Annotated in this window: 52 protein-coding genes (2 of these 52 only partly in view); 24 read left to right on the top strand and 28 right to left on the bottom strand. The window is 47.0% G+C overall.

What is annotated here, in order from left to right:
• The 9 genes from mnmH to U0358_RS06355 form a co-directional block, all read left to right on the top strand.
• Positions 1 to 456, top strand: partial view of a tRNA 2-selenouridine(34) synthase MnmH gene (gene mnmH / locus U0358_RS06395; RefSeq protein WP_322407413.1) — the 3' end only. It extends 549 nt beyond the left edge of the window; 456 of the gene's 1,005 nt are visible here — the last part of the coding sequence; its start codon lies off the left edge, out of view; its stop codon occupies positions 454 to 456.
• A 94-nt stretch (positions 457 to 550) separates the two neighbouring features.
• Positions 551 to 3,169 carry a M14 metallopeptidase family protein gene (locus U0358_RS06390; protein ID WP_317496796.1) on the top strand — a complete coding sequence of 873 codons (2,619 nt, stop codon included), beginning with the start codon at positions 551 to 553 and terminating at the stop codon, positions 3,167 to 3,169.
• A 137-nt stretch (positions 3,170 to 3,306) separates the two neighbouring features.
• On the top strand, positions 3,307 to 3,480 hold the full coding sequence (locus U0358_RS06385) for a DUF1328 domain-containing protein (protein ID WP_016341288.1): 174 nt from the start codon (positions 3,307 to 3,309) through the stop codon (positions 3,478 to 3,480).
• Between the two features lie 122 nt (positions 3,481 to 3,602).
• Positions 3,603 to 5,285 (top strand): carbon starvation CstA family protein, encoded by a 1,683-nt coding sequence (locus U0358_RS06380; protein WP_317496795.1) that lies wholly within the window; start codon positions 3,603 to 3,605, stop codon positions 5,283 to 5,285.
• A gap of 15 nt (positions 5,286 to 5,300) precedes the next feature.
• The gene (locus U0358_RS06375) at positions 5,301 to 5,573 is read left to right on the top strand and encodes a cory-CC-star protein (protein WP_011233950.1); all 273 of its coding nucleotides are present in this window, start codon (positions 5,301 to 5,303) and stop codon (positions 5,571 to 5,573) included.
• Between the two features lie 35 nt (positions 5,574 to 5,608).
• Positions 5,609 to 6,619 (top strand): ArsA family ATPase, encoded by a 1,011-nt coding sequence (locus tag U0358_RS06370; protein WP_322407412.1) that lies wholly within the window; start codon positions 5,609 to 5,611, stop codon positions 6,617 to 6,619.
• Between the two features lie 71 nt (positions 6,620 to 6,690).
• A complete protein-coding gene (locus U0358_RS06365; protein WP_322407411.1) occupies positions 6,691 to 7,707 on the top strand; it encodes a zinc-binding alcohol dehydrogenase family protein in 1,017 nt (338 codons plus the stop codon).
• A gap of 69 nt (positions 7,708 to 7,776) precedes the next feature.
• Positions 7,777 to 8,931 (top strand): efflux RND transporter periplasmic adaptor subunit, encoded by a 1,155-nt coding sequence (locus U0358_RS06360; RefSeq protein WP_317496792.1) that lies wholly within the window; start codon positions 7,777 to 7,779, stop codon positions 8,929 to 8,931.
• A 12-nt stretch (positions 8,932 to 8,943) separates the two neighbouring features.
• On the top strand, positions 8,944 to 12,045 hold the full coding sequence (locus U0358_RS06355) for an efflux RND transporter permease subunit (RefSeq protein WP_317496791.1): 3,102 nt from the start codon (positions 8,944 to 8,946) through the stop codon (positions 12,043 to 12,045).
• Positions 12,046 to 12,108: 63 nt separating this feature from the next.
• Here U0358_RS06355 and U0358_RS06350 read toward each other — a convergent pair whose 3' ends face one another.
• From U0358_RS06350 to U0358_RS06330, 5 genes are all read right to left on the bottom strand, one after another.
• The gene (locus tag U0358_RS06350) at positions 12,109 to 13,152 is read right to left on the bottom strand and encodes a GtrA family protein (protein WP_317496790.1); all 1,044 of its coding nucleotides are present in this window, start codon (positions 13,150 to 13,152) and stop codon (positions 12,109 to 12,111) included.
• Positions 13,153 to 13,173: 21 nt separating this feature from the next.
• Complete coding sequence (locus U0358_RS06345; RefSeq protein ID WP_317496789.1) at positions 13,174 to 13,542, bottom strand: hypothetical protein; 369 nt, start codon at positions 13,540 to 13,542, stop codon at positions 13,174 to 13,176.
• 75 nt (positions 13,543 to 13,617) lie between these two features.
• On the bottom strand, positions 13,618 to 15,291 hold the full coding sequence (locus U0358_RS06340) for a M28 family metallopeptidase (RefSeq protein ID WP_322407410.1): 1,674 nt from the start codon (positions 15,289 to 15,291) through the stop codon (positions 13,618 to 13,620).
• Between the two features lie 41 nt (positions 15,292 to 15,332).
• Complete coding sequence (locus U0358_RS06335) at positions 15,333 to 15,827, bottom strand: DUF192 domain-containing protein (protein ID WP_317496788.1); 495 nt, start codon at positions 15,825 to 15,827, stop codon at positions 15,333 to 15,335.
• Positions 15,828 to 15,895: 68 nt separating this feature from the next.
• Entirely contained in the window at positions 15,896 to 17,302 is a 1,407-nt protein-coding gene (locus tag U0358_RS06330) for a protein adenylyltransferase SelO (RefSeq protein ID WP_322407408.1), read from the bottom strand.
• Positions 17,303 to 17,408: 106 nt separating this feature from the next.
• On the opposite strand from U0358_RS06330, the gene U0358_RS06325 reads away from it, so the two are divergent.
• Positions 17,409 to 18,305 (top strand): gluconeogenesis factor YvcK family protein, encoded by an 897-nt coding sequence (locus U0358_RS06325; RefSeq protein ID WP_317496786.1) that lies wholly within the window; start codon positions 17,409 to 17,411, stop codon positions 18,303 to 18,305.
• On the opposite strand, the gene dcd is transcribed toward U0358_RS06325, so the two are convergent.
• Both dcd and apbC read right to left on the bottom strand, forming a co-directional pair.
• A complete protein-coding gene (dcd, locus tag U0358_RS06320; RefSeq protein WP_011233961.1) occupies positions 18,302 to 18,889 on the bottom strand; it encodes a dCTP deaminase in 588 nt (195 codons plus the stop codon). The genes U0358_RS06325 and dcd overlap by 4 nt on opposite strands.
• A 45-nt stretch (positions 18,890 to 18,934) precedes the next feature.
• Entirely contained in the window at positions 18,935 to 19,918 is a 984-nt protein-coding gene (gene apbC, locus U0358_RS06315; RefSeq protein WP_416183001.1) for an iron-sulfur cluster carrier protein ApbC, read from the bottom strand.
• Positions 19,919 to 20,026: 108 nt separating this feature from the next.
• Here apbC and metG point away from each other — a divergent pair, with 108 nt between their 5' ends.
• Positions 20,027 to 22,063 (top strand): methionine--tRNA ligase, encoded by a 2,037-nt coding sequence (gene metG / locus U0358_RS06310; RefSeq protein WP_322407406.1) that lies wholly within the window; start codon positions 20,027 to 20,029, stop codon positions 22,061 to 22,063.
• 12 nt (positions 22,064 to 22,075) lie between these two features.
• Here metG and U0358_RS06305 read toward each other — a convergent pair whose 3' ends face one another.
• Positions 22,076 to 22,378, bottom strand: a complete 303-nt coding sequence (locus U0358_RS06305) for a PilZ domain-containing protein (protein WP_317496783.1) — start codon at positions 22,376 to 22,378, stop codon at positions 22,076 to 22,078.
• 98 nt (positions 22,379 to 22,476) lie between these two features.
• On the opposite strand from U0358_RS06305, the gene hspQ reads away from it, so the two are divergent.
• Together hspQ and U0358_RS06295 are read left to right on the top strand one after the other, a co-directional pair.
• Positions 22,477 to 22,788 (top strand): heat shock protein HspQ, encoded by a 312-nt coding sequence (gene hspQ, locus U0358_RS06300; protein ID WP_317496782.1) that lies wholly within the window; start codon positions 22,477 to 22,479, stop codon positions 22,786 to 22,788.
• Positions 22,789 to 22,849: 61 nt separating this feature from the next.
• The gene (locus U0358_RS06295) at positions 22,850 to 23,218 is read left to right on the top strand and encodes a histidine triad nucleotide-binding protein (protein ID WP_317496781.1); all 369 of its coding nucleotides are present in this window, start codon (positions 22,850 to 22,852) and stop codon (positions 23,216 to 23,218) included.
• Between the two features lie 5 nt (positions 23,219 to 23,223).
• Here the strand turns inward: U0358_RS06295 and U0358_RS06290 are convergent, their stop codons facing one another.
• Both U0358_RS06290 and ggt (U0358_RS06285) read right to left on the bottom strand, forming a co-directional pair.
• Entirely contained in the window at positions 23,224 to 23,664 is a 441-nt protein-coding gene (locus U0358_RS06290; RefSeq protein WP_322407405.1) for a hypothetical protein, read from the bottom strand.
• Between the two features lie 6 nt (positions 23,665 to 23,670).
• Positions 23,671 to 25,410 carry a gamma-glutamyltransferase gene (gene ggt / locus U0358_RS06285; protein ID WP_322407404.1) on the bottom strand — a complete coding sequence of 580 codons (1,740 nt, stop codon included), beginning with the start codon at positions 25,408 to 25,410 and terminating at the stop codon, positions 23,671 to 23,673.
• Positions 25,411 to 25,463: 53 nt separating this feature from the next.
• Between ggt (U0358_RS06285) and rrtA the strand changes: the two genes are divergently transcribed.
• Entirely contained in the window at positions 25,464 to 26,057 is a 594-nt protein-coding gene (rrtA, locus tag U0358_RS06280; RefSeq protein WP_317496778.1) for a rhombosortase, read from the top strand.
• An 8-nt stretch (positions 26,058 to 26,065) separates the two neighbouring features.
• Here rrtA and U0358_RS06275 read toward each other — a convergent pair whose 3' ends face one another.
• From U0358_RS06275 to pspA, 14 genes are all read right to left on the bottom strand, one after another.
• Positions 26,066 to 28,549 (bottom strand): S9 family peptidase, encoded by a 2,484-nt coding sequence (locus U0358_RS06275; protein WP_322407403.1) that lies wholly within the window; start codon positions 28,547 to 28,549, stop codon positions 26,066 to 26,068.
• Between the two features lie 30 nt (positions 28,550 to 28,579).
• Positions 28,580 to 29,218, bottom strand: a complete 639-nt coding sequence (gene maiA, locus U0358_RS06270) for a maleylacetoacetate isomerase (protein WP_317497191.1) — start codon at positions 29,216 to 29,218, stop codon at positions 28,580 to 28,582.
• On the bottom strand, positions 29,218 to 30,243 hold the full coding sequence (locus tag U0358_RS06265) for a fumarylacetoacetate hydrolase family protein (protein ID WP_317496776.1): 1,026 nt from the start codon (positions 30,241 to 30,243) through the stop codon (positions 29,218 to 29,220). The genes maiA and U0358_RS06265 overlap by 1 nt, the downstream gene beginning before the upstream one ends.
• Positions 30,244 to 30,249: 6 nt before the next feature.
• Positions 30,250 to 31,380 (bottom strand): homogentisate 1,2-dioxygenase, encoded by a 1,131-nt coding sequence (locus U0358_RS06260; protein ID WP_199493750.1) that lies wholly within the window; start codon positions 31,378 to 31,380, stop codon positions 30,250 to 30,252.
• Entirely contained in the window at positions 31,373 to 32,446 is a 1,074-nt protein-coding gene (gene hppD / locus U0358_RS06255; RefSeq protein ID WP_317496774.1) for a 4-hydroxyphenylpyruvate dioxygenase, read from the bottom strand. The genes U0358_RS06260 and hppD overlap by 8 nt, the downstream gene beginning before the upstream one ends.
• Before the next feature lie 190 nt (positions 32,447 to 32,636).
• Positions 32,637 to 34,217 carry a transcriptional regulator TyrR gene (gene tyrR, locus U0358_RS06250; RefSeq protein ID WP_317496773.1) on the bottom strand — a complete coding sequence of 527 codons (1,581 nt, stop codon included), beginning with the start codon at positions 34,215 to 34,217 and terminating at the stop codon, positions 32,637 to 32,639.
• Between the two features lie 115 nt (positions 34,218 to 34,332).
• Positions 34,333 to 34,674 (bottom strand): 4a-hydroxytetrahydrobiopterin dehydratase, encoded by a 342-nt coding sequence (locus U0358_RS06245; protein ID WP_322407402.1) that lies wholly within the window; start codon positions 34,672 to 34,674, stop codon positions 34,333 to 34,335.
• A gap of 19 nt (positions 34,675 to 34,693) precedes the next feature.
• Positions 34,694 to 35,488: a phenylalanine 4-monooxygenase gene (phhA, locus tag U0358_RS06240; RefSeq protein WP_317496771.1), complete on the bottom strand. Its 795-nt coding sequence runs from the start codon at positions 35,486 to 35,488 to the stop codon at positions 34,694 to 34,696.
• 59 nt (positions 35,489 to 35,547) lie between these two features.
• Positions 35,548 to 36,774: a trans-sulfuration enzyme family protein gene (locus tag U0358_RS06235; RefSeq protein WP_322407401.1), complete on the bottom strand. Its 1,227-nt coding sequence runs from the start codon at positions 36,772 to 36,774 to the stop codon at positions 35,548 to 35,550.
• A gap of 108 nt (positions 36,775 to 36,882) precedes the next feature.
• Complete coding sequence (locus U0358_RS06230; protein WP_322407400.1) at positions 36,883 to 37,872, bottom strand: YcjF family protein; 990 nt, start codon at positions 37,870 to 37,872, stop codon at positions 36,883 to 36,885.
• A complete protein-coding gene (locus U0358_RS06225; RefSeq protein ID WP_322407399.1) occupies positions 37,869 to 39,242 on the bottom strand; it encodes a YcjX family GTP-binding protein in 1,374 nt (457 codons plus the stop codon). Before U0358_RS06225 ends, U0358_RS06230 begins: the two co-directional genes overlap by 4 nt.
• Entirely contained in the window at positions 39,239 to 39,622 is a 384-nt protein-coding gene (gene pspC / locus U0358_RS06220; protein WP_317496767.1) for an envelope stress response membrane protein PspC, read from the bottom strand. Before pspC ends, U0358_RS06225 begins: the two co-directional genes overlap by 4 nt.
• Complete coding sequence (gene pspB / locus U0358_RS06215) at positions 39,619 to 39,861, bottom strand: envelope stress response membrane protein PspB (RefSeq protein ID WP_011233982.1); 243 nt, start codon at positions 39,859 to 39,861, stop codon at positions 39,619 to 39,621. Before pspB ends, pspC begins: the two co-directional genes overlap by 4 nt.
• A gap of 15 nt (positions 39,862 to 39,876) precedes the next feature.
• Entirely contained in the window at positions 39,877 to 40,551 is a 675-nt protein-coding gene (pspA, locus tag U0358_RS06210) for a phage shock protein PspA (RefSeq protein ID WP_011233983.1), read from the bottom strand.
• Between the two features lie 190 nt (positions 40,552 to 40,741).
• Here pspA and pspF point away from each other — a divergent pair, with 190 nt between their 5' ends.
• From pspF to ggt (U0358_RS06170), 8 genes are all read left to right on the top strand, one after another.
• Positions 40,742 to 41,818 (top strand): phage shock protein operon transcriptional activator, encoded by a 1,077-nt coding sequence (pspF, locus tag U0358_RS06205; RefSeq protein WP_317496766.1) that lies wholly within the window; start codon positions 40,742 to 40,744, stop codon positions 41,816 to 41,818.
• A complete protein-coding gene (locus U0358_RS06200; RefSeq protein ID WP_322407398.1) occupies positions 41,811 to 43,436 on the top strand; it encodes an ABC transporter substrate-binding protein in 1,626 nt (541 codons plus the stop codon). Before pspF ends, U0358_RS06200 begins: the two co-directional genes overlap by 8 nt.
• Positions 43,433 to 44,461 (top strand): ABC transporter permease subunit, encoded by a 1,029-nt coding sequence (locus tag U0358_RS06195; protein ID WP_317496764.1) that lies wholly within the window; start codon positions 43,433 to 43,435, stop codon positions 44,459 to 44,461. The genes U0358_RS06200 and U0358_RS06195 overlap by 4 nt, the downstream gene beginning before the upstream one ends.
• The gene (locus U0358_RS06190) at positions 44,448 to 45,341 is read left to right on the top strand and encodes an ABC transporter permease subunit (protein WP_034820655.1); all 894 of its coding nucleotides are present in this window, start codon (positions 44,448 to 44,450) and stop codon (positions 45,339 to 45,341) included. Before U0358_RS06195 ends, U0358_RS06190 begins: the two co-directional genes overlap by 14 nt.
• Positions 45,341 to 46,333, top strand: a complete 993-nt coding sequence (locus U0358_RS06185; RefSeq protein ID WP_317496763.1) for a peptide ABC transporter ATP-binding protein — start codon at positions 45,341 to 45,343, stop codon at positions 46,331 to 46,333. The genes U0358_RS06190 and U0358_RS06185 overlap by 1 nt, the downstream gene beginning before the upstream one ends.
• Complete coding sequence (locus U0358_RS06180; protein WP_317496762.1) at positions 46,330 to 47,142, top strand: peptide ABC transporter ATP-binding protein; 813 nt, start codon at positions 46,330 to 46,332, stop codon at positions 47,140 to 47,142. Before U0358_RS06185 ends, U0358_RS06180 begins: the two co-directional genes overlap by 4 nt.
• A 23-nt stretch (positions 47,143 to 47,165) precedes the next feature.
• Positions 47,166 to 48,695, top strand: a complete 1,530-nt coding sequence (gene putP, locus U0358_RS06175) for a sodium/proline symporter PutP (protein WP_317496761.1) — start codon at positions 47,166 to 47,168, stop codon at positions 48,693 to 48,695.
• Positions 48,696 to 48,799: 104 nt separating this feature from the next.
• The gene (gene ggt / locus U0358_RS06170; RefSeq protein ID WP_317496760.1) at positions 48,800 to 50,509 is read left to right on the top strand and encodes a gamma-glutamyltransferase; all 1,710 of its coding nucleotides are present in this window, start codon (positions 48,800 to 48,802) and stop codon (positions 50,507 to 50,509) included.
• Positions 50,510 to 50,579: 70 nt separating this feature from the next.
• Here the strand turns inward: ggt (U0358_RS06170) and rssA are convergent, their stop codons facing one another.
• Positions 50,580 to 51,554: a patatin-like phospholipase RssA gene (rssA, locus tag U0358_RS06165; protein WP_317496759.1), complete on the bottom strand. Its 975-nt coding sequence runs from the start codon at positions 51,552 to 51,554 to the stop codon at positions 50,580 to 50,582.
• Positions 51,555 to 51,634: 80 nt separating this feature from the next.
• Between rssA and U0358_RS06160 the strand changes: the two genes are divergently transcribed.
• The gene (locus U0358_RS06160; RefSeq protein WP_322407397.1) at positions 51,635 to 52,957 is read left to right on the top strand and encodes an anti-phage deoxyguanosine triphosphatase; all 1,323 of its coding nucleotides are present in this window, start codon (positions 51,635 to 51,637) and stop codon (positions 52,955 to 52,957) included.
• Between the two features lie 60 nt (positions 52,958 to 53,017).
• Here U0358_RS06160 and recA read toward each other — a convergent pair whose 3' ends face one another.
• Positions 53,018 to 54,136 (bottom strand): recombinase RecA, encoded by a 1,119-nt coding sequence (gene recA, locus U0358_RS06155; protein WP_317496757.1) that lies wholly within the window; start codon positions 54,134 to 54,136, stop codon positions 53,018 to 53,020.
• A gap of 99 nt (positions 54,137 to 54,235) precedes the next feature.
• Positions 54,236 to 54,742, bottom strand: a complete 507-nt coding sequence (locus tag U0358_RS06150; RefSeq protein WP_317496756.1) for a CinA family protein — start codon at positions 54,740 to 54,742, stop codon at positions 54,236 to 54,238.
• A 30-nt stretch (positions 54,743 to 54,772) separates the two neighbouring features.
• Between U0358_RS06150 and mutS the strand changes: the two genes are divergently transcribed.
• Positions 54,773 to 57,388, top strand: a complete 2,616-nt coding sequence (gene mutS, locus U0358_RS06145; RefSeq protein WP_322407396.1) for a DNA mismatch repair protein MutS — start codon at positions 54,773 to 54,775, stop codon at positions 57,386 to 57,388.
• Between the two features lie 41 nt (positions 57,389 to 57,429).
• Here mutS and rpoS read toward each other — a convergent pair whose 3' ends face one another.
• On the bottom strand, positions 57,430 to 57,671 hold the end of the coding sequence (gene rpoS, locus U0358_RS06140; RefSeq protein WP_317496754.1) for an RNA polymerase sigma factor RpoS. The gene runs 727 nt beyond the window's last position; the window shows 242 of its 969 coding nt (coding positions 728–969); the start codon falls outside the window, past its right edge; the stop codon is at positions 57,430 to 57,432.

The raw sequence follows: 57,671 nt of genomic DNA, 5'->3' as shown, positions 1-57,671 counted from the left end.
TATCCGGAGCCTCAACCCACCCAAATTGACTTTGAAAATCAATTAGCCGTTGAACTGATAAAGCTTAAGGCTCATGGCGCGACCACCCTCTTTATTGAGGACGAAGGCAGTCATATTGGCTCGGTTTCCGTTCCTGAGTGCCTACGCCACGCCACTCAAAATGCTGAGCGGTACCCTATTGAGGCAAGTATAGAGCAACGTGTGGAAGTCATTTACCAGGAATATGTTGTAGCCGCCGAGGCTCTTTACCCGTCACGTGAGCAGTTTGAAAATTATCTACTCGACAGTCTAACCCGAACTCGCAAACGACTGGGCGACCTTCGCTTTCGCCAACTGTTCGGTATATTGCAACGGGCGTTAAGCCATGACAGCGCAGAACTGCATAAACAGTGGATAGAAGGCTTACTGGTTGACTACTACGACCCCATGTACGACTACCAAATGAAAAAGCGATAAGCATCGCTAAAAATCTGCGACCCGCCGAAAACAAGAGTCAATGCGTTAAGCTTTTGTTATGGTATTGGCATAATTACACCAAGGGGATCTATCTATGTTGAAGCGAATGTTAAGCCGTGTCACCGCGGCCGCATTGGTCATCGTTGCCCTGCCTTCTATGGCGGTAACAAAAGACCTTTCTTACTACCTGCCACAGGATGTCAGTTACAATCCGGAAATTACCAAGCCTAAAGATGTGCTGGGTTATCAGGTTGGTGAATGGCATGCCCGCCCCGAGCAAATTGTAAAATATATGGAAGTTCTGGCCGAAGAGTCAGATCGTATTACGCTGGAAGTCACCGGTCGCACACATGAGCAGCGTCCTTTGTTACTTCTGACCGTCACTTCAGAAGACAACCACCGCAATATTGATGACGTTCGTGAGCGTCATTTGGCCGCCGCTGATCCAAACCGTGATGCTGATCCGGACAATACCCCAGTGGTCATGTACATGGGTTATAGTATTCACGGGGACGAATCGAGCGGCAGTAATGCAGCAATATTGTTTGCTTATTACCTTGCAGCCGCTGAAGGCGAAGCCGTAGATGAGCTTTTGAATGATTCCGTTATTCTGCTTGATCCGGCGTTTAACCCGGACGGTCTTGCCCGCTTTGCACAATGGGCAAACCAGCACCGCAGCCAGAACCTGGTTGCCGACCCTCAACACCGGGAACATGTACAACCCTTTATTCGTGGCCGGGTTAACCACTACTGGTTCGATATGAACCGTGACTGGTTGTTGCTACAGCACCCTGAATCGCGCGCGCGCGTTGCAAACTTTCAAAAGTGGAAGCCAAACGTACTGACCGATTATCACGAAATGGGAACCAACAGCACGTATTTCTTCCAGCCGGGTATTCCGTCTCGTAAAAACCCATTAACGCCGGATGAAAACGTGCGCTTAACAGAAATTTTGGCGGCAGAACACGCTGACTCGCTGGATGATATTGGCAGCCTGTATTACACCGAAGAATCATTTGATGATTTTTACTATGGCAAAGGCTCTACCTACCCTGACATTCAGGGAGCTGTCGGCATTCTATTTGAACAAGCATCCAGCCGCGGACACCTGCAGGACTCGGTTAATGGTGAGGTCAGCTTCCCGTTCACTATTCGTAACCAGTTTGTCGCCTCTCTCAGTACCATTTACGGCACTCACAAAAATAAAAGTCGTTTTATTGAGTTTCAGGAGCGTGCGTACGATGAAAGTATGGAAGCTGCGCAAAAGACGAAATTCGAAGGTTATTTAATTGGAGACTCAAGCGATCCGTCGCGTGTGGAAGGCTTACTGAAAATCTTTAAGCAGCACGGTATTAAAGCTTACCGCGTAGAAAAAGATATTGAGCAAAATGGCACTCAGTTTAAAGCCGGAAGCAGTTATTATATCCCTCTGGCTCAGGCTCAATACGGTTTGATTCAGGGAATATTCAGTACGCGCAAGAACTTCCCGAACAATACCTTCTACGATGTTTCGGGCTGGACTTTACCGTTAGCTTTTAACGTACCATTTGAGACTCACCGTGGTCGTATTCAAATAGCGGATAACGCCTGGGATGCGCCAAAACGTAAAACATCAGCTCTCACTGATGCTTACGCCTACGCATTTAACTGGAACGACTACCACGCTCCGGGCTTATTACAGGAGTTGCTGGAGCAGAACATTCACGTTCGTCAGACCACCAAGCCCTTTACTGTAAAAGGTGAACAAGGCCGCCAGGAATTTTCAGCAGGCTCTATTGTTGTACCTAAGGCCTATCAGCAATTGGAATGGCGCGATGTACAACGTCGGCTGGCCACCGCAGCAAAAGAGAAAGGTATTCAGGTAACCTCTATCGAGACCGGATTAACACCAGAAGGTGTCGACCTGGGTAGTCGCAACATTCAGCCGGTAGACGAGCCCAGCGTAATGATGCTGACCGGAGCGGGTGTTAACCTATACGAAGCTGGTGAAGCCTGGTACTACCTTGACCGCCACGTTGGTATTCCATTGTCGATGGTTGATACTGAACGTTTATCCAGCGCTGACTTAACTCGTTATAGCCATATTATTATGGTGGACGGACATTACAGCAATTTAGATAAACAACTGCGTAAGAAAATTCAAAACTGGGTAAGCCAGGGTGGCACAATAATCGGTCAGCGCGGTGGTGCTGAGTGGTTAGCAGAGAATGGTCTTCTACAAACTCGCTTTGTTGATGACGCCGTATTCCAGAACGCTTTTGCTAAAAAACAGTTAAGTTACGAAGAACGTAACGATTTTTACGCCGAGCAGCGTATTGCCGGAGCGATATTCTCAATGGATGTCGATACTTCTCATCCGTTATTCTTTGGCTTCCCGCGTGACCAAATGCCGGTGTTCAAGAATACGGCAGCCGCTATGGAAGAACCGGAGTCGCCTTTTGTTTCAGTTGCCCGCTATTCGGAGCAGCCTCTAATGAGTGGCTACACGGATGAGCGCAATCGCGAAATACTAAAAGGTAAAACCAATATTGCCGCTCATCGCTTAGGCAGCGGTCAAGTAATTGGTTTTGCTGACAACGTTAATTTCCGCGCCTATTTTTGGGGAACCGCTAAATTACTCAGTAATGCCATTTATTTAGCTCCCCGTATTCAGGTTTATGCAAAAAAACTGGACGATAAAGCGGCAGCTGATGCCACCGCTGAAGCTCATTAATTAATCAGCTTCTATAAAGTAAAAACCGCTGGGACTTTCCGTCTTAGCGGTTTTTTTACACTTACCTATATTGGTTATTTTTCTAATCATGGTCTACCTTACTAATTGAATCTTCTAAATTAATCAGTGAGGTGAATATGTTGCGTTGGGTTCTTATCTTTCTAGCTGTGGCTGTAGTTGCTGCTATTTTAGGCTTTGGTGGAATTGCGGGAACAGCAGCCGGAATCGCTAAAATTATCTTCTATATCTTTATTATTCTCTTTGCAATTTCTTTAGTTGTTCGCCTGCTTCAGGGTAATAAAAGGCTTTAAATGTTTTAGCCTTTATTAGATATTAGACATTGGTCGCATGCCAACCGTTATTGAGTTTACGCTACAATAACAGTTGGCATTTTTCGTTTCCTGTCTAACACTACAACAATGAGGCTCTTGCCATGAACGCAATCGTAATGATGGTTCTGGGTTTAGGCGCAATGTTTCTCGGTTACGTTTTTTACTCTAAATTCATTGCTGAGAAAATTTTTAAGCTCGATCCTGATTTCAGAACACCCGCTCACGAATTAGAGGACGGCGTCGACTTCGTCCCTACCAATAAATACGTTCTGTGGGGCCACCACTTTACTTCTGTAGCCGGTGCAGCACCTATTATTGGTCCTGCCATTGCGGTTATCTGGGGTTGGGTACCTGCTTTCTTATGGGTTATTTTCGGTACCATATTTTTTGCTGGTGTACACGATGCCGGCGCTATCTGGGCAAGTAACCGTAATAAAGCCAAATCTATTGGTAACCTGACCGGCGATGTTGTTGGAAAGCGCTCTCAAACGCTGTTTATGATCGTTATTTTCCTGGTGTTATTAATGGTCAATGCAGTATTCGCTACCGCTATTTCGGGGCTGCTGATTAAATTCTCCAGCTCAGTAGTTCCGGTTTGGGGGGCCATATTTGTCGCGCTTATTATCGGACAAATTATTTTCCGTAAATGGATGGGCTTGGGTGCTATATCCATTATCGGTGTACTGGCGCTGTACGCACTTATCTGGGCAGGTCCGTCCTTCCCTATAGAATTGCCGGAAACGGTCATGGGTATTAGCGACAACGCGCAATGGGTTCTTATCCTGTTTGGCTACGCAGCCATTGCTTCGTTACTGCCTGTTTGGATGTTGCTTCAGCCACGAGACTACATCAACGGTCTGCAGCTTTTCATTGGTCTTATTTTGCTTTACGGCGCCACGTTACTACTGGCTCCGGAAATTTCAGCTCCGGCCTTCAATAGCAACACTCCGGAAGGCACCCCATCAATGTTGCCGCTGCTGTTCGTCACCATAGCCTGCGGGGCAATTTCGGGCTTCCACGGCCTGGTTGCATCGGGCACAACCTCGAAGCAACTTAATAAAGAAACCGATGCCCGCTTTGTCGGATACTTTGGCGCAGTTGGCGAAGGTTCATTGTCATTGGCGACCATCATCGCTGCAACAGCCGGCTTTGCAACATTAGCTGACTGGGAAGCGGTCTACTCTTCTTTCGGACAAGGTGGCGTATCAGCCTTTGTTGAAGGTGGCGCTAACATTATTAGTCGGGGCCTCGGCCTGGACATTGGTGTATCGGAAACACTACTGACGGTTATGGCAGTGCTTTTCGCCGGTACCACCATGGATACAGGTCTTCGCCTCCAGCGTTATATTTTCCAGGAATGGGGAAACATCTATAACATCAACTGGATGCAAAAAGCCCTTCCAGCTACCCTGCTTGCGGTTGGTAGCTGTTTATTGTTGGCCTTTGGCGCTGGTGGTGCCGACGGTTCCGGCGGCTTAGTTATCTGGCCTCTGTTTGGTACCACAAATCAGTTATTAGCCGGTTTAACCTTACTGGTTATTACTGTCATGCTGGTTCGCCTTGGCAGACCTATGTATTACACGTTAATACCATTAGTTTTCCTGCTGATAATGACAGTCTTCGCGCTTATTGTTCAGCTCAAGGACTTTTACAACAGCGGTGACTGGTTCTTAATGGGTCTGGATTTAGTCGTACTGGTTGCAGCTATCTGGATTGGTCTTGAAGCTAGTGCAGGCTTATCTAAAATCCGTAAGGAACAAAAAGCTCAGAAGAAACACTATTAAACAGGAGTAAGTAGCATGAATATACAGTCAGTCCGCCGTTGGTTCAGCCGGGCAAGTGATTTGGCCAATGAGTTCTATAATGCGCCCTATCGCTCAGCTATTGCCCGGGCAAAGCGCGACGAAGACGATTTATTCATGCTACTGGTTTTTTCTGAAATGATGGGCGTGCCGAACCCGGCCGCCTATTATACTTTAGAGTTACAGCCATTAATGCTGGAACGTTTCCACGAATGGCATCAACGTATGGGAATGGAACACTCACCTCTTGATCATTTCCGTTGTTGCTAATTTTATAACCCGACCAAAAACAGGGTTCTTTTCTCATGTTGTTAAGCGATAAAAAAGTTTTATTAATTGGTGGTAAAGGCGGAGTTGGTAAAACAACCGTGTCTTCTGCTCTGGCGGTTCTTGCTGCCCGTCAAGGCAAAAAAGTCCTGTTGGTTTCAACCGATCCGGCACATAGCCTAGCCGATGTTTTCGACAAAAAAATCGGTGATAAAAAAACTGTCATGCGCGAAAATTTAACCGCATTAGAAATTGACCCTGACCATGAAGTTGAAGCTCATATCGATAGGGTCAGTTCTCAAATGAAACGCTTTACTAACCCCGACCTTTTTCCTGAAATTGAACGTCAAATGCGCTTAACCCAGCAGTCGCCGGGGGCTCAGGAAGCTGCTTTGCTGGAACGCATTTGCAACGTTATTGATGAAGCGGAAAAGGACTATGACTTACTCATTTTTGATACAGCCCCAACCGGGCATACCCTGCGTTTATTGACGTTACCCGAGGCAATGGCTGCCTGGACTCAGGGTATGTTGCGTTCGCAAAAGCGTTCCGAAGACTTCGACTCAGTTCTTGAGCACTTATCGCCCAAAGCCGGTAAAGACATTAATAACCCAATGGCTGACCCCAAAGACAATGCCAGCGACGGTATGACCGACCGTACCAGAGCAATTACAGAACAGTTATTAACTCGACAACGGCTTTTTCAACGCACCCGGCGCTTATTGCAGGACAGCAGTTACACATCCATATTGTTTGTGCTGACACCCGAGCGGCTGCCTATCCAGGAAACCGATCGTGCATTACAGTCATTAACAGCAGAAAAGTTACCCGTTGGTGGTGTTGTCATTAATCGGATTTTGCCTGAACAGGCTGACGGCAGCTTTTTGGCCAAACGCAGGCTTCAGGAAAAAACTTACATAGAAGACATTCACAAACGTTTTAAAGCATGGCGAAATTACTCCCTTTATCTATTAGAAGAAGATGTACAGGGTCTCGACGCATTAGAGGCCTTTGCAAATAGTCTGGAGCAAGCAGGATTTTCATCCTAATTGCCATCTTTGTCATCGCTTTCTCTAATAAGACGTATACAGTGTGATTGTTATGAATTAAGGAGAAGACTATGCGCGCTGTAGGATACAAAGAATCACTTCCGGCCGAAGACCCAAATTCACTGCTGGATATTACCGTCGATGATCCGACTCCCGGAGAAAAGGATCTACTGGTTAAAGTTAAAGCCGTAGCCGTTAACCCGGTTGATACCAAAATCAGAATGCGCATGGCGCCTGAGTCTGGCCACAAAATTATTGGCTGGGATGCTGTCGGCGAAGTTGTCTCTACCGGAGATAAAGTAACCGGCTTTCAAACAGGAGATCGTGTTTGGTACGCGGGTGATTTGACCCGACCAGGTTGTAACGCGCAATTGCAAACCGTTGATTATCGCATTGTAGGCAATGCCCCGGCGAATCTCGATGACACTCAGGCCGCCGCCCTCCCCTTGACCAGTATTACTGCCTGGGAAATTCTGTTCGATCGCTTACAGCTTGATAAACCGTCACCGCATAACAAGAGAACTCTGTTAGTCATTGGCGGAGCCGGTGGTGTTGGCTCTATCTTAATTCAGCTTGCCGCTCAGCTAACCGATGTTACCATTATCGCTACCGCCTCCCGCGCAGAATCTCAACAATGGGTAAAAGCTCTTGGGGCTGACCACGTTATTAATCATTACGACGACTTAGCCGAGCAAATAGAGTCTGTTGGCGCCTCCCCGGTAACCGATGTGGCCTGTTTGACTCACAGCGAACAATACTTCGAGCAATGTACGAAATTGATGGCGCCTCAGGGTCGCTTTTGCCTCATAGATGACCCATCCGAAAGTCTCGATATTACCCTGATGAAGCAAAAAAGCATCACCTTGCACTGGGAGTTTATGTTTACCCGTTCTATGTTTACTACGGCAGACATGATAAAGCAGCAGGAATTACTGAACCATATTGCGAGAATGGTCGAAAAAAGCCAAATCCGTTCGACTCTTGGTAAAAATTTTGGCGAAATGAACGCGGATAATCTCCGGAAGGCGCATCAGGCTATAGAAAGTCAGAAAACTATCGGAAAAATAGCGCTAACTGTTGCCGAATAGTTTTACAAACATACATGAATGTATGTATAATTCCGGATTGATATAAATTAATAGGTCAGAGGTAATTTAATGAACACGCGTTTTAGGTTTGCCCCCATTTTTGCCGCGAGTCTTCTATTAACGGGAGCACTCAGCGCATGCAGCGACCAACAACAGCAGCAACAAGGCCAGCAACAAGCAGCTCAGGTTGACGTAATTACCGTAACGCCTGAGTCAATCAGTCTTAGTACCGATTTGCCTGGACGTACAGCAGCCTATCGGGTTGCTCAAGTTCGCCCGCAAGTTAGCGGGGTATTGCTGGAACGAACTTTTGAAGAAGGCGCCTTTGTAGAAAAAGGACAGCAACTTTATCAAATTGATCCGGCCGTTTATGAAGCGGAATTAGCCAGTGCTGAAGCTGAAGTTGAAAGCGCAAAAGCTGTTTTACGCAGCTCAGAGCTTCGTTATAAACGTTTTCAGGAACTGCTTGAAGAGAACGCAGTAAGCCAGGACGAGTTTGATAGTGCAGAAGCTACCTTCTATCAAAACAAAGCGGCTGTTTCAGTGGCTGAAGCCAAATTAAAAAATGCCAGCATTAACCTTGAGTACACGAAAGTCAACGCACCCATTAACGGTGTCATTGGCCGTTCTAACTTCACTGAAGGTGCATTATTAACAGCATCTCAGCCTGAACCTTTGGTTACGATTAATCAACTGGATCCAATTTATGTTGATATCAACCAATCCAGTAAGCAGTTTATGAAGTTACAAGCTGATATAAAATCCGGCCGTATTCAGGCGAACGAGAAAGGTAATGCACCCGTTCGTCTTAAATTAAATGGTCTGGATTACGATCAAAAAGGTGAACTGCTTTTCTCTGAAGTCAGTGTCGATGAAGATACAGGAGCAATTCTATTGCGTGCTGAATTCCCTAACCCGGATAACACACTGTACCCAGGCATGTTTGTGCGTGCTGAAGTGAGTGAAGGCACTATCAACTCAGCCATTAAAGTACCGCAAAAAGCTGTAACTCGAGACCCCAGAGGACGACCTTATGTCATGCTGGTAAATGATGACAAAAAAATTGAACAACGGATGATAACGACAGAACGCGCTGTAGGCAGCAGTTGGTTAGTATCTGAAGGCCTTAAAGAAGGCGATACCGTTGTCACTTCAGGTCTGCAAAAAATTCGTCCGGGCGCATCGGTGACTATCGATTCATCTAACTCTGAACAGCAGCAGTAAGGGAAGTCAGTAATGGCCAAGTTTTTTATAAATCGCCCAATATTTGCCTGGGTTCTCGCGTTGCTGACCATGATGGCCGGTGCAATCGCGATGCTGCAGCTCCCTATTGCTCAGTATCCGACCATTGCGCCACCAGCGGTCGAAATTCAGGTAAGTTACCCGGGTGCTAACGCCGAAACCGTTTCAAATACCGTAACCAAAGTTATTGAACAGAATATGACAGGCGTCGATAACCTGCTCTATTTCTCTTCTCAGAGTAACTTTGGCAGCGCTACCGTCAGTCTGACTTTTGCTTCCGGAACCGACCCTGATATTGCTCAGGTGCAAGTTCAGAATAAACTTTCTCAGGCGACCCCCCAATTGCCTCAGGCAGTTCAGGCTCAGGGAATTACCGTTAGCAAAGCGAGTAGCTCATTCTTAATGGTAGCTGCGCTCGTCGCCTCAGACGACCGCTACTCTCAAACCGATTTAAGTGACTATATAGCGTCCAATATTCAGGATCCTATAGCCCGTACAACCGGGGTTGGTAACGTTCAACTCTTCGGTTCACCCTACTCGATGAGAATTTGGGTCGACCCTTCCGCGTTGGTTAATTACGGCCTGACAATGGCCGACCTGAAAAGCGCCATTCGGACACAAAATGCTCAGGTGGCAGCCGGTGAACTGGGCGGCACACCAGCCGTCGAAGGTCAGCGTCTTAATGCGACAATTATCGCACAAACTCGTATGTCGGATGTTTCTGAGTTTGAAAACATCACCTTAAAAGTATTGTCTGATGGTTCGCAAGTCCGACTTAAAGACGTCGCTGAAGTCGAAAAAGGTGCAGAAAACTACTCTATTCAGGCCAATTATAACGGTAAGCCGGCAACAGGTCTGGCAATTAATCTACAAACCGGGGCTAACGCTCTGGAAACAGCCGATGCAGTAAAAGCGCGAATGGCTGAGCTGGAAGAGTTTTTCCCTGATGGAATGGAATTGGTTACAGCATACGACACCACTCCTTTTATCAAAATTTCGATTTCTGAAGTGGCGCAAGTTTTAATAGAAGCCATTATTTTGGTCTTCCTGCTTATGTTCGTTTTTCTTCAGAACCTAAGAGCCACTTTAATACCCACTTTAGCAATACCGGTGGTTATTCTGGGCACCATGGGCGTACTCGCGCTAGCTGGCTTTTCAATTAACACTCTGACCATGTTCGGGATGGTGCTCTCCATCGGCCTGTTAGTTGATGACGCCATCGTCGTTGTAGAGAACGTTGAGCGCTTAATGTCTGAAGAGGGCTTGTCACCCAAGCAGGCAACGATTAAGTCGATGGGGCAAATTACCGGAGCACTTGTTGCTATCGGTGTGGTTATGGCTGCGGTATTTGCACCTATGGCCTTCTTCCCGGGTGCCACCGGTGCCGTTTACCGACAGTTTTCACTGACCATCATTACCTCGATGGGTCTGTCTGTCCTTGTTGCTATTGTGTTCTCACCAGCATTGTGTGCCACCCTGTTAAAACCTGTTAAGCACGACAAAAACAGTGGCTGGGGACCGCTTGGCTGGTTCAACCGCACCTTAGAGAAATGGACCGACAAGTACACCAATGCCATCCACTCAATTTTACGCCGTACTGTGCGGTTTGGCGTTCTTTACCTGGGTATTATTGGCATTTTGGTATTTTTATTTATGAAGCTACCATCGGCTTTCTTGCCCGAAGAAGACCGCGGTGTATTTTTGACTCAAATGCAATTACCGGTTGGCTCTACGCTCGAACAGTCTGTCAACACCATGGATAAAATAGAAAACTACTATCTCGACCAAGAAGATGCGGTCCAGTCAGTATTTTCTGTTGTTGGTTTCAGTTTCTCAGGGCGCAGTCAGGCTAATGGTATCGCTTTTGTGCGGCTGAAAGACTGGAGTGAACGTGACGAAAGCCAGCATGTTGACGCCGTTATTGGCAGAGCTTTTGGTTTCTTTGCTAGTATTAAAGAGGCGATGATATTTGCCTTTAACCTGCCACCTATTCCGGAACTCGGTGTTTCCAGTGGTTTCAACCTGTTCCTGCAGGATCGCGGTAATCTGGGTCATACCGGTTTGCTCGAAGCCCGTAACCAGCTGTTGGGTATGGCAGGACAGAACGAAAAGCTAGTGCAGGTCCGTCCAAACGGACTTGAAGATGCACCACAGCTGCGTATTGATATCGATTTTGAAAAAGCTCAGGCTTTGGGACTGACTATTGCCAGTATCAATGAAACCTTAAGCACAGCCTGGGGGTCATCCTACGTTAACGACTTTATCGATCGGGGCCGGGTTAAAAAGGTCTATCTGCAGGGCGAAGCAGAATCGCGTATGTTGCCTGAAGATATCAACGAATGGTATGTCAAAAACAATCAGGGCGACATGGTGCCATTTAGCTCATTCTCGAGTTGGGAGTGGACCTATGGTGCCCAGCGAGTCGAAAGCTATAACGGTGTTTCTGCAATGGAAATCCAGGGGCAGGCAGCCCCAGGAGTCAGTACCGGCGAAGCCATGATTGAAATGGAAAAGATGATTGCGAAGCTTCCTCCGGGAATTGGTTTCGAATGGACTGGTATTTCTTTACAAGAGCGTCAATCTGGTGATTTTGCGCCTATTCTTTATAGCGTATCGCTGATTGTTGTGTTCCTGTTCCTGGCAGCCCTGTACGAAAGCTGGTCAATACCATTTTCAGTCATGCTGGTTGTCCCCTTGGGTATTCTGGGTGCAGTCGTTGCTGTCATGCTTCGCGGTATCTCTAACGATGTTTACTTCCAGGTAGGTCTGTTGACAACCGTTGGGGTGTCGGCAAGGAATGCCATACTAATCGTTGAATTTGCGAAAGACTTGCAGGCTCAGGGTAAAGAACTACTGGAAGCCACGCTGGAAGCCGTGCGCTTACGTCTGCGCCCTATTCTTATGACGTCCTTAGCCTTTGTCTTTGGTGTTATGCCTCTGGCGCTAAGCGATGGTGCTGGCGCTGCAAGCCGTAATGCCATTGGTACCAGTGTTATAGGCGGAATGATTGGCGGTACTGTACTGGCGATCTTCTTCGTACCGTTATTCTTCTATGTTGTACGGCGAATATTCCCGCCGAAACAAACGGAAGAATAACAGATAGCAGACACAAAAAACCCGGAGCTTAACTCCGGGTTTTTTTTTTAAAACGACGGCTTATTAGGCCGCTTTTTTAAAAACTAACCTCTTTTGTCCACCGTAGCTCAACAAGAAAACTAAACCTTCCGCTAATGGCTTACCAATAAAAGGCGTAACACCAAGGTAGCGGAACGCCTCCGTAAGGCCGTAATTAGCAGCCACTAAGACAACGGCGAGACAACTGTATTTAGTTGCATCCCAGGCAACATGAGCCCCTTGTTTGAATACCCATTGGCGATTCAGAGAAAAATTGAATACCCCAGATATAACTCGAGCCAGAACAATAGATTCCAACACCTGACCGGAGAAAAAGTAAGCTGTCGCAAAAATCGAATAATCCAAGCCGGCAGACAGAATGCCGATACTGGCAAACTTTAAAAACTTTTGGTAGATTTTTATCGAGTCGATTACTGGTCGGTAATGACTTGTTTCATTACCCTCTTCATAAACCGTGGTTATTTCCTGAGAATTTATCCGATAGCCGCAGCGCTTAGCTGAAAGCAGCATTTCCAGCTCAAACTCATAACCGGAACTGGTAAAATGGACTAAGTGTTCAAGAAAGCCCAAAGGTATTCCGCGTAATCCTGTTTGGGTATCTTTAATGTCCTGCCCCGTTACCAGCCGAAAAATAACCCGGGTAAATTTATTACCGAGCCTGGAGCGGAAAGGAATGTCTTTTTCATCAAAAGTGCGGCTACCCAGCCATAGCTTATCCGGGTAACCTTTTAGGCAAGTACAGATAGCAAGAATGTCTTTCGCCAAATGCTGACCGTCTGCATCAGCTGTAACGGCACCAGAACAACGTTCATCACGTTGCTTGATGATCCAGTCAAATGCCGTGCGCAACGCCGCGCCTTTTCCCTTATTTTGCTCATGGCTTAAAACATGAACGCGATGGCGATCAGCCAGTTGCTCAAAAACGTCGGAGAAGCGACTACCGTCATCAACAACGATAATACCCAGATAGTGACTCCATTCTGGATCTTCAGTAGTAATTCTATCAATAAGCTCCAGCAAGTGCTGGTCGGGATCCAGCGCCGGAATAACAATATAAGGTTTCTTCATTCCAGCTCTGGACCTTTGTTTCTATGGTTTTTTATCCTGATCTTCTTTGACTTCGTACTCTCCATCAATAACCGATCCACGGTCTTCCTTATTATTTTCATAATGTTCTTGCTGTTTTTGATGCTGCCGCTGTTGCTCCTGATAATGCTGTTTCGCTTGTTTACGCATGCGCCAGACCTGTTTAATAGTATGCCGTTGACGCCACATAACCGGAATCATCAGCACAAATAAAACGGCGGCGATGACCATGCCAAAAGCCAGTCCAAGGCCTATCAGAACCAATAACAAAAAAAGGCCCAGCAAACGGCTGAGCCAATTACCGGAGGATGAACCTCCGGTACGCGAACCCTGGTTGAAACGGACATAAACTTTATCACGTTTATGAGTCATAACTGCTCCTAAAAAATGACTGCAAAGCTAAGACAACATAAGGTACTGACCGTTCCTACCAGGTTATCTTAACGTCTATTTACGCATATCTTCTGTTGCTTTACGTGCCGCTTCAAATTCATTACCGGGTGCCCATTGAGGCCATTCACGTGAGTTGGCTAACTCGTTACCGATTGAATAAAAAACGGACATATCCTGCTGTACACCACGTAAATCCCAGTTTTCATCAAATTCATCAGCTGGCTTGTGATAAGCATCGCGGTTAAATATAGCACGTTGCTCTTCAGTCCACTCCCGGCCTTTTTCAACATGGTCATTACCGCCTTTAGCGTAAAGCATTGGAACACCTCTTTTCGCCAGATTAAAATGATCTGAGCGGTAGAATGAACCCACTTCAGGAGTTGGCTCAGGTGCTACATAACGATCTTGGGCCTTTACGTAGCGTTTCAAGTAGTCTTCCATAGAAGAATTGCCATAACCTACGACAACCATGTCTTTCATTGGACCATAAACATTCATAACGTCCATATTGATACCGCCAACGGCTTTGCCCAGCGGCAGCATTGGATGCGACGCGTACCAGTCAGAACCAAGCAGACCACTCTCTTCTGCACCGACCGCAGCAAACACAATAGAGCGCTCTGGTTGTGGCCCTTTGGCAAACTGCTCAGCCATAGCCATTAATGCAGCCGTGCCCGAGGCATTATCCTGCGCACCATTATAGATAGGATCATCTTCACGCACCGGGTCGGTGCCCAAATGATCATGGTGAGCCATGTAGATAACGTGCTCTTCCGGATATTTAGAACCTTCAATGTAACCAATAACGTTATTGGTATCTAAATATTCAAATTTGTTTTTAACCGTCAATGAGGCTTCAATATTCAGAGGTTTAGGCTTGAAGTCACCGCTTAATGCCAGCTCCCGCATTTGCTCTAAATTTTTACCAACACTAGCAAATAACGCGTTAGCGCTTTCTTCTGTCACCCAACCTTCGATGGCTGAGCGATCCATATTCTTATTTTCGCGTTTTAAGTCAAAACGTACTGGAGAACCGCCAGCAATAACGCCCCAACCGTAACCGGCTGGACCTGTTTCGTGTATTACAAACGCGGCTTCAGCGCCCTGTCTCGCGGCTTCCTCAAATTTATAAGTCCAGCGTCCATAATACGTCATCGCATTACCATTAAAGAGCTCTGAATCTCCGGTGGCATAGCCCGGGTCATTCACCAGCATAACAACGGTTTTACCTTCAACATCCAATCCTTCGTAGTCGTTCCAGTCATATTCAGGAGCAACAATACCGTATCCGACAAAAACGACGTCGCTGTTTTCGACCTTAACTTCGTCAACCACACGCGGTGTCCACGCCATCATTTCAGTACGATACTTCATTGACTCGGGTGCTGACTCACCATCAAAGTTCAGAGAACTCACTTTATAAGGCATCAGTTTGACTAGCGGGACAGGCTGACGGTAGCTGTCATTTTCCTGGTCATAAGGTTTTAAGCCCCACTCGCGGAAATGATTTTCAATAAAACTAACCGCTTTTTCTCCACCGGCTGACGCGGGCGCCCGCCCTTCAAACTCGTCAGAAGATAACGTCTTTAGATAATCCCGGTAATTGGGGTTGAAAGCTGAGTCCTGTATGTCGGCAACGGCTTTATCTGTTTCTTTATTTGATTCATTTGCCGGTCCGCAGGCAGCTAAAGCACTTAAGCTCAGTGCTCCCAATATCGCGTACTTCATGGTTTCTCCTTTTCTATTACTCTTCATTATTATTCCTTATCCTATTTTTGCTTGCAGCTCTCGCTCTCAGCTTTTCTTAATTGATCGCCCATGCGAATATCATGCTCAGCAAAGAATCCACCATTGACCTCAAGCACACTCCAGTAGTTTTTCCCCGGAGAATAGCTTCGGCATTGCGTTGGATCATCGCTGCGGCAAGGTCGCATCGTGAACGTTTTCACAATACGGCCTTGTCGATCAAGGTAAGCAATATCTAATGGAATTAATGTCTGGTACATCCAGAAGCCACTGTAGCCGGGGCGCTCATTGCCATAACGGAACCACATCCCGTTGTACTCGCCCAGTGACTCTCGCTGCATTAACCCTCGCGCTTGTTGCTGCTGATTATCCGCCAACTCGACGGTTAAAGGTTGTTCAAGCTCACCCAGGCAAACTTCGGTTTTATCAAATTCTTGTGGTTCAGGAACATTCCATTGTTGCGCCATACCGCAAAAAGGTAAGGCGCTGATTAACATAAAAAGCACTCGATAGTTCATTCGCTTGACCCTGTCGTCATCGATGACTCTGATTTTGTCCTATCCAGTGGGAGATCGCAATTCAAACCTCAGCTTGAACAGGACAGTTCAGAGATCTGCTCCTCAGCCGTTGGCGGTTTAGCCCATGGGCTTTCACTTAAGCTCTCAGCAAAAGGGTTCGTTAAAGCCTGCATATAGTCGTGTAATAACGAGTCGTCACCCGTTTCTGCTGCATCTATTACCCGCTGCGCGTGGTGTGTTCTGACAATAACCCAAGGGTTAACTCGCTTCATAACATCAATATTACTCGTTCCGTTTACGGCGTTATTGTATTCCTGCCACCAGCTCTCACCACTTTGTGCCAGTAGTCCTCTCGGTTCTTTCGCTTCAAGCGAATCAATCAAGTCACGGAACGCTAAGTGATAATCGGCCTGGTTCAACTCCAGCAGACTTAACCAGCCACCGACCAACTGCATTCTCTCGTTGACAGGTACTGACGACATACCCAGACGTTCTGTCATTCGATTTAAGTAAGCTTTTCGAAGTTCGGGTTCGTAAGTGTCCAGCGCCGCCCGCAATTTATCCGCCTCAATTAAAGGACTAACGGCCTGAGCCAGGCGCTGTAAATTCCAGAGCCCGACTCCCGGTTGTTGCAAAAGACCGTAGCGTCCGCCTGCATCCGTATGGTTAAAAATCTTTTCGGGCTGGTAATCATCCAGAAAGGCGTAGGGGCCAAAGTCGAACGTTTCACCCGCTAAACTCATATTGTCAGTATTCATTACACCATGAATAAAACCATAAGCCTGCCAGGCTGCAATCATCTCAGCAGTACTTTTTACCACCTGCGAAAACTGTTCCGCGATATCCGCACTTGCTAAATGTGGCCAGGCCACTTCTATGGTGTCCTGCCAGAGGTGTTGCATGGTGTCTTCCAACCCCCGGTGAAAACAATGCTCAAAGTGACCAAAGCGGACATGCGTAGTCGCTGTGCGGGCAAGCATCGCACCGGGTTCAACCCGCTCCCGTTGTATCTTCCCTTGTGTCGAAATTAATGCCAAAGCGCGCGTTGTCGGAATATTTAGCGCGTGCAGCGCTTCACTTGCCAGTAACTCCCGTATAGAAGAGCGCAGCACCGCCCTGCCATCTGCCCCTCGGCTGTATGGGGTTGGTCCGGCACCTTTTATATGAATATCGGTTATTCTATCCGCTACTACAGCCTGACCCAGGAGCAAGCCCCGGCCATCGCCTAAATAAGGGTTAAAATGCCCAAACTGATGCCCTGCGTATTTTTGTGCAACAGGCTCACTTCCCGGCCAGGACTCAAGCCCTCCCAACCACTGAGACAATTCAGCCGGCGGCGTTTCTCCATTGGTTAATTCAGCCCATAACGGGCTATTTAACCAGCGTAAACTTACCTCGCCGTCGGGTTTTACTGGTTGGCGAGTTGTAATTTCCGGGAACTTACGGGCAAAGCGGTTATCAAAAACTATTGGCATACATCCTCCTGCTAAATAGATTGTTACACAGTCAGCGAGGCTTGCATAACTCATAATAAATCAGCTAAGGTCGCAACGTTTGGCCACTGGCAGCAAAGGAAGCCCCATGCAACTTCATTCTTTACGACGTATCACCGCAATAGGCGGTGGCCACGGTCTCGGCCGGGTACTGTCGACGCTGTCGTTTATGAAACATAAGTTAGTCGGTATTGTAGCAACCACAGATAACGGCGGTGCAACCGGTTTGTTACGTGAGTCACAACACTGCATTGCCTGGGGTGATATCCGCAACTGCCTGTCACAACTTGTTGAACAACCACTCGCGGCCGAAGTCTTGAATTACCGTTTCGATTGCACATCGTCACTGCATGGCCATAACTTCGGTAACTTGCTGCTTTATACACTGGATCAGCTCAGTGCCCGCCCGTTAGATGGTATACAACTCTTAAGTCGCTTACTGAACGTCGATAATCGTATACTTCCTATGTCGGAATGCCCAACCGATCTCATTGCAACAACCAACGACGGTATTCAGTGTCATGGTGAAATACGCATTGATAAACTTCCGGTTATGCCACGCAAGCTGTCTTTGTCCGGCAGCGTTACTGCAACCCCCGAAGCAATACGCCATATTCGAAGCAGCCAGTTAATCTTGCTGGGACCGGGAAGTTTTATGACTTCGGTTATGCCACCGTTACTCGTTAGTGGTATTCGTGATGCCTTGCGGACAACTCAGTCCAAAGTGGTGTTTATCGATAACCTGGTAGATGAAAACGGCCCTGCTGGCGAGCTCAGTTTGGCTGAAAAAGTTGGCTTTATCGAAAAGCAATTGGGTAAACAGGTTGTCGACTTAGTGTTGAGCAACAAAAAAGAAAATGATCTGAAACTACCCGTTATTGGCGGTTTGCAGAGCGATGAAAACGTCTACTACCGCCATAACACGAACAATTTATTAGCTAAACTAGAAGAAGCCGCTAAACAACTCCTGGTAGAGAGCGCTTAGCCGCCATCAGCTGAAATACGCGAAGCCACAGCGCTGTGTTGATCACGATATTTAGCATCTTCACGCTTGTTATAAGGCCTTGCACAAGGGCCACTGAGTTTCTCAAAACTAATAGCGCCTATTTTCATACCCGCTCGTAATGCCAAAGGTAACTTGCCGCTATTAAAAAACTCCAGAACAATTTGTCCTGACCAGCCCGGGTCAATACGGTGAGCCGTTACATGTACCATCAACCCTAAACGCGCTAATGACGAGCGACCGTCTAGCCAGCCCACCATATCGGCCGGCAAGGTAATAGACTCGTGGGTTACCGCTAAAGCAAACTCGCCCGGGTGAATAAAAAACGCCTGGTCGTCTTTAAGTACAATTTCATCACTCATGACTTCCTGAATGGCCGCTTCAATAGCTTCGCGCGAGCCGCTAATATCAATAAAAGGTGCCGCATGATCCTGCAGCACACGAAAATCGTTTCCTAAATGAATATCCAGTGTAACGCCTGAGATATTATTGGCTTGGGGTGCAGGTTCGACACCTATAATTCCATCTTTCAAATGCTGTTCTATTTCAGTGTCGTTTAGGCGCATCGTTCATCGTTCTCCGTGTTGTCGTTTAAGACCTTAAGGCCAGTACTATAACGAATTTTCTTGTTGATAATAGAGGTTAGCTGCAACTTGTTGCGCTGATTCTAAAATGAGCTGACTTAACGGGTGTTCCGGCTGTGCTAACAAGAGTGGTGTATCACCATCCAGACTCTCGCGCAGCTCGCTGTTCAAAGGCCATTGACCCAATAACGGTAAGTTGTGCTCAGTAGCCATAACCGCGCCGCCGTTCTTGCCAAAAACCGCATCTTCATGTCCACACGACGGGCATTGATAAAAACTCATGTTTTCCAGTATGCCTGTAAGCGGAATATTCAGCTTCTCAAACATAGCCACACCTTTCTCTGCGTCTTTAAGCGCCACAGTTTGAGGTGTGGTGACGACCACAGCACCCGTTACCGGTAACTTTTGTGCCATGGTCAGCTGAATATCACCGGTGCCCGGCGGCATATCCACAATAAGATAATCCAGCGCCGGCCAGGCCGTGTCTTTGTATAGCTGCTGCAGAGCACCACTGGCCATAGGGCCTCGCCAAATGGTCGCGTCATTGTCTTCAACCAGGTATCCCAGCGAATGCACATGCAGTCCGTGGCGCTCTAAAGGCATCATTTTATTGTTCGTAGTCAGCTCCATCTCTGAGCCGCCACCGCCAAGCATGGTCGGAATGGATGGCCCGTAAATATCGGCATCCAGCAACCCAACCTTAGCGCCTAACTGCGACAAAGCTAATGCCAGGTTCACACTCACGGAGGATTTCCCGACTCCACCTTTGCCGGATGAGACAACAATGACATTACCCGTGGTAAGAGGTAGTTCCGGCTGTGAGTTCTTCAATTTTTTTATCTGACAGTTAAGCTGCCAGTCAAACTCGCCCAGTTCAGGATCCTCCTGTATGGCTTTGAGCAAGAACTCATCAGCAACAAAAGGCAAGTTCAATACCCGTTGCTTACCGGAGCCAGTTACCCAGTCATCGGGAATACCATTGGGCAATAAGGGGTGAGTAAAATCTGTCATCATCAACCTCGGGGATCTGTGTATCAGCCAAGAGCTATGCTAACATGAGCGGCATAAAACTTTGGGGTTTACATTAGATTAATCAACAAAACGGAAGCAGATTTTCGCATGAGCCAATCCGCACGTAAAATACTGGTTACCAACGCACTGCCTTACGCTAACGGACCTATCCATATCGGTCACATGTTAGGTTATATTCAGGCCGATATATGGGTACGCTTTCAGAAGCTGCGCGGCAATGAATGCCATTTCGTCTGTGCTGACGATGCGCACGGCACACCTATTATGCTCAAGGCCCAGCAGCTTGGCATAACGCCTGAACAAATGATTGGCGACATGCAACGCTCGCATGAATCCGATTTTAGTGATTTTTTAGTCGGTTTTGACCACTACTACAGCACACACAGTGACGAGAACCGTGAGTTGGCTGAGACTATCTACACGCGTCTCGATAAAGCCGGTCATATTAAGACCGAAGTCATTGAACAGCTGTATGACCCTCAAAAAGAGATGTTCCTGCCCGACCGCTTTGTAAAAGGCGAGTGTCCGGATTGTGGCGCAGAAGACCAGTACGGCGACAACTGTGATGTTTGTGGCGCAACATACGCACCAACCGACCTGAAAAATCCAAAGTCAGTAGTTTCTGGTGCAGAACCCGAACTGCGGGAATCGGAACACTACTTCTTTGATCTACCGGCATTTGGTGACATGCTAAAAAGCTGGACACGTTCCGGTTCATTGCAAAATGAAATGGCGAACAAGCTCAACGAATGGTTTGAACAAGGCCTGCAGCGTTGGGATATTTCCCGCGACGCGCCCTACTTTGGCTTTAAAATTCCCGGCACCGAAAATAAATACTTTTACGTCTGGCTGGATGCACCCATAGGTTACATGAGTAGCTTTAAAAACTACTGCACAACCACAGGCAAAGCCGACTGGGATACTTATTGGCAAGCCGACAGCGAAGCCGAGCTTTATCATTTTATTGGTAAAGACATCATCTATTTCCACAGCTTATTCTGGCCGGCCATGTTAAAAGGCGCCGATTTCCGTCAACCAACCAATGTCTGGGCACATGGTTTTATTACGGTTAACGGGACTAAAATGTCTAAGTCTAAAGGGACATTCATTAAGGCTCGCACTTACCTTGAGCATCTTGACCCGGAATATCTGCGTTATTATTTCGCAGCCAAGCTGACAAGCCGTATTGATGATCTGGACTTAAACCTGACCGACTTCGCCCAACGGGTCAATTCTGATCTTGTTGGCAAGGTAATAAACATTGCCAGCCGCTGTGCCGGTTTTATTCAGAAAAAATTCGACGGTAAGCTTTCAGCTAACGTAGCTGACTCAGCATTGCTCGAAGACTTTCAGTTAGCCGGTGACAACATAGCTGAACTTTATGAGAAGCGAGAGTTTTCGCGCGCCATGCGCGATATTATGGCGCTGGCTGATCGCGCTAATCAGTACATTGCCGATAAAGAACCCTGGCAGTTAATTAAGCAGGAAGGCAGCGAGCAGGAAGTTCATGAAATTTGCTCGTTGGGTATCAACCTGTTCCGGACGTTAATGATTTACTTGGCTCCGGTCGTGCCTAAGCTAACCGAAGAAGTGCAGCACTTCTTGAACGATACATTCACCTGGGAAAGCCATAAAACGGCTTTAACAGAGCACCCGATAAATAAATTTAAAGCGCTTATGCAGCGTGTTGAAATGGACGACGTAAACGCCATGATTGACGCATCAAAAGAAGAACAAGCTTCACAAGCCCCTGCTGTGGAAGCTAATAACGACGAGTTGAAAAAAGAACCCATTGCCGATGAAATCAGCTTTGACGATTTTGCTAAAGTCGATTTACGCGTTGCCCGCATTGCAAATGCCGAGCACGTTGAAGGCGCGGATAAGTTACTGAAACTCACATTGGATCTAGGTGGTGAAACGCGTCAGGTATTTGCGGGTATCAAGTCAGCTTATGATCCTGAAGCATTAAAAGGTCAATTAACTGTTATGGTTGCTAACTTAGCACCTCGCAAAATGCGTTTCGGTTTATCTGAAGGTATGGTACTTGCAGCGGGTCCGGGTAAAGATGAAATCTACATTCTTAGCCCACACGACGGCGCTAAGCCAGGCATGAGAATAATGTAATCAGCAGGGCTGCTAGTCCATTGATATAATGCGACAACCTAAAATAAAATCACCGCTGTTGTCTTCCAGTCTCTGACTGCGAACGACTTCAGCGGTGATTTTTAATGGAGCTACCGAACCAGACGAACCAATTTCGGCAAATAAGCTGTCACCAATTTCTGCACTTGCAGGCAACTGCAAAGACAAACCCGCCGCGCTTAAATCCAGACAGACTCCCTGTAACTGCTGCTCTCCCCTTTCATTTTTAAGAGTAACCTTTACATCCGCATTAACTGCCATTCGCATAAAGTGTCGATTTTCCGGGGATTCCAGCATTTTGCCCTCTTATTTGCATATTAAGTGTAAATCTTACTTAAGTTTTAGCATGCTTTTGCCGATAAAAAAACATTATCGGATAACATGGAACCGTCATCATGGTAGAAGCGAAGTTTTCAATTGGTCAACTTATTACACACAGCCTTTACGGTTACCGTGGCGTGATTATTGATGCTGACCCGTGCTTCACGCTATCTGACAGCTGGTACAACAAAATGGCTACCTCTAAACCGGCAAAAGATCAGCCTTGGTACCATATTTTAGTTAACAACTCGTCAATTCAAACTTATGTTAGCGAAAGCAGCTTAGAAGCTGACTTTTCAGAACAAGCAATTCAACACCCGATGGTTGATCTGTTGTTTTCGGGAAAATCCGCCAGCCAATATAAGCTGTCCGAAAGCCTCAACTGAATTTGCCGATGCCCAATGCTATAGTTACCATAGACTAAAATAGCTTAAGAAGGGTAAGACAATGGCAGAAGAAACGATTTTCACAAAAATTATCAACCGTGATATCCCTGCGGACATTATCTACGAAGATGACAAGGCGCTTGCGTTTAAAGACATAAATCCACAAGCCCCGTTCCACTGTTTGGTCATTCCCAAACAACCTATTGCGACAGCAAACGACATTAATGAAGACAACGCTGCTTTGGTTGGTCACTTGTATGTGGTTGCAGCTAAATTAGCAGCTGAGCATAATTTTGCACAAGACGGTTACCGGTTGGTAATGAACTGTAATGAGTATGGTGGCCAGACGGTTTATCACATTCACCTACACGTGCTGGCCGGAAAACCAATGGGCTGGCCACCTTATACCGATAAGAAAAAAGAAGCGTAAAGCAATTAAGGGCGATACCGGGTATCAAGAATTTTATCAACAACCCAGGCATCGTCCCTCTTAATCAGTACCACATCACGGCTGTCCTTCGCTCTCTCACCGTTGTGATAGCCGTGAAAAATGACCGTTACTCGTAAATCTTCTGAATTATTTAAGTAATCGGTAAAAGAGTTGGTTTCCACTTCAATCTCAACCGTTTCAAAATAACGGCCAAGAACGTATCTCTGAACCGCACTAACCGCACCATAATGGTTAATTAAATCAGCCATTCGTTCTGAAGAAAGCTGCTTTGCCTGCTCTAAGTTTCTGTCCTTATAAATGGAGTTATAAAACCCCTCGATAACTTCTTCCGGCTGGGCTTGCGCATAATTTATCGGCTCATCGCCTCCGCACGCAGATAACGTCATTATAGTGAAAGCCAAAATCAACAAGTTTACAATTTTCATCGCCTGCTATTCTCCTTTTGCCACGCCTTCACGACGTGGGTCAGCACCACCGATAAGAGTGCCGTCTGAATCAATACTGACTCCGTGTAAGCCGCTATTTAAATCAATAACTTTGACGTCATGTCCGCGCTTTTCTAAAACCGCTTTCAGTTCACTTATGTCCCGGCCCTTTTCCAGCGAGGTGTAGTCATTACGATTGGTTACGTGGCCAAGATTGATGGCTTCCTGCACATTAAGGTTCCAGTCCAGCACACCAACTAATGTCTGACTGACATAATTAATAATTCGGCTACCGCCGGGAGAGCCTAACGCGTGCAAAACTTGTTCACCTTTAGCGTCCAGCACAATAATGGGATCCATGGAACTGCGGGGACGCTTGCCCGGCTCAACTCTGTTCGCATATTTTTCATTACCATCGCCTGGCGCCAGAGAAAAGTCCGTTAATTGGTTATTTAACAAGAAGCCGCCAGCCATGACCGTTGAACCAAAGCCCATTTCGATACTGGTCGTCATAGACAATACATTGCCTTCTGCGTCGACTATTGAAACATGGCTGGTATTTGGCAGTTCATAAGCAATATCCTGCTCATACTCAGGTTTTAACTGAATTCCCGGTTTTGCCTTACCCATGTCTTTTTCAGTAATTTTGTCTGCCCTGCTCGACAAGTAAGTTTTGTCCAGCATGGCTTCAACCGGCATCTCAACAAAATCCGGGTCAGCAATCCACTGGTTTCTGTCAGCATAAGCCATCCGCGACGCCTGAGTAAACAAATGCGCAAACTCTTCCGAATTCGGTTTAAGTTCACCTAACTCAAAGTTCTCTAACACTCCCAGGGTTTGCAATGTCGTAATGCCCCCTGAGCTTGGTGGCCCCATGCCGCAAACCTGATACTGTCGATATACGCTGCATACCGGCTCGCGCAGTTTAGCTTTGTATTGGCTTAAATCTTTAAGACTTAATACGCCAGGCTCTATGGTGCTGCTTTGTACCGCGTTCACGATCTTTTCGGCCAGCTCGCCCTGATAAAGTGCATCCGCACCCTGCTCAGCAATAAGACTGAGACTTTTTGCATAGTCTGGGTTCTTGAGAGTCGAACCGACTTTTAATGGTTCGCCATTGGGGAAAAAGTAATTGCTGGCTGCAGGCATTTTTTTCACACCAGGGTTAATTTCCATCTCAACCAACTTAGCCAGTCGTGGAGACACTTCAAAGCCTTGTTTTGAAAGTTCAATAGTTTGACTGAAAAGTGACGACCAGTCCGCTTTGCCCCAACGCTTATGAGCTAACTCCAGGCCGCGAATGACTCCCGGGGTTCCCACGGAACGGCCACCAACGACGGCATCAATCCACTTAGGCGCATTCCCCTCTTCATCCAAAAACAAAGACTCAGTAGCATCCATAGGAGCAGTCTCACGCGCATCTATGCTGTACAGCTTGTTCTCTTCGTTATCCCAATACAAAATAAACGCACCGCCCCCCGGCCCCGATGACTGAGGTTCAACCAGCCCCAACATAGCCTGTACGGCAATAGCTGCATCAACGGCAGAACCACCACGCTTTAATACTTCATAGCCGGCCTCAACTGCGTGCGGGTTAGCTGCGGCAACCATGAAATTATCGGCAGTCACCGCATTCTTTTCAGCAAAGCCGGTTGCGGCTTCCGGTTCACGGATTTCTTGTTCAGATACAGGCGAACAGGCAGTTAATACGCTTGCAGCAATTATTGTCGGTAGCCAGAACTTCATAAGGCCTCATTCATATTGGGAGGAATTTCCCCTATCATACGAATCAGAAACCCATGACGCAACGAAAAGGGAAACGAATGGAGAGGTTTAATCAATACTGGGCGGGGCTTATCCTTGTTCTGATTTTATCCGTTTTTTTACAGCTGATGCCTCAATGGCACTCACTGTTGGCTTTTAACTCAGAAACAGTTATGGCTGAAGGCTGGCCATTGATTAGCGCCCACTTTATTCATTTAGACTGGTGGCATGCGTGGTTTAACTTCATTGGCCTCGCACTCATTGTCCTCATTTGGCGTGAATACTGGAGCACTCGGTGGCTAATAAACGCCTTGCTTATAAGCGGTGTTGCAACCTCGGTAATGCTCTGGATTATTCCCGTTAGTGTAAGCTTTGTTGGTTTGTCCGGTGTTTTACACGGGCTGCTTGCTTACTGCTTAATTAAGGACATTCGTTCGGGTAAAAAATGGATGTGGCTTATTCTGATTGCACTTGTGGCAAAAGTCGGTGCCGAGTTACTGGGCTGGGAGCCGGAACATTTTGTTGGCGAGTATGTCAGCTACATTCACGCTGCAGGTTTAGTGAGTTCATTATTACTGTATAAATTAGAACGGCGCCGTATTAGTGACGCCGTTCCTCTGGATAAGTAAAGTTTGCTTTACTTAAGATTTTCTTCAAACAACTTAAAAATCCGACGGTATTCGTTCAGCCAGCTTTCGGGCTGACGAAAACCGTGCGGTTCCACCGGATAAATTGCCGTTTCCCAGTCTTCTTTTTTCAGCTCAATTAAACGCTGTACAAGACGAACACTGTCCTGGAAAAACACATTGTCATCAATCATTGGGGAATTGATAAGTAACGCATCTTCTAAGCCGTCAGCAAAGTAGATAGGAGAGCTACGACGATACGCAATAGCATCGTCCTGGGGCAAATTCAGAATGTTTGACGTATAGCCGGTGTTATAATGAGCCCAGTCAGTCACCGGACGCAATGCAGAACCCGCCTCGAATAATCCAGGCTCTTTAAACAAGGCCATAAAAGTTAAAAAGCCACCATAAGAACCACCATAGGTGCCTAATTTGTCGCCATCAACATTCAAGTCACTTTCTAAATACCCCGCAACGTCAACCAAATCTTCAACTTCCGGTGTTCCCATTTGACGGTAAATAGCGGTACGCCAGTCGCGTCCGTAACCTTTGGAACCGCGGTAATCGAGGTCTGCCACCACATAGCCATTTTTATTCAGTAAGCTGTGGAACATGAATTCGCGGAAATAGCCTGACCAACCCATATGCGCATTCTGCAAATAACCTGCACCATGAATAAACACAACCGCAGGGTATTCTTCGGCTCTGTTTTCATCAAAACCTTCAGGCTTATAGATACGGGTATAAATAGGCTCGTTCACGTGAGAAGACTCAACCCCGACCAGTTCAGGCGCAGTCCAGTCAATACTCAAAAACTTCTCCGAAACCGTATGCGTCAGACGCTTCGCCGTTTCAGAAGAATTCACCGCTTTATGATAAAGCTCAGGTGGCATTAAGGGCGTTGAATGAGTCAGCAGCAACTCGTCATCTTCAGGGCTGAGCTCGAATGCGGTCATGCCATCAAGGTCAGTCAAAGCTTCCGGTTCACCGCTACCATCGGTTTTCACCCGATACACTTCGTAGATACCTGGATGTTCAATGTTCGCCTGAAAATACAGATAGTCTCCGCTACGGTTTAAGTCGGCAGACTCCACAACATAATGACCTTTAGTTAACTGGCGCGTACTGCCATCAATGCTCTTCGCGTACAACTGAGAGTAACCGTCAGCTTCCGACATAAACCACAATTCGCCGTCATTTAACCAGCCAAATTCGTTGTGGGTGTAGTTGATCCAGGCCTCATCGTGCAAACGGTCTTGAGAAACCAACTTTTTACCAGAGGTGTCTACCGTGGCAAGCCAGCGGTCTTTGTTGTCCCAGGCTTCCAGCATGACGGCAACTTCGGTGCCCTGCGCGTTCCACTGAATAGCACCGTTATCCCAACCCCAGTCGGACATCAGAGTAATTGGACGCGGCTTCTCTTCAGAGGTGTAGCTTTCGCCTTCTGCTTCAAGGTTTTCGCGCTTCACTTCGGCCAGTACATCTTCGTTCCAGCCCGGTAACGTGTTGTAAGTTAAAGTAGACTGGCTACCGTTAGTTAAATTCAGAAGAACCAACTGATGTTCAACCGGCTTGGCATCAGCCACACGGCGACGCACGTTCTCACTTTTTACCCGGCCGTCTTCGCTGATGTAGTTCGGCATAATATCGCCTTCATCACGCCAGCTTTGCGGATCAGTAATGGCCACCAACAAAAAGTCACCTTTTGGTGACAAACTGGCCGATACCAACTCTTTATCTTCAGGTAAGTAGAAGGGTTCTGGCGCTAAAGTTGCGTTTTCCTTCTGCAATTTTGAACGCTTTTCAAAACGTTCCTCTGCTGCTTTGCGCTCTTTTTGCACGAACTGAATTAACGCTTGTTCTTCACGAGCAAGATAATCTTTCGGCTCTTCGTTTGCCTTAGGCTTTTCTTTAAAAGCTAATGAAGCAACCTGGCGGCTTAGGCCCGAGTTCACGTCAATAACAAAAAAGTTATTCCCCTGCTGGTAACTTAACTGACCATTAGTCATGGGTTGCAGGTTGTGCTGGCGGGCATCGTCACGGGTTAATTGACGGAGGCTGCCATCATTAAAACGAACAAAAATATTGCCTTCAAAGGTATAAGCCAAAAAGCTGTCATCAGCTGCATGAACTTGTTCATCGGCCACATACTGATGCAAGTTTTCTACAGCCACTTTCTGTGGTTCACCGACACCATTTTCCAGCATCATCAAATCACGAATGTCGCTGCCTTCGCGCTTTTGATAAAAAAGAATGTCCTCACCGTCCATACTCCAGAAAGCCTGCTCCGGGAAACGTCCCATCCAGTCCGGATCAGCCATAATTTGTTCCATAGTGAGCTCGGCTGTTCCCTGCGCACTGGCAAGAGAGTTAGCTTGTAAGGTTGGTGCGTTTTTCTGCGTGTCAGCAGTATTCGTATTCTGAGGAGAGGTTGATGCGCAAGAGGCGACAAACAATGCCGCCCCAATGGCCATCACCAGACGTGATTTCACCATATTATTATTTTCCTTTTTAGGATCCCTGGATTACTGTGCATCCGCTTGATTTTCAGGCCGAGCCTGTTGCACTGCGTCAAGCGCCTGCAAACGTTCATGCACTGCCATCAATGTTGGATAAGAAGATAAATCCAAATTAAAGCGCTGCGCATTGTATACCTGAGGTATCAAACAGATATCGGCCAATGTTACCGAATTACCATAGCAATAATCACCTGCAGATTCGGTCAGCCGCTGCTCAAATGCGGTAAAACTTTTTTCTACCCAGTTTGCAATCCATGCAGAACGTTGTTCATCGCTACAGTTAAGCTCACCGGTTAAATACTGCAACACCCGTAAATTAGTGACGGGTTGCAGTTCGCAAGCAAGATCATAAGCCAACGCTCTAACTCTGGCTTTATCAGCAGGAGTAGAGGGCAGTAAAGGGGTTTCCGGGTAGCACTCTTCCAGATACTCAATAATGGCTAAGGACTGATTTAACCTAACGTCACCATCTATAAAAGTAGGAACCAACCGCGCAGGATTAAGCTTTCTATAAGCTTCACTGTGCTGTTGTCCGCCGTCTTTCACTAAATGCACCGGTTCGTACTCGTACGCCAGCCCTTTCAGGTTTAACGCAATACGAACCCGGTAACTGGCGCTTGAGCGCCAGTAGCCGTAAAGTTTCATCACTTTTCAGGACCTTCGTATTGAACAACTTTTTGGTTAATGGTGCCAAATATTGACTGACCACCATCATCTTTCATTTCCATTTTGATGGTGTCACCAAACTGCATAAACTGCGTCGCCGGCTTGCCATCACGAATGGTTTCAATCATACGCACTTCAGCAATACAGCTGTAACCAACACCGCCTTCTTCAATAGCGGTTCCGTGGTCAGTTCCCTGCTTATTGGAAACTGTACCCGAGCCAATAATGGCACCCGCTCCTAAATGACGAGTCTTCGCTGCATGAGCAACCAATTGGCCAAAGTCAAAGGTCATGTCTTCACCCGCATTAGGTTTACCAAAGGCTTTACCGTTGTACTCTGACAATAGCGGTAAATGAACCTTATTGGCTTCCCAGGCATCGCCCAGTTCGTCTGGTGTTACCGCAACCGGCGAGAAAGCTGAGGATGGTTTACTCTGAAAGAAACCAAAGCCTTTGCCCAGCTCGCCAGGAATAAGCCCGCGCAGTGATACGTCATTAACCAGCATCAACAGCTTAATATGTTGTCCGGCGGTTTTAGCATCAACACCCATAGGCACATCATCAGTAATAACGGCAACTTCGCCTTCAAAGTCAATGCCCCATTCAGTACTGCTCATTTCAATGTCATCGTACGGCGCTAAAAAGTCATCCGAGCCGCCCTGATACATTAAAGGATCTTCCCAGAAGCTTTCTGGTATTTCAGCACCACGTGCACGGCGAACCAATTCAACGTGGTTTACATAGGCACTTCCATCGGCCCACTGATACGCGCGAGGTAAAGGTGATTCACACAAAGCTTCATCGAACTGGACGCTGCCATCAACGTCACTGTCGTTAAGCTGCTGATAGATTTTTTCGAGCTTAGGCGCAATACCGTCCCAGTTGTCGAGCAACTCTTGCATGCAAGACGCAATGGCCGGAACCGCTACTGCCGAACTTAAATTTCTGCTGACCACCATTAACTGACCGTCACGAGTACCATTTCTGTATGTGGCGAGTTTCATAAGTTGTTATTTCTCCTGCCAACTGTAGACGTAGTCCGGGTTCTCAACCGCTAGTGCCTCGTCGCTTGCTTGCAAGGCATCGCGGGTATCAAGCATAACCGCAACTTCGTCTGTGAATTTCTTTTTATGCTCACGCCCGGCTTTAAATGCTTTCGGGTGTGGGCCATGAGTAAAGCCTGCCGGATGGAAGGTTACCATACCGCGGTCGATATTATCACGACTGAAAAAGTCACCTTCATGATAGAACAGCACTTCGTCGTAATCGTCATTGTTGTGGTAAAACGGCACCTTCAATGCGCCCGGGTCTGACTCAATGGGACGCGGAACAAAAGTACAGACCACAAAACGATCCGCAACAAACGTGGTGTGCGCCGATGGCGGCAAATGATAACGATGACTCATTAACGGTCGGATATCCCGCCAGTTCAGACGAACCGGAGCTAATTCGCCGTGCCAGCCTATCGCGTCCAGCGGGTTATAAGGATAAGTAATAACCGACACCTGCTGATGACGTTTTACATACACCTGCCACTGTTCTTCACTGTATTGAGCCTGAAACGCCTCATCGATATCCGGCGTATCCAGCACTGCCGGATCAAAAATAGCATGATTACCCACCAGGCCTTTCTCTGGCAGGCTATAAGAGCCATTAGTTGCCTCAATCATCAGCAACTGCATGGTTTCATCGGGTTCTAGCCGCCAGTTAGTAGAGCGGGGAATTAAGAAGTAGTCCCCTTTCACTAGGTGAATGTGCCCGTAGTCACAGTGCAGATGACCACTGCCTTCATGAACAAAGAGCAAGTCATCGCCGTCGGCATTACGCACTAAATAATCCATTTTGCTGTGGCAATGCCACAAGCGAAAACGGCAATTACTATTGTGCAGTAAGTCAGGCGTTAACCAGGGATTTTCCGGAGCTATGGCTTCTAACTTATTAAAGTCAAAAGCCCGTGGACGCAAGGGCCCACGCCACTCCGACCAACCGGTCGGAGCATGCTGATGGTGAAAATGCGTGGCCGGGCCGAAAAAGCCACTACGACCAGCTTCACGTTCATAAATGGCCTGCTCCGGAAAATCAGCGTGAGCTTGTCGAGACGACTTGCCCACCTGTTTCGGAAAGCTGATCCATTTACGCATCGCTTAACACTCCCCGGCGGATCTGGTCTTCTTCAATACTTTCGAATAGCGCTTTGAAGTTACCTTCGCCGAAACCTTCATTGCCTTTACGCTGAATGATTTCAAAGAACACCGGACCGATAACGGTCTGTGTGAATATTTGCAGCAAAATGCCGTCTTTTGTTGGTGCTCCGTCGATTAGGATGCGCTGTTCACGCAGTGCATCTAAATCTTCCTGATGCCCTTCGACACGATCATTGACTTTCTCGTAGTAGGTTTCCGGTGTATCCATGAAGTCCATACCAATGGAACGCAGATCTTTTACGGTTTTATAGATATTGTCACTGGTTAAAGCAATATGCTGAATGCCTTCACCTTTGTACTCTTTTAAGTATTCTTCAATTTGCGATTTGTCATCGTGAGATTCGTTAATTGGAATACGGATTTTACCGCAAGGTGCTGTCATAGCCCGGCTTAACAAGCCTGTCAGTTTGCCTTCAATATCAAAGTAGCGAATTTCACGGAAGTTACCAATGCGCTCATAAAAGCCAGCCCAGGTATCCATGTTGCCGCGGAATACGTTGTGCGTCAGATGATCTATTTCAAACAGGCCAGCGGCGTGCTCGCTCATTTTCGCTTCCCAGTTTTCGTAGAAGTCGAAATGCTGCTTATAAATTTCATGGTTTTCGTAGTTGTCGACAAAATACAACGCACTTTCGCCAATACCAAACACCGCAGGTACACCTTCTACAACGCCTTTATCGGCAGGGAAAGCTTTAGCACCATTTTCAAGTGAGTGCTTCAATGCATGGGCTGCATCTTCCACGCGCCATGCCATACCACAAACACTTGGACCATGGTCTTTCGCAAACTCTTCAGCCTGCCCACCCGGTTCAGCGTTAATAATGAAATTAATGTCGTTCTGTTTGTACAACCAGGCCTGCTTGCTGTTGTGCTTAGCCACTTCAGTGAAACCCAGTTTGTCGAACAAGTCTTTTAAAGCATCAATGCCTTTCTGGTCCGGAGCGGTATACTCAACGAACTCAAAACCGTCTGTATTTAACGGATTAATCATTTTATCTGTCATGGTGACTTCCTCTTGTTATTCGGTTGTTAACACCATGACTGTAGCGCTAGTTGTGGAGAAAAGGCGAATAAGAAAGGAAAATAGGAAATTGCTTAAGTTAACGTTTAAACGTAAAGCTTAATGTACAGGCTGAACACTTGCTCTGGATCAAGGTACAGCCTGGTTAACTTGTAAAGCTTTTGTTACAAGGCTACTTTTTTGTCTGTTCTGCTTTACGGGCACGACCGCTGCGTTGCTTACCAATGCCATAATCGCGTAATTTATTAGCCACTGCGGTATGGGAAAGTCCTAAGCGTTTTGCCAATTGACGTGTACTGGGGAAGCTAGGATACAAACGGCGTAATACGTGGCTCTCAAAACGACGTACCGCATCGTCCAGACTCATATCGTCGATATCCAGTGCTAGTTGGTCATCTTCCTGACTCAACTCCGGCAAACGGATATCGGCGGGCTCCAGCGTATAACCTTCTATCATTGAAACCGAACGGAACATGGTATTTTCCAGCTGGCGCACATTACCCGGCCATTGATAACGTTTGAGTCGCTCTTTCGCCGCCCGGCTTAAGTTTACCTGACTGCGCCCGAGTCTCTTACAAGCCTGAATCACAAAATGCTCTGCCAACAATAAAATATCGCTTTTGCGTTCACGCAGCGGCGGGACATTCAGTGCCAGGACGTTAAGCCGATAATATAGGTCTTCGCGAAACTCACCGTTTTCAACAAGTTCATAGAGGTTACCCTGGGCTGTGCAAATGACCCTTACGTCTACACTCACTTCCTGCTCTTCACCTATACGGCGAAACACGCCATCTTCTAAAAAGCGCAGTAATTTTGCCTGCAGGCCAATGGACATTTCACTGACTGAGTCCAGTAACACAGTGCCCCCGGCAGATTGCTCCAGAACCCCGGTTTTACGAGTGCTCTGGCTGCTTATGCTGCCTTCTCCATGACCGAACAGTTCGCTCTCAGCAACATTGTCTGGCAGTGCTGCACAGTTTATGGCCAAAAAGGGTTTATCCTGGCGCTGGCTAGCTAAGTGACAGGCTTTTGCCAACAGCTCTTTACCAACACCCGTTTCACCTTCAATTAACAGCGGCGCGTCAAGTTCAGCCATGCGCTGAGCATCTTTAATCACACGCTTCATCGTGCTGTTATCGGTTAAGAGACGTTCAAAGGCTTTTTCATTATCCTCACTCTGCCAGGTTGCAGTTACGGGCTCTGACTTACAAGTCATTACCGCACCGGCAAACGCTGTGCGACCTTCCTCATCATTAACCCAAATAGGCAATAATTGTGCGTAGTATTCAGAATTGCCTATCGTTACAGCTTCGTAAATAGGATCCCGGGGTTGTTTATCCAGCCAGCGCTGTAAAGAGATGCCATGCACGTAATGCATCAACGGCTCACCTTTCAGGTTGTCTTCCTGACCCGCTAACAACCGTAAACCTGCGTCATTGATAATGTCGATATGGCCTTTACTATCTATAGAGAGAACGGGGTCCGGCAAGGTGCTTAGTAATAAACTAAATTCATAATGCTCGCGTTCAAACGGCATGTAAGGGATGGTTTTTACGTCAATAATATTGGGAATGCGACGAATTTGAGGCATCAAATGCCGAAAGTCATCGAAAGCTAATTCGGGAAAATTGAGGAATATTTTTCCTTTAGGATCGACTTCAATACCACGTAAATCAATTTCGTGGTCTCGCAAAATTTGCAGAACATCCTGACAAATACCAAGACGGTCATCACACGTTATCTCAAGTCGCATAAACCCAACTGCATTCAACTAAATGTAAAGCAAATAATACACTATTGTTACGGCTGAAAAAACAAAAACCCCGGCCAATAGACCGGGGTTCCATGCCGTTCATCGAAAGACTTACTTAAGCTTCAAGCGCACCGTCAGTTTTTGCCGCCATAATGAAGTCGTTTTTATGTAAACCGTTAATGGAGTGAGTCCACCAAGTAACCGTTACCTTGCCCCACTCAGTGAGCAGTTCAGGATGATGTTTCTCCTCCTCAGCAAGGTCGCCTACGCGGTTCGTGAATGCCATTGCTTGTTTAAAGTTTTTGAACTTAAACTCACGCTGCAGCATCATGACACCATCATTTGTTACTGGCGTCCACTCGGGGATTTCACGCATCAATTCTTTCAACTCGTCATCGCTGACTTGTGGCGCGTCTGCATGGCACGCTTCGCAACGTGCATTTTCCAAGTTTGACATATTTTAATACTCCTTTGCCTTAGGCTACATCTTTTGGTGGAAATTTCGGTTCAAACAACCCAAGCTCCATCGCTTCATGAACCAGCGACATGATATCCATATCGGATATCTTAAACAGCTCGTCCACACTCTCTATGGTGTAGTAGATAGGTTGAATAATATCAATTCGGTAGGGTGTACGTAGCGCATCTAAGGCTTTCAGCGGTTTCCGCTCCGGTATATCGCTGTTAACCGCGTATTCAGTTTCCTCCGGTGAGGATAAAATACCGCCGCCATAAATTCGAATGCCTTCTTCGGTTTTTAACAACCCGAACTCTACGGTAAACCAGTACAGACGAGCCAGATAAACTCGTTCTTTCGGTGTGGCCGCCAAACCTAACTTACCGTATTGGTGTGTAAAATGCGCAAACGCCGGGTTCGTTAATAACGGACAATGCCCAAATATTTCGTGAAAAATATCCGGTTCCTGTAAGTAATCGAATTCTTCCCGTGTACGAATAAAGGTCGCTACCGGAAACTGCTTGTTTGCCAGTAAACGGAAAAACTCATCAAATGGAATTAACGCAGGAACCTGAGCGACTTGCCAGCCAGTTTCTCGCTCCAGTACTTCATTAATTTCATGCATTTGTGGCAAGCGATCCTTCGGCAGGTCGAGTAATTCCAGTCCCTTCATATACTCATCGCAAGCTTTTCCGGGTATGCATTCCAGCTGACGCTCTACGAGATCTTTCCAAATCCCGTTTTCCTCGTCGCTCCAGTGAATAATACCGTTTTCATCCGGTTGCCTTGATACGTATTGACTTTGTTTACCCATAATTCAGCCTTGTTGCTTCCTCATTAATGTTTGATCGTTTTTGTTATTATTAGTTCAGATTACGCAGATTGCTGCCATTGCACACGGCAAGCTTCTAACGCTTGTTCAAGATCTGCGATAATATCGTCTGCTGCTTCTAAGCCTACCGCAATTCGAATCAATGTATCCGAAATTCCCGCTTTAAGACGAGCCTCCGGAGTATACGGAGAATGCGTCATTGACGCCGGGTGTTGAATGAGAGTTTCAGCGTCACCCAGGCTCACCGCCAGAGCTATCATTCGCAATTGATTCAGAAAGTAACGTGCTTTCGCTTCATCGCCTTCCAGTTCAAAAGCGATAACCGCCCCGTTACGGCTCATCTGCTTACCCATTAAAGCCTGCGCCTCGTGGTCAGGCGCTCCGGGGTAGTATATCTTCTTAATATCGTTACGCGCGGCCAAAAAATCATAAACCGCATCGGCGTTTTCACAGTGGCGCTGCATGCGCACGTCGAGAGTTTTCAGACCACGCAGTATAAGCCAGGCGTCGTGTGGACTAATGGTGGCGCCCATGTCTTTTAAGGTTGTGCTTTTAATGGTATTGATATCATCGTCACTGCCACAGATAATGCCGGCTACCACATCGCCGTGCCCGTTAAGAAATTTGGTTGCACTATGCACAACAATATCGGCACCATGTCGTTTAGGCTGCTGCATCAGCGGCGTCATAAAGGTATTATCCACCACCAGGCGAATGTCTAAGTCAGCAATGACGGCATGAACTTTTTCGATATCAACCACTTTCAGATGAGGGTTAGCCGGAGTTTCCAGAAAAACTAGCCGGGTATTTTCTCGCAGAGTTTCTTTCAATAAGCCTTCGTTGTTTAAATCAATAAAGTCGGCTTCAACACCAAAGCGCTCAAACAATTCGCTGAACAATGCAAAGCTACAGCCGTATATGGCATCGGATACCACAATATGATCACCGCTGCGCACAAAAGCCATAGTAGCAGCCGCAATAGCGCCCATTCCTGTCGCAGCCGCCGCAGCAGCTTCATAGCCTTCAAGCGATGCCATCCGGCGCTCTAATTCAGCTGTTGTCGGATTACCTAAACGGCTGTAAATGTAGCCTTCTTCCTCACCAGCAAAGCGACGAGTGCCCTGCTCGGCAGAAGAAAACCGAAAAGTCGATGTCTGATAAAGTGGAGCGGTCAACGCCCCATGAGGGTCGTCATGCGCGGCTCCGGCATGAATTACCTGAGTCGCTGGCTGCCATTTATTATTATGTGGTTTTAAATCAGTAGACATGCGTTTTGGCTCGTTTGTCAGAAAATTGTTAACGAGCAACTAGAGTGCAACGAGCTTACCTTAGTTGGCAATCTTTGCGCTGTGTCAAAGCTTCAAACAACTGTAACGCTAGTTTTCCACTTCCTGCTCAGATGTTGCTGTAGCCTTTGCCTGACGCGATTTATAAACAAAAGGTAAAACGCTCTTTAGCTGACTTAGTAAGTCTTTTTGCAGTTTTAAATAGCCCGGCTTTTTGACCTTTTCGAACGGCATGGGTCGGCATAATTCAATCACTTGGTAGCCCAGTCTGGCGGTAAGCAAACCGGCTCCTAAACCTTGTCCGGCCCGGGTTGATAAACGCGTTAATAGTTCAGCACTAACCCACTGAGCGCCTAAATCTACCGCGACTTCGCTAAGCCCTGCGTAGACAATATTGGCAAACACCTGGCGCCATAAGCGAACTCTGGCCCAGTACCCCAGTTTTACGCCGTACAACTGGGCAATACGCGATATCATCCGCTGGTTACGCCACATAACGATAAGCATATCCAACAAAGCAAAGGGGCTCACTGCAACCATAGCCGAAGCTTCTGCCGCCCAGCGACTGATAATACGGGTAGCCTGCTGGTCTATACGGTTTAAAACGTCCACTTCAAAGCGTTCACGTTCTTCATCCGCAGACCAGTACGGTTGTTTAATTTGCTGCCAGCGATGTTCTAAATCCGGATGTTGCAGAAGCTGTAACTGTTGCTCCGGTTTGGAATCTTCAGACTGTTTTTTCCAGCGCCGTTTCAACTTTTGCAGCAACCTGATTTCGCGCACCATAAAGCCCAATAGTGCCAACGCAATCACACCAAAACCAACCGCCCATAAACTGCCTAAAAATATATTCTGTTGAAAACGCTCAATAACCATCAATACCGATTCAATAACGGCGGCGGTTAAAGCAACAACTAATCCCAGTGCCAGCCACTTACCCCAGCGACCAGACTTTGCGCCCGCAGTTGCTTGGCCGGAAACAGGTTCGTGTCCGGGTTGCCCGGGCGTATTATAAGTATCAGAAAATTCCACCGCTGGTTCATCCACCGGATAGTAAGTTAATTTGCGCGGATCGCTCATTTGAGTTTATCTCCCAGAACGTATTCAAGTAGCTGGTCCAGCCGGATGTGCGGCAGAGGTGAATTCTGCGCGGTGAAGCCGGGATAAAACTGCGGATAAATATAGCCTTGTTGCCAGTCTGCAGCTGTTGGTATGGCATCAGGTACCTCGGGTGCCCCAACCCGCACAAACTCACGGTTTTCATTAATTCCGTCCAGAACTGTTGTGCCGTTACTTAATTTCTTAATTTGACTGGTGGCAATACCAGCAACGCTAAATACCTGGTGCGGTATTTGATCAAACTGTAATTCCTGACGCTGCTTCTGCGTCATAACACGCAATAATTCCGTCAGTTTTTGATGGTCTTGCGGGGCAATACTGTCGGCTTTTGTCGCAACCAGCGCGACTTTATCAATAACCGGCGACATCAACCTCTTAAGCAAACTGTTATTGCCATATGAAAAGCTCTTCATCAGCTCATTTATTGCCAACTGTAATTCCGCAAAATGATGCTCTCCATTCTGCAACGCCTGCAGAACATCAACTAGCACAACCTGCCGGTTAAAGTGCTTAAAGTACTTTTGATAAAACGGAGTCACAATATGCTGCTGATAGTAACGGTATTTCTCGCGCAGACGTTTCGCCCAGGCATCGGGTACTGGTTGTGACAACGGCCAGGGGAAAAACTCCAGCGCAGGAGCTCCCTCCAGCTCTCCGGGCAACACCATTCTTCCCGGCTGCAATAGTAGTAATTTTTGCTCCCGGCACTGGCGTAAAAAAGTGCGATAACCCGATGCCAGTTCACGTATCTGCTGCTCAGCTTTATCCTCTGACGCAGCGTTTGCTGCCGTTTCCACCTTAGTCAACCAGCTCTCTGCCAGCTTATATCGCAGTTCAGCTTTTAGTAAGCTCTGCTGTTGCTGACTCCACTCGTCATAGCTCAATTGCAAAAGAGGTAAATCCAGCAGCCACTCGCCTGGATAATCAATTAAGTCCAGGGTTAAGCGACGGGTATCAAGCACTCGCCCGGCTAACCCTCGATGCGGCTTATATTTTATTTCGACACGTATTTCACTCACATCGCGTGTCGACTGCGGCCACCGGGGCACATCTGTGGTTAAACAGTCTATTGCCCCTTCGTAGTCAAAACGCGAGACTTGCCAGTTACTGCTGGTGTGTAAGCGACAGCCATTAAGACGCTGTTGTTGCTTTACTTTAAAATAAGGCAATTGCTGCGTTTCGTTTGCATACAATAGCTGCTCAAGTAAACCGGTGATTAATGCGGTTTTTCCCGCGCCGCTTAACCCCGTTACAGCCAGACGTATATGACGATCAAACCCGCGATGAATAACGTCGCGGGTTTGGTGTTGTAGCTTTTGAAAACGGCTCACAGACGATTAAATTCTCGTTGAAGATTATAGTGATTTGAGGTTACGTACTTTTCCATTGATTGCAACTGTTGCTCCAGTTCATCAAACTCCCGCTTAATATCGCGAAAAGCCTCACGCGGTGGTTCTCCACCCTGCCAGACCTTAGTCTTTACACCAACATTATGGCGCCCGGTATCCGGTAGCTTTTTGTCCAGAATTAACCAACCGGCAATATAGAGCACAAAGAAAGAGCCATTAGTAAAAATAACCCCAGTAACAAAGGCCACTCGTATTAGCCAGGGTTCCAGATTCAGGTAGTCTGCAATACCGGCACAAACCCCAGCGATTTTTCCTCGTTCTGAGTCTCGACGCAGTTCTCGTTTGGATTTTCGCTCGCTCATTGTCTGTCCCTCCAGCCCGGAGCGTCAGCATCCAGAATACGTTCCAGTGTCTGTACGCGTTCACGGATACGTTTTGCCTGATTCGCCAGTAACGCCAAAGACTCCCTTTCTTCCTCGTTCAATCCCTGATTCATTTGTCGTTTACTACGGTAATGAAGGATGATCCAGATAGGCGCGACTATAATGACAAACAGAATAATCGGCGCCATCAACATCCCTAGTATTGCTTCAATATCCATTTTTTTAAGCCTGTTTTAAGAGTCTTGTTTGGTTTTTGAGCTCATACGAGCACGCAATGCTTCCAGCTCGTCATTCACTTTACTCTCGTTTTCCAGCTCTGCAAATTCATCACGTAATGTCCGTTTACCCATATCATAAGATTCAACCTGGGCTTCCAAATCATCGATTTTAGCTTCGTAACGATCAAACCGCTGCATAGCGTCATCAACTTTGCCACTATCGACCTGTTGCTTAACCTGCAAGCGGCTACTGGCTGCCTTCTGGCGCATCAGAATCGCCTTTTGGCGAGACTTAGCATCAGCCAGTTTTTCCTGAAGTTGGCCAATTTCGTCGTTTAGCTTGTCCAGGTTCTCATTAACGCGATCCATTTCCTGCTGCAACGAGTCAACGCCCTGCTGTGCTTTTTGCTTTTCAATTAGTGCCTGACGCGCTAAATCGTCACGTTCTTTAGTTAACGCCAGTTCAGCCTTGTTTTCCCAGTCCTGAACTTCATTTTCCATCCGCTGCTGCTGACGCTGAATGTCTTTCTTTTCAGCCAACAGGCGCGCTGACGTAGAGCGTACTTCAACTAACGTATCTTCCATTTCCTGAATAATCAGGCGTACCATTTTTTGCGGATCTTCGGCTTTATCCAATAAAGAATTGATATTGGAGTTCACGATATCGCTAAAACGTGAAAAAATACCCATAATAATGACCTCATACTGGTTTAATAAACAACTCGATGATTTATCATTCAAGTATCAGGCCAACTTTTATTTATGCCATAACAATATGTTTTATAAGTGCTTTTTATAATTCATGCTAATTCCCCTCTTGCGAGGGTTCGTAAAATAAACTAATAATTAGCAAAAATAACTATAAGATAAGGCATTCGACATGCGCCCTGAGCGAAAACCCGACAACCTCATCGGACAATCCAACAGCTTTTCCGATGTGCTGGAACAAGTGTCGCAAATTGCTCCTCTCGATAAGCCCGTATTAATTATTGGTGAACGAGGCACCGGTAAAGAGCTTATTGCAGCGCGTTGTCATTACTTGTCCCGACGCTGGCAACAACAGTACATTACCCTCAACTGTGCCGCTCTGAATGAAAACTTACTCGACAGTGAGCTCTTTGGCCATGAAGCCGGCGCTTTCACCGGTGCCGCTAAAAAACACGAAGGTCGTTTTGAACGCGCAGACGGTGGCTCACTATTTCTTGATGAATTAGCCAATACGTCCTTACGGGTTCAGGAAAAGCTGCTGCGGGTTATTGAGTACGGAGAATTTGAACGCGTGGGCGGCCGCCATTCGGTTAAAATTGATACTCGCCTCATTGCCGCCACTAATGAAGACCTTCCGTCGCTTGCTGCCAAAGGTCAATTTCGTTCAGATCTACTGGACCGCCTGGCATTTGATGTCATCACCCTACCGCCATTACGCGAACGCCGCGACGACATCATGCTGCTTGCTGAGCACTTTGCCATTTCTATGGCGCGGGAAATGGAACTGGAGTTATTCAGTGGTTTTTCCGAGAAAGCGCGTAAAACCTTGCTTGAATATCATTGGCCCGGTAACGTACGCGAGCTTAAAAACACGGTAGAGCGCAGTTTATATCGGCTGGGAAATGGTCATGTCCCTATTCACGACATTATCATTGACCCGTTTAACAGTCCGTTCCGGCCCAAAACTCCGGTTACAGAAAAAACGGTAGCGCAAGAGCCGCTGGCTAATGAACAAAGCCATACTGAAAATAATGACGTAATTGATATGCCCAAACTCAACGCCGATCAACCAATAGACTTTAAACAAAAGTCGCAAGAGTATGAAATTGATGTCTTGTCGCAAGCCTTACGTTTATGTCAGTTTAACCAAAAGAAAACAGCTAATTTTCTTGGACTGACTTATCATCAGTTACGAGGTTACTTAAAAAAGTATCAGTTATTGGAAGGGGCTTCTGCAGCTAATGATTAAAGCGTACGCAAATGTGGCTGTTATTGCAGCAGCGTTTCTCTCAGGCTGTCAATCTGAGGAACCAGAGCCTGCTCCTCTGGCCAACGGCATTATTTACTGTTCAGAAGGCAACCCCGCTTCTTTTAATCCTCAGCTTGTTACCTCAGGCACTACCGTTGATGCAACCGCGGCTCAACTCTACGACCGGTTAATTGATTACGATGCTGAGCAACAGGAATTTGTACCTGCACTTGCGAAGCGCTGGGAAACTTTGGATAACGGCACTCGTTACCGGTTTCATTTGCGCGAAGGCGTAAAATTTCATACAACCAACTACTTTCAGCCCAGCCGGGAACTAACCGCTGAAGACGTTCAATTCAGCTTTAACCGGTGGCTGGATGAAACCAGCCTTTATCATCAGGTTGGAGGGAGCTATCCCTTTTTCAGAGCCACAGGGCTGGATCAGTTGATCAATAAAGTTGTCAAAATTGATAAAATGACGGTCGATATCGTGCTGAATAATGCCGACAGTTCGTTTTTAGCAAACCTTGCCACAGACTTCGCCGTTATTTTATCCGCTGAGTACGCCCAACAACTTTTGACTGAAGACCGCCCCGGACAAATTGATGCTTTACCCATAGGAACCGGCCCCTACCGTTTCGAGAGTTATCGCAAAGATGTGTTAATACGTTACTCCCGACATCCGGGGTATTGGCGGGAAGGCCCCGGAATTGAGCATCTGGTGTATTCTATTACCCCTAACGCAAACAAGCGTATGCTTAAGCTGGTTACCGGTGAATGTGACATTATTCCTTACCCGCTGGTAAGTGAGTTGCAGGCACTCAACAGAGAGCAATTAATTGTCACCGACGAGGTGAGTCCAAATGTCTCTTTCTGGGCATTTAATACTAAGAAAAAACCTTTTGATGACCCTCTTGTTCGTCAGGCTCTGAGTCACGCTATTAACCGCGAAGCGATTATTCAGACTATCTATTCCGGTAATGCTGAGCTGGCACAATCAATATTGCCTCCAACATCCTGGGCTTATGATGACCGTGGCATTCAGTATCAGTATGACCCGGAAAAAGCCAAACGTTTATTGGAAGAAGCCGGTCATTCAAATTTGAATATTAACATCTGGGCCATGCCGGTACAGCGCGTCTACAATCCTAACGCCCGCAGAATGGCGGAACTGATGCAGTCAGACTTAGCTCAAATTGGTGTCTCAGCAAGCATTGTTTCTTATGAATGGAACACCTTTCGCCGGCGCCTTTCTCGTGGCGAACACGATACCGTGCTCATTGGTTGGTATGCCGACAATGCTGACCCTGATAACTTCTTCAGACCACTGTTGAGCTGTGCTGCCGTAGCGACCGGTGGCAACCGGGCTAACTGGTGCCACCCGGGTTTTGACCAGTTGCTTTACAGCGCCATTGCAACCACGGTTCCGGAAGAACGTAAAGCTCTGTATCAGTCAGCTCAGCACTTACTGAACCAGCAACAACCTTTATTGCCTATTGCCCACTCAAAACGCTTTCAGGCACAGCAGAAAAACATCAGTGGCGTGGAACTTCCTCCATACGGAGGTATTAACTTTCGCCTGGCCACTAAAGATACTGCGGAGGAAGAATCACAATGACCCGCTATCTTATAGGCCGTTTAAGCGTTTTTATTATTGCTGTGTTTTTACTAACGGTGTTTAGTTTTAGCCTCAATTACTTGTTTCCGGGCGATCCAATAACCAATATGAGCGGCATCCGGCCGTTCCAGAGCAGCTATCCTCTCATGGTTGAACTGCGTGGCGGTGACCAGAACCTGGCCATTCAATACATGCGTTACCTGCAGCACTTATTTGCCGGCGACTGGGGGTTATCACTGAGTAATGGTACACCGGTATTTGCCGATGGTATTCAACACTTTATGGCCTCAATGGAGCTCATTCTTCTGGCCTTACTGGTTGCCGTTGTTTTTGGTTTACCATTGGGTGTATTTGCTGCCTCCCGCTTTCGTCAGCGTTCCGACCAAACCGTAATAAGCCTGGCTATGGTTGGTTACTCTATCCCGGTTTTCTGGTTAGCTCAGTTACTGATACTACTGTTTGCGATAAAACTCGGTTGGTTCCCTATTACCGGCCAGATAAACCCTTTATATGGCGTCGAACCACAAACCGGTTCAATTCTCATCGATGTATTTTTAAGTCGCTCGGAATATAAAGCCGCGGCGCTTCAGGACGCTTTAAATCATATTGTTCTGCCGGTGATCATACTGGCTATCATGCCAATGATGCTGTTACTGCGCTTAATGCGAAATGCAACCCAGGAAATGCTGCAAAAACCTTTCGTAAAAGCGGCTCGTGCCCGCGGGTTAAGTGAATTTAGAGTATTGGTAAAACACGCGATTCCAAATGCAGTGCAATCAGTGCTGCAACAAACCACTCTCATCTTCAGTTTACTATTAACCAACAGTATTGTGGTTGAATCCATTTTTAACTGGCCGGGAATGGGCAATTGGCTTATCCGTAGTATTTTTGAACGTGACTACCCTATTATTCAGGCAGCTGTATTAATGTTCGCTTTCGTTATTTTGTTCTTTAACCTACTGGTCGAGCTATACCATGGCTGGCGATTCCCAATAGTGAGGCACGAACAATATGCCACACGTTAATCTGTATCATCACGATGAAACCCCATCGCCACTTAAGCTAGTCTGGAAGAGCTTCCGCTCAAGGTTTCTCTCCATGGCAGCCTTGTATGTTCTGCTGGCAATGATATTGGTCGTATTGCTGTCCCCCTTGCTCGCACCCTTTAATACGTCAGCCCAATTCTCTGATGCCATTGCACTTCCCCCTTCATGGGTTGAAAGCGGCAATATGAATTATTTATTTGGCACCGACGATTTAGGTCGGGACATGCTATCGCGACTATTAATTGGTGGGTTATACAGTCTGGGACTACCGATACTTATGGTTGCAGTATCCTCACTAATTGGCATGAGCATAGGGGCTCTTGCTGGTATTGACCGAACGATAAAATACCAAAGCTTATCGCGGCTTTTTGATACTTTGCTGTCCATACCTTCCTTCTTGATGGCACTTATCATTATTGCGATTCTCGGTACCGGTTTTAATAACGTAGCCTTTGCTATAACGCTTTCGTTAATTCCGCAGTTTATCTTCGTTACCCGTAATGCGGTGCACGAAGAGTGGCATAAAGATTACGTTACCGCGTCGCGACTCAATGGTTGCTCCAAAGCCTACTTGCTTTACCGGGTGATATTACCTAACGTGACCCCCACATTGGTCATGCAGCTTACGGTATCGCTTTCCGTTGCTATTATGGATATTGCCGCTCTCAGCTTTCTTGGGCTGGGTATTCAGGCACCAACCCCTGAATGGGGCAGTATGCTGGCACGCAGTCTGGACGAGGTTTATTTATCGCCCTGGTCCATGGTGCTACCGGGCGTAACGTTGTTTATTACCATTATGGCTATTAACATTGTCGGAGACAGCCTGCGGCGTGCTTTAAAAGAAAGGGTTAACAGCTAATGCAGTTACTCGATATACGCAATCTGACAGTAGAAATGCAAACAGCGCACGGCATCGTCCGGGTACTTGATAAAGTTAATCTGCAGCTTACTGAGGGAGAAATTCACAGTATTGTGGGCGAATCCGGGTCGGGGAAAAGTTTGCTGGCAAAAGCCATTATGGGCTTTATAAACCCCAACTGGCAGGTTACCGCTGACAGGCTTTGGTGGAACGGTCAGGATTTACTGGCAATGACGCCTAAACAGCGCCGGAAAATTACCGGGCGCGATATGGCTATGATTTTTCAGGATCCTAATGCGTACCTGGACCCTAACAGCACCGTCGAGCAGCAAATCGTAGAGGCCATTCCACAAGGGGACGTCCGCGGTACATTCATGCGTCGACGGGTTGACCGTAAAACCCGGGTTAAAAGACTGCTTCATCGAGTGGGTATTCGCGACCACGAGTCTATAATGGAAAGCTACCCTTTTGAATTGTCTCAGGGCATAGCGCAGAAAGTGAGTATTGCTATAGCCATTGCTCACCGTCCCAGACTCCTTATTGCCGACGAGCCAACTACTGCAATGGAGCCTTCAACCCGTCTACAGATCCATCGTTTGCTGGCACGGCTGGCCGTTAGCCAAAAAATGTCTGTTGTATTGATTTCGCAGGATGTTGGCTCTATTTTACCTGAGACCAAACGCTTAACCCTGCTTTATTGCGGACAGTTAATGGAAACCGGGCCCGCCCACAACATTTTATCTGAACCAGCGCACCCTTACACCGATTCGATGCTCCGTATGTCGTTGCAAACGCAGCAAGAGTTGCCTCACAAGGCGCGTTTACCGACCCTGCCCGGCTCTATACCAACATTGCGGCATATGCCGATCGGTTGCCGTTTGGGTCCCCGATGTCCTTACGCTCAAAAAACCTGCGTTAAAGCACCACGGGCTACTCATCACGGGCAGCGTGTGTATCATTGCCATTTTCCGTTACTGGATAGCAGCTCATGAGTCACTTACTGGAAGTCCAAAACCTAGGCAAAACCTACCGCTCCCGAAAAGGCTGGCCATGGACTCCTAAATCGGTAGCAATAGAACCTTTGTCCTTCACCCTTGAAGCCGGAGAAATATTGGCTGTAATGGGCGAGACAGGTTCCGGTAAGTCGACCCTGGCACAAATTATTGGTGGTGTAGATACCGCAACCAGTGGCGACATTCTGCTTAATGGTCAGAAGCTCCATAGCAATAACTTTCCGCAGCTATGCAACAACATTCGAATGATATTTCAGGACAGTGAAAATTCCCTGAATGCGCATCTCAACATAGGTAAACAACTGGAGGAACCTCTGTTATTTAATACCCAGTTAACGGCTGCCGAGCGCCAGGAACGGGTCAATTTGACTTTGCAACGCGTTGGCATGCTACGCGAACACTGGGAATTTTACCCTCATATGCTGTCCAGTGGGCAAAAGCAACGAGTCTGTATTGCGCGTGCCATTATTCTGGAGCCGCAGATTGTTGTCGCTGACGAGGCTCTGGTCGCACTTGACCCATCAATTAGAGCTCAAATCATCAACCTAATGCTTGATCTACAGAAAGATATGGGCATTTCTTATATTTTAGTGACACATTCGCCACAAATCGTGAAACATATTGCCGATAAGATCTTAATTTTATATCGTGGTAAAATGATCGCGTTTGATAAAACAGACATAGTACTAAAAGACACGCAGCAAACTTACGTTCAACAATTGCTGCACGAACATTTAAAACATAACATTCAATATAACAGCGACAGAAGCGCTAAGATCGCTGACTAAAAACTAAAAAACGGGAGTTTAATGTGGAAACAGGTACTCTGATATCACTAGCGCTGTACTTTATTGTCATGCTAGGTATTGGGCTTTATGCCTATAAAAAGTCTACCGACTCGGTTTCAGGCTACATGCTTGGAGGACGAGGCTTAGGCCCTGCAGTTACAGCATTATCAGCAGGTGCATCTGATATGAGTGGCTGGATGTTGATGGGCTTACCCGGTGCAATTTACGTCTCTGGCGTGTCACAGTTGTGGATTGCAGTGGGTCTGGTCATTGGTGCATTCTTAAACTATGTCATTGTGGCACCCCGCCTCAGAACCTACACCGAAGTTGCTAACGACTCAATTACGATACCCGACTACTTTGCTAATCGATTTAACGATAAAGGTCGTCGCCTGCGTATCTTTTCTTCAGTCGTTATTATCATCTTCTTCACCTTGTACACTTCAGCCAGCTTAGTTGCGGGAGGAAAGCTGTTCGACAGTTCCTTCGGCATGGACTACACCACAGGTCTCTGGGTCACGGCTGGTGTCGTTTGTGCCTATACCCTGTTCGGCGGTTTTTTGGCAGTGAGTATGACGGACTTCGTGCAGGGCTGCATCATGTTCGTTGCCCTGGTCCTGGTTCCAATCGTCGCCTTTGCTGAACTTGGTGGATACAGCAGTGTTGTAGGTCAGGTTGGAGACATTAATCCAGACTTCCTGCAATTCTTTAAAGATGGCGAAACGGGTGAAATGCTAGGGTTTCTTGGTATCGTTTCATTGCTCGCCTGGGGGCTTGGTTACTTTGGCCAACCACACATTATCGTGCGTTTCATGGCAATTCGCTCAGTAAGCGATGTCAAAGCCGCTCGTCGTATCGGTGTTTCATGGATGACGGTTTCTATCATTGGTGCCATGGCAACAGGTTTTGTCGGTATTTCTTACGTCTCTGAGACGCAGATGAGTCTCCCCGATGCTGAAACTATTTTCATTATCTTTTCTCAGTTCCTGTTCCACCCTTTAATTGGTGGTTTCCTGCTGGCCGCTATACTCGCAGCAATTATGAGTACTATCTCCTCTCAACTGCTGGTTAGCTCAAGCTCTTTAACCGAAGACTTCTATAAAGCCTTCCTGCGTAAAGATGCAAGTCAAAAAGAGCTGGTTTTTGTTGGACGTCTGTCTGTTCTGGCTGTCTCGTTGGTCGCCATCTGGCTGGCATGGAACCCGGAAAATACCATTCTGAGTCTGGTCAGTAACGCCTGGGCTGGCTTCGGCGCAGCATTCGGCCCCGTTGTTATTCTAAGCCTATTCTGGAAGCGTATGAACCGCAACGGCGCATTGGCAGGGATGTTAGCCGGTGCCATAACAGTGTTGTTCTGGATTTACGGACCAACCTTTGGTGGCGAGCACCTTTCAGCTTACGTTTATGAAATAGTACCTGGATTTATCCTGTCTACTCTGGCAGTCATCGTCTTCAGCAAAATGACTGCTGAACCAGAGCAAGAGCTTCAGGATAAATTTGTTGAAATGGAAAGTGTCATTGATGATTACTACCATGGTGACAAAAAAGGTTAAGCTATTTACGCCTTGTAACTGATAAAAAGACCAGCCCATCGTGGCTGGTCTTTTTTGTTTTGGAAGTCCGGCCTATAGTGGAAAAAAACAAAAAGGTAACCACTATGGCTAAATTAAACATTATTGCATCCGCCGCGCTCGCATTTTCCTGCGCGGCAACAACCTTACCCAGTAATGCCAGTGACCGTATTACCGGGCATCACTTTGCTACCCGCTCGGAAGCTATGGCGCCTACGGCAATGGCCGCAACAAGCCAGCCATTAGCCACGCAAGTTGCGTTAGATATTATGCAGGAAGGCGGTAATGCAATAGATGCCGCTATTGCAGCGAATGCGGTATTAGGTCTGGTCGAGCCAACCGGAAACGGCATTGGTGGCGACCTCTACGCCATTGTCTGGGATGCTGAGGCTAGGAAACTTTATGGCCTCAATGCCTCCGGCCGTTCTCCGCAAAGCTTAACGCTCGACTATTTTAAAGAAAACGGATATGAATCAATTCCTGCTCGCGGTGTACTGCCCTTATCCGTTCCCGGGGCAGTAGACGGCTGGTTTGAACTGCACGATCGCTTCGGTGAGTTAGGCATGGAGAAAATATTACAGCCAGCTATTAACTATGCTGAATCCGGTTTCCCAGTTACCGAAGTCATCGCTTATTACATGAAGCGTAACGCCGAAGTACTAAAAGATATCCCCGGCTTTACCGATGTCTTTATGCGTGACGGTAATGTACCGGAAAAAGGAGAGCGATTTAAAAACCCGGATCTGGCCAATACTTACAAAATGCTCGCCAACGAGGGCCGTGACAGCTTTTATAAAGGTGACATTGCTCACACCATTAGTGATTTCGTGGAGAAACATGGCGGCTTTCTTTCCTACGAAGACTTAGCTCAGCATACATCAACCTGGGTCGATCCTGTCTCGACTAACTACCGCGGATACGATTTATGGGAATTACCGCCTAACACCCAGGGAATTGCCGCACTTCAAATTTTAAACATGCTTGAACAGTTTGATATCAAAGCAATGGGTTACGACAGCCCGGAGTACATCCATCATTTTGTTGAAGCCAAGAAGCTCGCTTTTGAAGACCGTGCTAAATACTATTCGGATCCGGCGTTCAATGATGTACCTGTTCAAGGCCTTATTGACAAAGAATACGGCAAAAAGCGTGCACAGTTGATTAATTCTGAGCACGCTGGGCGCTCTTATGAGCCGGGTAACCCTCCCACAGAGGGCGACACTATTTATCTGACCACTGCCGATAAAAACGGCAATATGGTGTCACTGATTCAAAGTAACTATCGCGGCATGGGTTCAGGCGTTACTCCAACCGGTTTAGGGTTCGTTCTGCAAAACCGGGGAGAGCTTTTTGCGCTAGACCCAAACCACCGTAACGTATTTGAACCAGGTAAACGCCCTTTTCACACCATTATCCCGGCCTTCGTCACTAAAGACGGTAAGCCTCTTATGAGCTACGGGGTTATGGGTGGTGCAACTCAACCACAAATGCATGCACAAATTCTTATCAATCTCATTGATTTTGGCATGAACTTGCAAGAAGCCGGTGACGCGCCGCGTATTCTGCATACCGGTTCAAGTCAGCCAACCGGGTCGGTAATGGAAGATGGCGGTGTTGTGAGCCTCGAGAACGGTTTCTCTAAACACACTCGCCGTGAGCTGATAAAAATGGGGCACACACTGCAGGAAGCCGTGGGTCCATATGGTGGTTATCAGGCTATCTGGAAAGACCATGAAGAAGATGTCTATATTGGGGCTTCGGAAAGCCGTAAAGATGGGCACGCTGCGGGTTATTAACAGTGTTAGCCGTTTCGCCTCAGACCAGACGAAACGGCTTTATCTTTTCAGATACAAATAGAAGCTCTTACTAGCCTCTGCGTTCACGATAGAGTTCAATTTCTTCCATGATCAAGTCACGCATTCTGGTCGTTGTTTCGTAACCAAGATCAATGGCTTCCTGACCACGATAAAACTCCATAATACCAATGTGACCTAGCTTAGGCTGCACTAAGATATCAGGCGGATCACCCGCCATACGGGCCTTAGTAATACGCTCCTGCATAATGTCTATAGAGCTGGCCATAACACTGAACATACCCGGCGCTTTTTCACCGTTATTTCTAAAGCGTTCTTTAAAACTATCCAGGTACTCTTTACTGCCCGACCACATATTATCGAAAAATCCGTTTTCGTTATCCTGAATCTCCGCATCCGTCTTTTCTTTTTCCAACTGTTCGGCCTCTGTCTGAGGCGGAATACTGCGGCCTCGACGTTGCAAAGCCTTGGAGTTCAACTGCGAATTCAGGTGGACGGCAATAACAAAATCAGCACCTAAAGCGCGGCATAACGACACCGGAACAGGATTAACCAAACCACCGTCGATTAACCAGCGACCATCGAATGACTTGGGAGACAATATTCCAGGCATGGCACAAGACGCTCTGGAGGCATCGTATAGGTCGCCGCTGCGCAACCAAATCTCGCGGCCACTATATAAATCAGTAGCGACCGCGCCATAAGTCACAGGTAAATCTTCAATGTTACGCTGGCCAAACTCCTCGCGGGCGCGATTAAAGACTTTCTCCCCACCAATGATGCCACCATGGTTAAAACCAAAATCCAGCAAATTAAACACTTCCCAACGGTTCATGCCCTGAACCCATTGCTCTACCTCGGCCAATCGCCCGGACGCATAACCTGCCCCCACTAACGATCCAATTGATGTACCGGCCACCATATTTATGCGCACGCCCATCTCTTCCAATGCCTTAATGACACCAATGTGCGCCCATCCTCTTGCCGCTCCAGAGCCCAGAGCTAAAGCGACTTTCACTTCAGACATGTGCTGTTTCCTGCTTTTCTTAATAATGTATCTATCGTACTATGATTACTCATTCGTCAACAACATCACTGAGCAGTTAGATGATTTGGACAGAACGTCAGTCAGGTACATCAGAACAGCGCCCTAACGATACCCGCACAAACTTTCAACGGGACAAAGCCCGAATTCTTCACAGTGCTGCATTCCGGCGACTGCAGGCAAAAACTCAGGTTATGTATGTTGGTATGCACGACTTCCCCCGTACACGACTGACGCACTCACTGGAAGCCAGCCAAATTGGTGCTAGTCTGGTAGTCCATTTAAGTAACCGGCATCCGGCCCTGACTGAGCAACTGGAGCTGTCAGAGCCTTTACTCGAATCTTTATGTCTGGCGCACGACATAGGCCATCCACCATTTGGCCACGGTGGTGAAATTGCTCTTAATTATATGATGCGTAACAACGGCGGATTTGAAGGTAACGGTCAGACATTTCGTATTGTCACCCAGCTTGAAGCTTATACGCCTGAGCATGGCATGAGCTTAACCCGAAGAACTCTGCTGGGGCTGTTAAAGTACCCGGTATTAGCCAGTGCAATCCGAAGACAAAAACTTCCCCCTGAGGTAACAAACTTTCGCCATTTACCCACTCGCGAATGGCTGCCACCAAAAGCCTTGTATGACGACGACTCAGGACAGTTAGACTGGGTACTTCAGCCGCTAAGCACTAACGATAAGAAACATTTCCAGTCGTTAGTGCACGGACCATTACAAACTACCCATGGGAAAAGTGCTCTAAAAAGTGTTGATGCATCGATTATGGAAGCGGCTGATGATATAGCCTACGGCGTTCACGATCTTGAGGACGCCATTGTTGTCGGCCTGATCCAGAGGCATCACTGGGAAGAACATATGTTCTCTGACTTACAGCAGCTTGAAGCAGAACTTTCCGACTTTAACGCCCGAAAGTTAACCGAGGATCTCTTCTCCGGCAGCCATCACCTCCGCAAGCAGGCAATAGGAGGATTAGTCAATCGGCTGCTTACCTCAGCAAGACTTACCTCTACGGAAGACAGTTTTGACTGCCCTTTGCTGCAATATGAAGTTGAGTTAGGAGCTCCCGAAAAAATTCTGCTAAATTCACTAAAGCAATTTATTTTTAAATGGGTGATTCGAAAACCAGAAATGCAAGCGCAGGAATTTAAAGGGCAGCAAATTGTTATGGAGCTGTTTGAAGTTTTAGCCGTAGAGCCGGAACGTTTATTGCCTGAAAACACCCGTGTACGTTACTTGCATCAGCAACAAAAAGGTGGGAATGCTTTGCGCGTAATTTCTGATTACCTTTCCGGCATGACTGACGGTTACGCCGCTAAACTCTACCAGGAGTTGTTCTCGGTCAGCTCGCCCAAAAGTGCATTTCAGTAATTTTACTCATAAAAAACCGGAGCAATAAGCTCCGGCTTGTTATTCCGAAAAATAAGCCAGTTATGACAAACTGATATCGTCTTTCGCGTTACCTTTCTTTTCTGCTTTCTTGTCAGCCTTAGCCTCGCTCTTCGCATCGTCTTTCGCAGCAGCACGCTCAGCTTCACGAGTTTCTTTTGTTCGCTTTTCTGGTTTCGACAACAGAAGTTCGCGAATACGACCTTCTAATTCGTCGGAAATTTTAGGGTTCTCCTGCAAAAACTTCATTGAGTTAGCTTTACCCTGACCAATTTTGTCGCCGTTATAGCTGTACCAGGCACCGGCTTTATCAACCATTTTGTGTTTAACACCCAAGTCGATGAGCTCACCTTCTTTAGAAATGCCTTTGCCGTATAAAATTTGGAAATGCGCTTCTTTAAACGGTGGAGCTACCTTGTTTTTAACCACTTTCACGCGGGTTTCGTTACCCACAACTTCGTCACCTTCTTTCAATGCACCGGTACGGCGAATATCCAGACGAACCGAAGAGTAAAATTTCAATGCGTTACCACCCGTTGTGGTTTCAGGATTACCAAACATCACACCAATTTTCATCCGAATTTGGTTGATAAAAATACACATGGTGTTAGATTTTTTAATGTTCGAGGTTAGCTTACGCAACGCTTGAGACATTAGACGAGCCTGCAAACCAACATGGCTATCGCCCATTTCCCCTTCAATTTCCGCTTTGGGTGTTAGCGCGGCTACCGAGTCAACAATAACAATATCGACTGCGCCGGAACGAACCAGCATGTCGCAAATTTCTAAAGCCTGCTCACCAGTATCTGGCTGAGATATTAATAAGTCATCAACGTTAACGCCTAAAGCTTCCGCGTAAATCGGATCCAATGCGTGCTCAGCATCAACAAAGGCACAGGTCTTACCCATTTTTTGTGCCTCGGCAATCACTTCAAGAGTCATGGTCGTTTTACCACTGGACTCAGGACCGTAAATTTCTATAACTCGTCCAAAAGGTAAGCCACCAATACCAAGAGCAATATCCAGTCCTAGCGAACCGGTTGAAACAGAGTCGATATCCAGAGTCTGGTTATCGCCCAGACGCATGATAGAACCTTTACCAAATTGACGTTCGATTTGTCCGAGCGCTGCATCTAACGCCTTTTGACGATCATTGCTCATTATAAGCTCCGTTATTAATCACTGGTTTTATAAACAGTATACTGTACACATTTACAGTATCAAGCGTTGTTCTTATTTTTTCACTAAAACAAAAGTAACTTATTGTAATTCAATTAGATTTATAAGCTTACCCAGAACCGCATCTAAGGTTTGTAGACGCACCTGAGTGCGGTCACCCGCAAATTGTTCAGACCAGCACCAACAGCTGTCACTATTTGCTATTGCCATCCATACCAGACCCACCGGTTTCTCCGCTGTGCCACCCGCAGGCCCTGCAACACCACTTACTGCAATCCCCCAGTCGGCATCGCATGCCGCAATGGCACTAGTCGCCATTTGCTGAACACAAGCTTCGGATACTGCCCCGTGCTTTTCCAGTACGCGAGACTCAACCGACAACAACTTTTGCTTAAGACCGTTAGTATAGGTGATTAATCCACCATTAAACCAAGCAGAACTTCCCGCAACTTCGGTAATAGCGTATCCTATTCCCCCTCCGGTACAAGATTCTGCGGTGCATAGTGTCTGCTGCTTCTGCTGTAGACTCGAACCCACTTGTTCCGCGAGTTTAAAGGTTTGCGGCGCGATTGCCGTGGTTGCTAACATAACACTGGCTCCAGATAAGAATAATCAATTATGCCTGAATTCTCTGATAAACAGATCCAATCACATACCCCAATGATGCAGCAATACCTACGGATAAAAGCGGAGCATGCTGACATGCTTTTATTCTATCGCATGGGGGACTTTTACGAACTGTTTTTTGAAGACGCCAAGCGCTCAGCGCAACTGTTGGATATCTCCCTAACCGCGCGGGGTCAGAGTAATGGTGAACCTATTCCAATGGCAGGTGTTCCCTATCACGCAGTAGAAAGCTATCTGGCGCGCCTGGTCAATATGGGCGAATCGGTTGCCATCTGCGAACAAATTGGCGATCCGGCAACGAGCAAGGGCCCGGTTGAGAGAAAAGTCGTGCGTATTGTTACACCTGGTACCGTTACTGACGAGTCGCTGTTAGCAGAAAAAAGACAAAACCTGTTAGTTGCTATTTGCCCGCTGAATCCGAAACAGCCAGAAGCGGAATACGCGATATCCAGTCTGGAGCTAAGTAGCGGCCGTTTCTGGATAACCAAAGCCCATTCCAGTGAACAGCTGGCTGCAGAAATGCAGCGTTTAGAACCGGCCGAACTGCTCTATCCGGAATCTATCTCGTTAGCCGGGCTACCTTTGGCTAAAGCAAAATGCAAACGCCGACCGGCCTGGGAGTTTGAGCAACAAACCGCGTTTATGCTACTGACGCGCCAATTTGGCACTCAGCATTTAGAAGGCTTTGGTATCAAAAATAATGAGCCTACCTTGGCCGCTGCCGGTGCTATTTTGCATTATGTAAAAGAAACTCAACGCGCTGCTCTGCCTCATATTCAGGCGCTGGTTACAGAGCATCCGCAAGACGCTATTATTCTCGACGCCGCAACACGCAGAAACCTTGAGCTACAGCAGAGCATGGGTGAAGGCGATACGCATCTTTCGGCGGTACTCGACAAAACCGTTTCAGCTATGGGTAGCCGTCAGTTTCAACGTTGGTTGCAGCGCCCGGTTCGCAATCATCAGGAACTCAACCAGCGCTACGACGCTGTCGATGCGTTAAAAGAAAATCTGAGTTTTGAAAATATACAGCTAGCATTAAAACAGTTAGCCGACATTGAACGTATTGTTGCCCGTGTGGGCTTGCGAAGCGCGCGTCCGAAAGACTTTGCACGTTTGCGCGACAGCCTGGCTAAAATACCGGAAGTCAGAGCGTCTTTATCTCACCGTTCGCTGAGCTATCTGAAAGACATTATTGAACCCTTTCCAGAAGTTGTCGACTTGCTGACTAAAGCCGTTATTGAGCAGCCACCTTTATTGATTCGCGACGGTGGTGTTATTGCCGAAGGATACGATAAAGAGCTTGATGAATTGCGCGATCTTGCAACGGGTGCTACCGATTACCTGAAACAACTGGAGCAGCGTGAGCGTGAGAGAAGTGGTATTGCCACATTAAAAGTTGGCTATAACAGAGTTCATGGTTACTTCATTGAAGTCAGCCGGCAGTCATCAGAAGCGGTACCCGATGACTATCAGCGCCGCCAGACACTAAAAAATACAGAACGCTATATTATTCCTGAGCTAAAAGAGCACGAAGACAAAGTTCTGAATGCTCAGGCCCGCTCTCTGGCCAGAGAAAAATGGCTTTACGACCAACTCTTTGAGCACTTATTGCCACAGGTAAACGCACTGCAAAAAAGCGCTTCGGGTCTGGCTCAACTCGATACCTTGTGCTGTTTTGCCCGGCTGGCTGACAATTATCGTTATTGTCGCCCACAGCTGCAAAAGGAAACCAGCTTAATTGAATTGGAAGCAGCCCGTCACCCGGTTATTGAACAACTAAGCGATGAGCCTTTTATTGCTAACCCCATGTCGCTGGCACCTCAGCAACGTATGCTGATGATAACCGGCCCTAACATGGGCGGTAAATCGACTTATATGCGACAAGCCGCGTTAATCGTTATTCTGGCGCACATGGGCTGCTATGTACCAGCTGATAAGGCAATTATTGGCGACATCGATCGTATCTTTACCCGTATTGGTGCCTCTGATGATTTAGCCTCAGGCCGTTCGACTTTTATGGTAGAAATGACAGAAACCGCAAACATTCTGCATAACGCCACTGCAAAAAGCCTGGTGCTTATGGATGAAATTGGTCGTGGTACTTCAACCTATGACGGCTTGTCACTGGCGTGGTCTTGTGCCGACTACCTTTCCCGGCAACTCCAGTGTCTTACTTTATTCGCCACTCATTACTTCGAGTTAACCGAGTTGGCAGAAGAGTTGCCAGCCACGGTAAACGTTCACGTCGATGCGAAAGAGTACGGCGATACCATCGCCTTTTTGCATAAAGTAAGCCCTGGAGCAGCCAGTCAGAGCTTTGGTTTGCAAGTGGCTAAACTGGCCGGAGTGCCCGATCATGTCATTCATAAAGCAAAACAAAAGTTGTCAGAGCTGGAGCATACTCACCACGGAGTTTTAAACGACCCCAAACAAACCACTATGGAACTCACTCCTCCGCCTGAAGCTATCCCGTCTCATACAGAAAAACGCGACCCACTGCGTGATGAGCTGGAACAACTGGACATTGATGGTCTGACCCCGAAACAGGCGCTGGATATTCTTTACCAATGGCAGCAGAAACAAAAAGGCTCAACGAAAAGTTGAGCCTTTTTCATTACTGAAAATACTTTCAGTCATTGCTCTATTTACTGAGCAGTAAATAGAGAATCTAACGTTAAGCCTTGCTGTTTTAACGAATCACGTAATTTACGCAGGGCTTCCACTTGTATCTGTCGGACTCGCTCACGTGTGAGACCAATTTCACGACCAACATCCTCTAAAGTTGAAGGTTCATAGCCCATTAGCCCGAAACGGCGAGCGAGAACCTCACGTTGTTTCTCACTTAACGACTGCAACCATTCAGTGATATTTCCTTTCAGGTTTTCAT

This window comes from Idiomarina sp. PL1-037 (assembly GCF_034422975.1).
Lineage (GTDB): Bacteria > Pseudomonadota > Gammaproteobacteria > Enterobacterales > Alteromonadaceae > Idiomarina.
Note: the sequence above shows the minus strand (reverse complement) of the source record. Positions and strands in the feature narration are given on the sequence as shown.

Excerpts from the sequence above, each read along its gene's own strand:
- U0358_RS06390 (WP_317496796.1), top strand. The coding sequence starts at position 551 with ATGTTGAAGCGAATGTTAAGCCGTGTCACCGCGGCCGCATTGGTCATC.
- U0358_RS06385 (WP_016341288.1), top strand. The coding sequence starts at position 3,307 with ATGTTGCGTTGGGTTCTTATCTTTCTAGCTGTGGCTGTAGTTGCTGCT.
- U0358_RS06380 (WP_317496795.1), top strand. The coding sequence starts at position 3,603 with ATGAACGCAATCGTAATGATGGTTCTGGGTTTAGGCGCAATGTTTCTC.
- U0358_RS06375 (WP_011233950.1), top strand. The coding sequence starts at position 5,301 with ATGAATATACAGTCAGTCCGCCGTTGGTTCAGCCGGGCAAGTGATTTG.
- U0358_RS06370 (WP_322407412.1), top strand. The coding sequence starts at position 5,609 with ATGTTGTTAAGCGATAAAAAAGTTTTATTAATTGGTGGTAAAGGCGGA.
- U0358_RS06365 (WP_322407411.1), top strand. The coding sequence starts at position 6,691 with ATGCGCGCTGTAGGATACAAAGAATCACTTCCGGCCGAAGACCCAAAT.
- U0358_RS06360 (WP_317496792.1), top strand. The coding sequence starts at position 7,777 with ATGAACACGCGTTTTAGGTTTGCCCCCATTTTTGCCGCGAGTCTTCTA.
- U0358_RS06355 (WP_317496791.1), top strand. The coding sequence starts at position 8,944 with ATGGCCAAGTTTTTTATAAATCGCCCAATATTTGCCTGGGTTCTCGCG.
- U0358_RS06350 (WP_317496790.1), bottom strand. The coding sequence starts at position 13,152 with ATGAAGAAACCTTATATTGTTATTCCGGCGCTGGATCCCGACCAGCAC.
- U0358_RS06345 (WP_317496789.1), bottom strand. The coding sequence starts at position 13,542 with ATGACTCATAAACGTGATAAAGTTTATGTCCGTTTCAACCAGGGTTCG.
- U0358_RS06340 (WP_322407410.1), bottom strand. The coding sequence starts at position 15,291 with ATGAAGTACGCGATATTGGGAGCACTGAGCTTAAGTGCTTTAGCTGCC.
- U0358_RS06335 (WP_317496788.1), bottom strand. The coding sequence starts at position 15,827 with ATGAACTATCGAGTGCTTTTTATGTTAATCAGCGCCTTACCTTTTTGC.
- U0358_RS06330 (WP_322407408.1), bottom strand. The coding sequence starts at position 17,302 with ATGCCAATAGTTTTTGATAACCGCTTTGCCCGTAAGTTCCCGGAAATT.
- U0358_RS06325 (WP_317496786.1), top strand. The coding sequence starts at position 17,409 with ATGCAACTTCATTCTTTACGACGTATCACCGCAATAGGCGGTGGCCAC.
- dcd (WP_011233961.1), bottom strand. The coding sequence starts at position 18,889 with ATGCGCCTAAACGACACTGAAATAGAACAGCATTTGAAAGATGGAATT.
- apbC (WP_416183001.1), bottom strand. The coding sequence starts at position 19,918 with ATGACAGATTTTACTCACCCCTTATTGCCCAATGGTATTCCCGATGAC.
- metG (WP_322407406.1), top strand. The coding sequence starts at position 20,027 with ATGAGCCAATCCGCACGTAAAATACTGGTTACCAACGCACTGCCTTAC.
- U0358_RS06305 (WP_317496783.1), bottom strand. The coding sequence starts at position 22,378 with ATGCTGGAATCCCCGGAAAATCGACACTTTATGCGAATGGCAGTTAAT.
- hspQ (WP_317496782.1), top strand. The coding sequence starts at position 22,477 with ATGGTAGAAGCGAAGTTTTCAATTGGTCAACTTATTACACACAGCCTT.
- U0358_RS06295 (WP_317496781.1), top strand. The coding sequence starts at position 22,850 with ATGGCAGAAGAAACGATTTTCACAAAAATTATCAACCGTGATATCCCT.
- U0358_RS06290 (WP_322407405.1), bottom strand. The coding sequence starts at position 23,664 with ATGAAAATTGTAAACTTGTTGATTTTGGCTTTCACTATAATGACGTTA.
- ggt (WP_322407404.1), bottom strand. The coding sequence starts at position 25,410 with ATGAAGTTCTGGCTACCGACAATAATTGCTGCAAGCGTATTAACTGCC.
- rrtA (WP_317496778.1), top strand. The coding sequence starts at position 25,464 with ATGACGCAACGAAAAGGGAAACGAATGGAGAGGTTTAATCAATACTGG.
- U0358_RS06275 (WP_322407403.1), bottom strand. The coding sequence starts at position 28,549 with ATGGTGAAATCACGTCTGGTGATGGCCATTGGGGCGGCATTGTTTGTC.
- maiA (WP_317497191.1), bottom strand. The coding sequence starts at position 29,218 with ATGAAACTTTACGGCTACTGGCGCTCAAGCGCCAGTTACCGGGTTCGT.
- U0358_RS06265 (WP_317496776.1), bottom strand. The coding sequence starts at position 30,243 with ATGAAACTCGCCACATACAGAAATGGTACTCGTGACGGTCAGTTAATG.
- U0358_RS06260 (WP_199493750.1), bottom strand. The coding sequence starts at position 31,380 with ATGCGTAAATGGATCAGCTTTCCGAAACAGGTGGGCAAGTCGTCTCGA.
- hppD (WP_317496774.1), bottom strand. The coding sequence starts at position 32,446 with ATGACAGATAAAATGATTAATCCGTTAAATACAGACGGTTTTGAGTTC.
- tyrR (WP_317496773.1), bottom strand. The coding sequence starts at position 34,217 with ATGCGACTTGAGATAACGTGTGATGACCGTCTTGGTATTTGTCAGGAT.
- U0358_RS06245 (WP_322407402.1), bottom strand. The coding sequence starts at position 34,674 with ATGTCAAACTTGGAAAATGCACGTTGCGAAGCGTGCCATGCAGACGCG.
- phhA (WP_317496771.1), bottom strand. The coding sequence starts at position 35,488 with ATGGGTAAACAAAGTCAATACGTATCAAGGCAACCGGATGAAAACGGT.
- U0358_RS06235 (WP_322407401.1), bottom strand. The coding sequence starts at position 36,774 with ATGTCTACTGATTTAAAACCACATAATAATAAATGGCAGCCAGCGACT.
- U0358_RS06230 (WP_322407400.1), bottom strand. The coding sequence starts at position 37,872 with ATGAGCGATCCGCGCAAATTAACTTACTATCCGGTGGATGAACCAGCG.
- pspC (WP_317496767.1), bottom strand. The coding sequence starts at position 39,622 with ATGAGCGAGCGAAAATCCAAACGAGAACTGCGTCGAGACTCAGAACGA.
- pspB (WP_011233982.1), bottom strand. The coding sequence starts at position 39,861 with ATGGATATTGAAGCAATACTAGGGATGTTGATGGCGCCGATTATTCTG.
- pspA (WP_011233983.1), bottom strand. The coding sequence starts at position 40,551 with ATGGGTATTTTTTCACGTTTTAGCGATATCGTGAACTCCAATATCAAT.
- pspF (WP_317496766.1), top strand. The coding sequence starts at position 40,742 with ATGCGCCCTGAGCGAAAACCCGACAACCTCATCGGACAATCCAACAGC.
- U0358_RS06200 (WP_322407398.1), top strand. The coding sequence starts at position 41,811 with ATGATTAAAGCGTACGCAAATGTGGCTGTTATTGCAGCAGCGTTTCTC.
- U0358_RS06195 (WP_317496764.1), top strand. The coding sequence starts at position 43,433 with ATGACCCGCTATCTTATAGGCCGTTTAAGCGTTTTTATTATTGCTGTG.
- U0358_RS06190 (WP_034820655.1), top strand. The coding sequence starts at position 44,448 with ATGCCACACGTTAATCTGTATCATCACGATGAAACCCCATCGCCACTT.
- U0358_RS06185 (WP_317496763.1), top strand. The coding sequence starts at position 45,341 with ATGCAGTTACTCGATATACGCAATCTGACAGTAGAAATGCAAACAGCG.
- U0358_RS06180 (WP_317496762.1), top strand. The coding sequence starts at position 46,330 with ATGAGTCACTTACTGGAAGTCCAAAACCTAGGCAAAACCTACCGCTCC.
- ggt (WP_317496760.1), top strand. The coding sequence starts at position 48,800 with ATGGCTAAATTAAACATTATTGCATCCGCCGCGCTCGCATTTTCCTGC.
- rssA (WP_317496759.1), bottom strand. The coding sequence starts at position 51,554 with ATGTCTGAAGTGAAAGTCGCTTTAGCTCTGGGCTCTGGAGCGGCAAGA.
- U0358_RS06160 (WP_322407397.1), top strand. The coding sequence starts at position 51,635 with ATGATTTGGACAGAACGTCAGTCAGGTACATCAGAACAGCGCCCTAAC.
- recA (WP_317496757.1), bottom strand. The coding sequence starts at position 54,136 with ATGAGCAATGATCGTCAAAAGGCGTTAGATGCAGCGCTCGGACAAATC.
- U0358_RS06150 (WP_317496756.1), bottom strand. The coding sequence starts at position 54,742 with ATGTTAGCAACCACGGCAATCGCGCCGCAAACCTTTAAACTCGCGGAA.
- mutS (WP_322407396.1), top strand. The coding sequence starts at position 54,773 with ATGCCTGAATTCTCTGATAAACAGATCCAATCACATACCCCAATGATG.